Source organism: Agrobacterium sp. CG160-95 (assembly GCF_053521725.1).
The window spans coordinates 57672-111486 of sequence record NZ_JBNWDU010000011.1; the positions used below are offsets into that span (position 1 = coordinate 57672).

Sequence of the window (53815 nt, forward strand, 5' to 3'; positions counted from 1 at the left end):
GGCGGGTAAACTGTGTGGTCGATGGTGATACGTTCTGGTTTCAGCGCCAGAAAATTCGAGTAGCGGATGTAGATGCGCCTGAACTCAGCCCGCCGCGATGCGAGGCCGAGCGACGGAGTGGCATTGCCGCGAAACAGATGTTGCTTGCCCTTTTGAATGCTGGACCGTTCACGCTGGCACCGGCCGATCGCGACGCTGATCGATATGGCCGCAAGCTTCGTATTGTTCTCAGGAATGGGCAATCCATCGGTGGGATGCTGATCGCTGCGAAGCTGGCAAGGCCGTGGACAGGGGCGCGGCGCGGTTGGTGTGACTAGGTGGCGGGATTGGCGTTCAATATAGCATCCGCCCTATTGGAAAACTCGCGAATGCGGCACAGAGAGGAGATACGCGGGTTACTCGTTACGATTGGGAAGCGGGTGATCACGAACGGCTCCACCCTGTCCATGCCAAGGCGATTCTTGAGCAGTTCCTCCCGCGAGTGTTCCTTGATGATCGCCCGCTCATAGTAGCGTTCCAACGTCCGGTTTGTGCGGATGAAACGTGCCGGGTCGAGATCAATCCATGACGGATCAACCAGATTGTTCTTGCACTGGATATTGAAAACGATGCCGCCACGAGTTGCGACAACATCGAACTCTTTTCGGTCGATCCGTTTGATCGGATGGACCACGAACCCCTGCTTCGCGAGCTCTTCCTTGATGCGCTCTTCGAAGATAAAGCCGGAACGGATCTGAAATCGGCGTTTGCTGTAGAGGCAGACATTTTTGAAATTGTAGAGGAACCGGCTTAGCGACGTAACGGAGCTGCGCAGTGCCCCATCAAAGGGAACGAAAGCTGCATAGCAGTTGAGCGCAGAAACGAATGTTGGGCTCGATGCTGTCAGCAGACGTCTATGTGGATGCGAGACACGATGCTTGTCCGCGAGTGCATCCAGATCTTGCGGTGATATCGTTACCCAGAAATCGTCCTCGACTTGCCAGGAGAGGTCGCGAACCACGCTCGCCAGGCCCGCGAAAGCGGTATCCTCAAGTTTGAACTCAGCGAAGGCTGCCTCCATCAATGCGATGTCGTTGCGCAACTCAGCGGCACTGAAAACGCGATCCGACGGGACAGGCTCATATTCTACGCGCTCGGCGTCGGAGGCTAGGTCGATGATAGGCACTCGTTCGGCCTCAAGAGACATGTCGTCGAGGGTATGATAATGGTGGGAAGCGGTGAACCCGTGCGGCTCGACGTAGAGCTTGAAGTCATCATGGAGTTCGCTCATCGCCCGTTGCTGCAAGAGCCCGGTGATTGTCGTCCCGCTGATCTCGGCCTGTGGAAGCATCCAGGCAAGCGCATCGGGATGGGGCATGCGGACCGTCCCCCTGCATGCCTGGGGAATTATGTAGAGCAAGCTCATCAAGTGACGGCGCCGGGACTGCAGATATCCGATAGCATGCGCGACAGTCGACAAGCCTACCGCAGCGGGGATGTGCCCCGCCATCGCAAAGCTGTTCTGCATCCGAGAAAGCTGCAGTAGCAGCAACGTCTGCCGTTGCTCGAATGCGGCTCCATAATAATAGCCGAGGTAATGAAGAACGAATTTTAGCCTACGTGGACCGAACTTGGGAGGTTCAAGACTTAGACCGAACAGCGCTGAAGCAAGTACCTCATCATCCATTTCTCCGGGCAGATTAATGAGCTCCTCAATCGCCCTGATTGTTCCGAACCAGGATCTGACGGTCGCGTAAGGCTCGAACCTTGCCAACGCGTCCAACACGCCGCCGGCATGCTGAGCAAGTTGGCTTTCAATCAGCTTTACGGCATTTTCGCCGGTCAGTGTCGTCGACTTCATTTATTGAACCTGTGCGAAACGATGCAATGTGACTCGCCCCATGGTGAGAGCAGCAGACGCTTTGCAACTAGGCAGATATGATGAGCATATTTCTAGCGGTTGATGCAACGCGCCCGACAGGCAGACAACGTCGTGAGCAGTACAATATTTGGGGGGAACAGTGAGCGAATGGGAATGCGCATTCTGCGGACCGACGGATGCAAAGCGAACCAGAGAACACCTTTGGCCGGCGAGCCTGCATCGACGGGTGGCTGCTCTTCTTGATGGGGGAGAGCAAAAATTCTGGATAGCGCGTTTGGGCAAGGCATTATCCAACGAGCCGACCATTCGCGATGTTTGTGCGACTTGCAACAACGGAGAGCTGTCGAGCCTCGATAATTACATCTGCCAGGTGTTTGATCGTGAATTCAGTTTGATCCGCGAGCGCGGCGAGGAGGTGAAACTGGAATACGACTACCACTTGTTGAAGCGATGGCTTCTGAAAATGTCGTACAACTCAGCGCGTATGAGCAGTTCCGATGCGGCGCTTTTTCAGCCGCTCCTGCCCTACATAATGGGGAAAAATCAGTCGATCGGGCGGAGCGTCAAACTCTTCCTGGAGATGACATATCCAAGCCACCTAACTGAGGAAGAAGCGAACGACGGAGTGCCGATGACTGTGAGACCTGCCATCAATCGTGTCGGGTTTGTCGGATACAAAACACCCGCTGGCATGAAGATCGTCAGGGCAGTTCATCTGAGGAGCTTCAGTTTTCTGCTTGCCTTTCTACCCCCCACAGCAAATGCAGCATCGATGCAGGCATTCGTGACGGAATTTCTCTCATCACGTCCCGCAGCGCGCGAGCTCCGAGCTTCCATGTCACAGGTGAGCCTCTACTGTGATGGGATTGATTGTTGGTCGTCGATTATATCGGGCATGACGCATCGACTGAAGCCAAAGGAAACATGATGCTCTGCGACCGGAAGCTTGCGAGAGGATCGTCATCCGGAGGGGCGGAGACCGCGTGCGGGCTCCGGTCGCCCCGCGACTAGAGCCGTACGACGAAGGCGTCTCGCCCGGAAAAACTTCACTGAAATGAATCGATACGCATTCACCGATTCATAAGTGTCGTTGGACGTCGTTTGCGAAATTTCAGATTCTACGGGCATGATCGCTCAGCCCTATCATCTCTATGTCGAACGCACCGATGCCACGAAAAACATGGCTCGCTTCTACGCGATGGAGATCACCGGCACACTGTTCGGGGAAGCCTGCCTGATCCGCTCATGGGGGCGGATCGGTCGACGGGGGCAGTGCATGAACCATCATTTCGAGCGGGAAGAAGATGCGGTCAATCTGTTCCTAACCCTCACCCGTCAAAAGCAAGCTAAGGGCTATCGTCCCTGCGCTCAAGGTCTCAAAGAAGCCACCTAGCGGATATTTGCCCGTGGACGGTAGAGATTATGGGCGGCCGAAGCGGCCCTGACGGCGCCTTACTCGGGTCGCTTGCCGTCGACTTCGTAGCTGATCTCGATCTCGACTATGAACGGGATCTTGATCGCGACCTTCAGAGCGAGCTTGCCCTTGCGAAACAGGTGACCGATGACCTTTGCGAGGGTGCCAAGCCGACGACCGGTTGCTGTTAAGAATTTAGCGAGCTGTTGCATATGATTTCTGCTGTCGATTGCGTTTCGTCGCGGGGATGAAATGCGGATCGGGAAGGAGTGCTGCATCGGTAACGGCCGGAGCGCAGCGGAGGACCTGGGGACGGCTGAATTTTGGGCCGCGAGGAGCCGAAGGTGGGGAAAATTCTGCCGGCATCAGGTTGCGGCAGGACGCACGATCCGCATCATTCCCAATGTCGATGCAATGGGATCGACAGGAGAATTGCGGCAGCTCGACTTCGAAGACCACGGACGATGGAAACCGCCTCAGAAAGGCGGTTCGACTTCTGCAAGGCCGTCCAGCTCGGCGTCCGCGACAATCAGCTCCGCCTGGGCGATTTCAAGCTCGGCCTGGATCTGGCGACGCTCGGCGCCATCGACAGCGTTGCGCAGCTCGACCCGCAGTTCTTCGATCTGGATTTCGAGTTCGTAGATCATCTTCGTCTCCTTGACGTTTGTGAAAGATGACCGCCGGGTTCGAGCGGGGATGGCGGGGTCAAGGATCGCGGATGCGACCGGCAGAGCCGGGGAGTGGGGGAGCCGATTTGCGGAAGCCGCCTTTCAGGCGGGTGGAGCAGATTGGGGGAACCGCTCATCCTTGAGGCCGGCATTGCCGCTTGGCACCATCGTTAATTCTGAGCAGCTTCCCACCTCTCCGTATGGCACCAAAAAAGCCGGCCCCGGCTCGATGCCGGTCCGGCTTTGGCTCTCATTCAGGAGAGAAGGCTCCGCCAGTGGCGGAGCCTCGTGATGTCGATCAGTCCCGGTTCGGGCGGGACCAGATGAGCGACAGTTCCTTCTCGCCTTCGACCTCGGCGAGCGTTGCATAGATCGGAGCCGGGAAGCTCGGATCGTCGAGCTTGACCGAGAGGTAGTCGCGGCCCTGCTCGGAGGTTTTCTGCCAGGCGGCGCCGAGTTCAACGCTGCCGGCGTAGACGCGGAACTGCGGGCCCTTGTCGGAGGGGTTTTCGACCCGGGCGATGCGTGCCTTGACGTTGAGGGCGAGAGTGCGAATGGAGCCGGTGAAGCCGTTTTCAGTGGAGGTGAAGGTGCCGATGGTAGCCATTGTCGTGTTCCTTTTCTGTGTATCGGGCCGCGCCCATCGCGGCCTCGATGGCAGTCGCAAAGACCGGGGACGATCGGACCGCACCCAGCCGGGGTCCCCATCGCGCTTGAGCGTGGGGGTGGCGATTGGGCCGCAATGAAATGGAGGGCGACAAGTCGCAGATTTGTTAGCGGGAGAGGAGGAAGGTGCAGCCTTCCGGGGTAAGAAATCAGCGACATGTCGTTGCGGTAGGACGATCGAGGCGAAGCCGGTCTTCGGTCAGACATGCCTCATCGAGCCCGCAGATGGGCTGCCGGAAACTCTGGCGTGAAGGGATATGGCGATGGCGTCGCCCGGCATTTGCCCTGGGCAAGAATGGCATCCGTTCCATCGCCTCGCTCGCACCGCCGTCACCGCTTGCTTCAGTTGGGGAAACGAGGCCGCCGCAAACGTTGGACGGCTTGCCCGCTATGCCTCCTGCGATATCGTGCATCCGCGAATCGCAGCCTGGAGGAACAATGCGTCAGCAGACCAAGCCGTTCATCGTCGAACGAAAACCATCCCGCAAACGGAAACCCGACGCTGCAAAACCGTCGATCTGGGGAAGGCTTGATGCTGACATTGCACAAGGCCTCCAGGATCAGCGGAACGGCGATCAGCATGATGCCGATCACGCGGCCGCCACCGGTGGTGCCGACCACGTTTGACCGTCAAGCCGCAGCCTTCACCTCCGTTTCCGGCTGCAAGGAATGAAGAAAGCTCACGGCCCTCTGTGCGTGAGCCGCCGCCTGGAAGATCGCCCGCTTGTCATTGGCAAGCACCGAAAGCCACGACTGCAGGTAGGACGCATGATCCGGCCTCGGCTCAAGCTCCGGAGCGATCCCGAGATCGGCGCACAAAAAGCAACTGCCCAGCTCGGCAATCAGTTCCTCACGTGCGCGCTCCGTCCGGTCTTTCGCATAGCGCGACAGATCACGCCCGACGCGGTGTTTCGCCGCCGTCCAATGGGTTGCCTCATGGCTGAGGACGGCCGCGTAGCCGGCAGCATCGCGAAAAGCCTCGAAGGGTGGCATCTGGATAGAGTCCAGGCCCGGTGAATAATAGGCCTGGCTACCGCCATGGCGGATGACGGCGCCTGTGTTACGAAAGAAGTGGTCGGCGCTCTCGATCCGCTCAATCGGATCCAGCACCTTTGCCGGCGGGGCATAATAGCTATCTGGCAAGCCCTCGATTTGCTCGATATTGAAGACTGAGTATGCCTTCAGAAAGGGGATTTCCCGATCGACGTCATTGCCGTTTCCGTCGGCCACCGACTTGGTGAACCGGCTGGCGAAGACGACCGTCGAACCCGTCTCGCCTTTCCGCACGGCGCCGCCCACTTCCAGCGCCTGTTTGAAGGTCATCCACATCGGGGAGGCGAAGCCGCGCGACATCTGCTCCGACCACAGGAGAAGCACGTTCATGCCTGAATAGGGCAGACCGTTATGGCGTATCGGCCGTGTGATGCGGCCATTCGTATAGGCGGCGCTCCAAGGTTTCATCCAGGGGCGAACGCCAGATTCCAGATCCTCGACGATCCGTTCGGTGATCCGAGTGTAGATGTCGGCACGATCAGTACCCGCTTTCTTGGCCATCTCTTCCTTCTCCTTTTCAGGAACCGCGCCTATCCCGGTCCGTCACGGAGGTCCGAGGTCAGGGGCCGATGGTGTGCCATGCACCGGAACGGCCGCAACAGCGTGGAGGACGGCAAAGCCGTTGCAGGGGCGCCCGGCTCCTGCAGGACCGCCGACCGGGACGGGCCGCGACAGGCGCATCTCCAGGCCTGCTCTCCGACATGAAAAAAGGCCGGCGCGGGCAAGCGGCGGCCAGTCAGGGAAGGAAAAGGCGGGGTCACCTCCGCCGATCGTGTCAGCCGAAAACGGCCATCTGAGCCTCGGCCGCCTTGCGGTCGAGCGATGCGCCCGGGTTCTCGACCGGTCGGTCGAAGGGCTTCCAGGTCTCGCCAACCACCTGTTCGTAGGCGGCCACCGCGCCCTCGGCTGCCATGCGCAGCGCGTGGGACTGGACGCCCATGTCGGCCGCGAATTCCCGTTTGCGCTGGGCGCCGCTGTCATAGCCGACGGGACCGTCGAGATCCTCGTCGCGGGCATCGTTCGATGCCTTGGCGGTTGCGTCACGCGCCTCGGTGACAGCCCGGGAGTAGAACTGTCCGGCGCCATGCGCCGATCCGACAAAGGCCCCGACGATCCTTTGCAGATGGATCTGCATGGCCTTTTCGCCCAGGCCTTCGGAGAGGCTGTCGGCGGTCTCGACGATCAGCCGCTCATGCAGGCTGCGGATGCCATCGCTGTCGACGACCGTGGTGCCGAAGCTTTCGGCGATCTTGAGTGCCTGGGTGGCGTCGGGGCAGGAGAGGCGGACCATTTCGAGTGTGGTGCCGCGGCGCGATTGCTGAGACCTAGCGTTGGAGCGATTGGGTGTAGCGGGCTTGGCCATGTCTGTTCCTTCCGTGGCTGCCGAAGCGGTTCCGGCCCGTGCCGGTCTGCCCTTCGATGCGGACGACCAGAACCGGCAAAGGACGGGCGGCTTCACAGGTCCGATCCGACTGAGCCAGCAGGGTAGGTTTGCGGGCCAGCAGGTTTCGACCTGCTTGGGACCGAGAGCCCGCCCTCGCGCAGTGAGGTCGGGTCGGCCGCCCCGCGGCGCGACAGCGGCCTTGAAACGACCGGCCGCTGGTTCAGACCGCAACGAAAAGAAGGGCAGTCCGGCACGGGCCCGATATCAAATACCAGCTGCAGGGAGGCGAGATGGCCAAGCCCGCCAACCTGGTGGCCGCATGGTGGTGACAAAGCACCCCGCCGCTCACTCGGTTTCAGGGCTGCCTATCCCGCGCGAGGCAAAACAGGCACATCATCGCAATCCGCGAGCTCATCGATGATCTGCTCCTGCACGACCAGCCTGCATGTGAGCGTGTCGAGTTCGCCCCAGCGTTCAAAGGCCAGACGGTCGGCAAGCTCCTGATGATTGAGACGAGAGCCGGATCGGCGACGCGCCCTGCTCCGAACCTTCACAGTGATAGCCTGCCGCCCGGCGCGCGCCGCAATCTGCCGGGTCAGACAATCCAGATGCCGCTGGGTTTCGCGTTGGGCGCCGATTGCCTTCGCCAGCGATCTGGAAGCAAGGACGGCGGTCATGATCCATTCTCCCGGCCTCGCCAGCCGATGAAGGAAGATGCCCCGTGATATTCGGCATGACGGGCGGGATCGATAACGAAGCCAAACCGGCCGCGCCTGGCATACTCATCGCTTGGCACCAGGAAGCGACGCTCATCGTCGCCGGATCTCCGGTTACCGCCGACGGCCGCCACGACCTCGGTCATTCCGGGGTTCTGGTCGGAAAAGATCGCCGACATGACAATATAGTCCGCCGCATGACGTTGATCGAACGCTTGTCGGTCCTTGGCCCCGCTTTCACCCTCAGTCAGCGCGCAGCCGTGGATCGCCTCCCAGACATCCGGCCAGGTATTGCGGATGGTCTTTTCGGCCATCGACCGCTCATATCCGGTAAACAGCTCCGGAAACCTGAGCGCCACGATCGCCCATTCGCAATCTTCCTCGTACCATGGGGTGTCCTTCCGCAGCAGCGGATGGATTTTAGCATTGCGAGCGGGAGAAAGATGGAAGCCGCCGTGGCCGGCTGTACTGTGGGCAACGACACCGTCGGCATAGATAACAGCCATCTGCGATCCGCCCCAGGGCGTGCTTGCCGACATACGGATCTGGACGCGGTTCAACTTCGCCAGATCGCGTTTATGACCTGCGGTCTCGGCGACGCGAGCTCGGAACTCGACCTCGCCTGCCACCCGGCCATCATGCCCGATGAAGTCGGCCCGCGTCAGCTCGGAGAGCGGCCTGCGGACAAAGACCGCGCTCGCGAGATAGGCAAAGCTGCTCGGTGCTGTGACCATCGCGATGACCAGGTCATCTATGCGGGCCACGGGCAAGCCGTCGGCGCTGGTGCCAAACTCCACCCCCGAAAGATCGGGGGTGGGTGCTGCCATGTTCGACAGGGCGGCGGCGGTCATGCTGCCGCCCTCTGATCGAAATCCTGACCGTGCTCGTCCTCGGAGCCGACATCGGTGCCCTCCGGACCGTCATGCTCCTCTTCTTCGCCGGCGTGGTCGTCCTGCTCCTCACCGAGGTCCTCACCATGACCGTCGTCATCCTCGTGCCCGCCCGAGCCGATTACGTCAGTGGCCGCACCTGCGCGGATCCAGTCGAGCAGCTCGTCAGTCGGCGGGGCGAAGCGGCCGGACGGATGAACGAAGTGCTGAGTTGCGAAGTGCTCGACCAGTGCTGCGCGGGTTTCGCGCACCTTCTGCCGCGGCAGTACCGATGCCTCGGCGCAGGACGCCTCCAGCGCCTGGCGCGACAGGCACAAAAGAAAATCTTCCGAACCCATGTTCGGGAGGAATTCGTCGGCGCCGATCGCATCGCCGGCGATACGCGCGATCATGCCGCTGTTCGACATGCCGCGACGGCACGAGAGAACGTCGATCAGCACGGAGCGCGCGGCGACCCGAAGCCGGTCCTGATCGAAGGCGAGCTTGCCATGCTCGTCAAACAGGCCGACCGCGTGGCGCGAGAAACGCTTGCCGCCATAGAAGGTCCCATCAGCGCCGGAGTCGACGCGGACGTTCTGGCCGGCGAAGGCCAGCACCATCAGCGCCATAAGCATGTCGTCCCCGATCGGCGCGCGGCCGAGCGCATCGTGGAGTGCGTCCGTGCGGAAATCACCGATCATGTCATGGCCTTTCTGGGTAACATCAGGCCGGACCTTCGGCGCCGCGATTGCATCGGCCTCATCGCCGCCAGTAACCTGTCCGTCGCCAGCAATCCCCTTCGGCTTCGCCGCCTCAGGCATGCGGTAATGCACCGTCTGCACCTTACCGTCGCGATCGAGATAGATCGCCGTGTGGTCGGACTTCGACGGTTTGCCGTAGACTTGGCTTGCCTTCTTCGGCAGTTCGGGCTGGCCCCAGCTGTTGACCTCGACGATCCCGCCGCGCTTCGGCAGATTGCTGGTCATCCATTCATGCTGGGCGCCGAGGAAGCCCTCAACATTCGTGGTGTAGCGGCCATCCTGGTCGGCCGGTGCGAAGAGGTCCTCGACCCATTCGATCCCGTAGGCCTGGGCAAGATCGTCGCCAAAGCTTGCGTCCCTGGCGTACATCCGTTTCTTGGTCAGCGCATTGGCGATCGACCACCACGCTGCCGTGTCGCCCTTCTTCGGCCTATCCGCCTTCCAGACCTCCTTCTGGTCCACCTGGCCGGCAGCCGCGATGATGCGCAACTGTTGCTCCGAAGGCATGTCGCCCAGCGCCATCTGTTCAAGCATGGCCGGCAGGACATTGGCGAGGAGACGCAGCTTGCGGATCTGGCGGACGGGAAGGGCGAGAGCGACCGCGATCGCTTCCTCCGTCCAGCCGAGAGCGACCAGCCGTTCGATACCGCGCCACTGGTCGACGGGGTTAAGCGGTTCGCGAACCGAGTTTTCGACCATGGAGCGCATCGCGCCATTGTCGTTGGCAGCGTCTGCCACCAGAATTTCGATTTCTTCGAGGCCGGCGGCGATCGCGAGCCGCACGCGGCGGTGGCCGGCGTCGATGATGTAGCCGTTCCCCCCATCGGTTTCCGGTGCGACGACAGGCGGTTGGACGATGCCAACGGCCTTGATCGTCGCCAGCATCAACGCGTCGGCCTGCGGCGACGACTTCGACTGGCGCATCCGGTCGGGATTTTCCTTCAGGGCGCGTGGGTCAACCTTCATGATCTGCATGGGTTCTATCCTTTCGGGGTTCAGACCGGCGCCTTGCCAGCCCTTTCTGTCTTCATTTTTCTCGAAGACACCCCCCGGACCGCCGAGCTGCCGGACTGCCGCAACTGCGACCGAGCATCCCTGCTGCGCCGGACAAGCGGGGCATATGCCCTGCGAAGGACAAGCGGCCGGGATCGCGCAGGCGGCGGTTGAGCGATAGAGGCGGCAGGAGGACTGATCGGCGACCGGTTTTTCCTCATTTCCTCTCCATCTCAGATTAAATTATATCGATGATACACTTTTATCATTTTGCGTATTGTACGGAAATGATATCGGTGTATAACGCATCTCATCACGGAGATGCAGATGACCCAGGTCGAACTCACCCACCATGCACGCACAAGAGCGCAGCAGCGCGGCATCCCATCCGAGATCGTCGGCCAACTCTACTTCTTTGGAGAGTCCAGAAATTCCAAAGGCGCCCAGACGATGTTTCTGACGCGCCAATCCCTTGCCGATGCTGCGGCAGTCCTGAGCAAACAGGAAGTCCAACGTCTGCAGCGGTTTCAAAATGCCTATCTCATCGTCGGCGACGAGCAACGCATCGTCACGGCGGCCCGTGCAAACCGCAAGCAGCACTTTTCCGCCTGAAGCACACGAAGAATCCAACAGGAGCCAAACCCCTTGGTCGAACAGAATTCAACCCGCCAGCGCTTCCTACCGATCATTGCCACGGCAAAGGGGGCTGACCCCTATTCCGATTTGAATACGAGGGATGGCCTCGTGTACAAAAAGGATGGCGCAGTCGAAGTATACTACTCTCCATTTGATCACATCGCGCACCGCGCGAAACTGGTCGTTGTCGGGATCACGCCTGGCCGCGCCCAGGCGATCAACGCAGCTGTCGCAGCACGAGCCCAGATTCAGAGCGGTCGATCAACCGAAGATGCCCTGCGCGCAGCAAAGCTGACCGCCAGCTTTAGCGGAGGCGGAACACGCAACAATCTCGTGCGCATGATGGATAGCGTCGGATTGAATGCCCTGTTCAATATCGTCTCAACGGCGTCGCTGTTCACGGAAGCCGGCGAACAGGTGCATTTCACCTCGGCCCTGCGGTATCCTGTTTTTGTGAATGGAGAAAATTACAACGGTAATCCGCATATGCTGAAGACCCCGGTTCTTCGGGACATGATCGAGACCTATCTGGCGGAAGAGGCAAGGGCGCTTCAAGGGGCTGTCTGGCTTCCGCTTGGTCCCAAGCCTGCAATCGCCCTTCAGCATCTTGCGGGCCTTGGCCTCTTGCGGCCTGAGCAAATTCTCGATGGAATGCCGCATCCGAGTGGCGCAAACGCGGAGCGAGTAGCAGCCTTTCTCGGCACCAAACCTGTAGATCAACTCTCAGCCAAGACGAACGCAACCCAAATCATGGCAGCAAAGAAGAACCTCATCGAAAAGATTGGCCTCCTGAAGTCGCAGGGAGGCGTGGCATGAGTGCGATCCAGACCTCGAACCTCCCGTTCCAAAAGGACGAGGCGATGAATGAATTACGGGAGATTTTGTTCGTCCAGGCCTCCCAAATTTCGCTGACCCTCAATCCAGAAGTCGCCAACCAGTTTCTTGGCGTCGAAATCGACTCCTGGGATAGCGGGCTCCATGATGACGATCGGGAGAAGATCGATCTCAAACGGTTCAACATTTCCCGGCTCATCGACCGTGCCTACGATTTTGCTTTCCAAACGGGAGCCTACTGGCAGTTCGACGGCGATGATTGGTACGAGATCTGTGGCTTCAGCGTTGGAGTGACACCGCATTCATTCGAGGGATCACAGTCACCCTGGCTTTGGGACGACGGCAAGGTTCGCCATGTCGTCGACATGGCGATCGCGCGTTACCATCTGCAGGAAAACCATACAATCAGCATCCGAGGGCTCAGTCTTCTTGCGGGAATGACGGAAGCTGCAGTGCGGAACAGCCTTAGCAAGGAAGGCATTCAGACAACGGGCAAGCCAGCGAGCGTTGAACGCGACACCGCGCTTACGTGGCTATCGGAGCGCAGGGGTTTCATTCCGACACGCACGAATGAGACGCAGGAAAAAAACTGGGAACAGCACATTGCATTCCAGCTGGACTACCATCCGTTCCCAGAGGCGCTGTCACGAATAGTGAGAGACTTTGCTGGTGGCAACCTTGAACCCGTCGCCACAGCTGCGGGAATATCGGCCGACCAGCTGCAGGCGATGATCGCTGGCGAGGAGAAGGTCATCGATATTGAGAGACTTTCAGCGCTTTCACGCGCACTCAATATCGCGGATCTGCCAAAGTTCGTTGCCAAAGGCGTGGAATTTGCCTTGCGAACGTCCCCCTGAAATCGGAATGCTTGCACCGAGGTATCGCTAAGAGGGGATTTATGGCGCGGAAGAAAGATGAGATTGAATGGTCGCAGGACGCGGTAATGCACTTCTTCGGAAAAAGCGAATGGCTTGACCGTGCCGTCCTCCGCCCGCTCTCCCATATCGCACCGTGTTGGGATCTCCGCCGGACAGACACTGTCGGGGTGTTCATGGAAGAAGAATACAGTCTCGCCGTTCTGATGAACCAGCTGATACTGGACGTAGCCAGATCGATACCTCCAACAGACTACCACGCTCGCGAAGATGCGGTAATCCGCCTCCGAGAGGTCGACAATGCCGCTGTTTATCAGGAAGAAAAGCGGTGGAGGGATCGCAGGACCGGTAAACCGCTCTCGAAGTCCTCTATTGGTGGCCTCATGGAACAGGCGGCCATCGGTTACGAGGACGTCCCCGATCTCGTTCTTGCAGCCGCAGGCAGAGTCAGCGCCGCCATGAAGCATGGTGATGCGACGTTCGACGATCTTGATGACGGTCATGCTGACATGCTCGCGGAGGTTTTGACCGTCATCCTGTTTATCAGGGCCAACACCACATGGCTGCCAGAACAATCCGAACGCGAGGCCATTGAAGCTGCCAACGCCAGCTGAAGACCACCAAACCTGAAGAAAAAAGGGCCGTCGGTGAAAACCGCGGCCCGTAAAGCGTGGAGATTTTGAACCTCCAGAGGGGAACAGCTGCTGCGACGGAACTGGGAGGTGACCGTCATGTGCATCAGCTGGGTGCGTTATGATCCTTTTTTGATCATGCCGCATCCATTTATTGTGCAGTGTAGCTATGCAGCTGGCGCGGCTCTCGCTTCGTCGGTCTCGGCGACCACCTCGGCGGCCAGATCATCCTCGACCTCACGCAGCTGCTTTCGCTTGGCATCCAGCTCTGTGGCGAACTGGAACAGGCCACCGGTGCGCGTTTGATACGACACCAGCCGGCGCTCGGCCTCCTCAAGCCGCCGGCGATACTGGCGCTGCTCGTCGTCGAAGCCGTCGAGTGCATGCTCCAGTCGTGAGATGGCGCCGAGTGGCGTGACCGTGATCGCTAGATCTACCTCGTATTCCGCCCCGGTGCGCTGGAGCAGGGTCTCGTAGCGATAGCTATCGCCCTTGCCGAAGCGCTCACCCTCATAAACGAGATCGAAACCGCCGATTGTCGCCAGATGCACCTCGCCCTCCTGCTGCAGCTGAAGCAGTGTCAGGATCTCCTTCATCAATGCGCGACCGGCTTCCTTGCGCTCAGCATGGTTCTGGCCGAGCACCGTCATGGTGAACGCATCGCCAGTGGTCGGCCGGAGGCGCTCGATGTCCTGGCCGATCTCGTCGATACGCCGCGTCGAGACCTCGATCTCGCGTTCGGCGTCGCGCATCTGCCGACGGACAGCATACTGATCGTCTTCATGAGCGGCACGCAGACGCTCCAGTCGCGCGATGTCGGCCTCGAGGCCAGCCTTCTGCATCAGCCGCTCATCGCCGGATGCGATCGCCTTGGCCATGGCGAACTGGTTGGCGGCACCTTCACCAACATCTTCGAGCCGCCGGATCGACGTGTCGCCGGACAAGGCGGCCGCGATGAACCGGGCCTTACGCTCATTGTTTTGCCACATGGAGGCATCGAGCGAGCCTTCTGTGGCATAGGCGAAGATATCGACCTCGTCGTGCTGGTTGCCCTGGCGCACGATCCGGCCTTCGCGTTGCTCGATCTGCGATGGCAGCCATGGCACATCGAGATGATGGAGGGCTTTGAGCCTCAGCTGGGCGTTGACGCCCGTACCCATAGTTTCCGACGAGCCAATCAGGAAGCGAACTTTGCCGGCACGGACATCGCCAAAGAGCCGCTGCTTGGCCTCGGTCTTCTTGAAGTCCTGCATGAAGGCAATCTGTGATGCCGGCACACCGAGCCGGATCAGTTCGTCGCGGATGAAGCGATAGGCCGAAAAGCCGCGGGTCTTTTCGACATTGATCGTGCCGAGGTCGGAAAAGATCATCTGGGCGGCACCCGGCAGATCGAAGTCTTTCCCGTCCGGGCGGCGGTAGATCGCCTCACCGGTTTCCTTCCAGATCCGGTGGGCGTTGCGCACGAGAAGATTGAGCTTGTTGTCCGCCTCGTTCTCGGCCGCCGGCATGACGAAGCGAAGGTCGATCGCCGCATGGCGCCCATCGGTGATGACCGACAGCAGAATGTCGTCGCCGGGTTTGGCTGGCCCCTCGCGCTTCTCGATCGCCTTGATCCGGCCATCGAGCATCTGCTGATAGGTCTTGAAGAGCACAGTCGGCTTGGCCGTCAGGATCTGCCGGCGCCCGGTCGATAGGTTCGGGACCTTCACGAACCGCCTGAGATCGTCCGGCATGACCACGTCTGCGAAGGACCGGAACATGGCGATCAGCTCCGGCACGTTGACGAAGCTCGCAAAGCGGCTGACCGGCTTGTATTTGCCCGATGGCTGGATTTCGAGCTCGGTCGTCGTATCGCCAAAGCAAGAGGCCCAGGCGTCGAACTCGTGCAGCCCGCGATCAGTAAGTGCCTCATGGCCAAGCAAGCGCTGAATGGAGAACATTTCGCCGAGCGTGTTGGTGATCGGCGTGCCGGAGGCGAGAACGAGTGCGCGGCCGGGGTTCTTCGTCTCGATATAGCGCGACTTCACATAGAGGTCCCAGGCGCGTTGCGAGCCATTGGGATCGATCCCCTTCAGCGTCGACATATTGGTGGCGAAGGACAGTTTGCGGAATTCCTGCGCCTCGTCGACGACGATCTGGTCGACACCGATCTCGGAGATGGTCAGAAGATCGTCCTTGCGGGTAGCGAGCCCCTCCAGGCGCTCCTGCAAACCTTCCTTCAGCCGCTCGAGGCGCTTGCGCGAGACACGGTCCTCGCTGTCGACCTTGGTCAGCAGATCCTCGTAGAGCTGCAGCTCGTCCTGGATCATCGCCTGTTCGAATGCCGAGGGGACAGCGATGAAGCGAAAGGCCGAATGCGTGATGATGATCGCATCCCAGGTGGCTGTCGCCGCGCGTGACAGGAACCGTGCGCGCTTATCCTTGGTGAAATTGGTCTCGTCGGCGACGAGAATACGGGCATTGGGATAGAGCGCGAGGAATTCGCGGGCGGCCTGCGCCAGGCAATGGCCGGGCACGACCAGCATCGCCTTGGCGATCAGACCGAGCCGGCGCTGTTCCATGATGGCGGCGGCCATGGTCATTGTCTTGCCGGCGCCGACGGCATGGGCGAGATAGGTCGAACCATCGGCGATGATCCGCCAGATGCCCCGTTTCTGGTGGCCATAGAGAACGAAGGCGCCAGAGGCGCCGGGAAGTTTGAGATGGGAGCCGTCGAATTTGCGCGGCGCGATATTGTTGAAACGATCGTTATAATCGCGGGCCAGCCGGTCGGTGCGATCTGAATCTGTCCAGACCCAGTCCTGGAAGGACTGCTTGATCCTCTGCAGCTTGTCGCGCGCCGCTTCGGTGTCCACGACATTGAGGACACGACGCTCGCCATCGACGTCCCTGAACACGTCGAAGATCTGCGGCACCCGACTGTTGAGCGCATCTGCGAGCAGATCGCCAGCATGGCGGCGGCTCGTTCCCCACTCTGATGTCCCGGCGGCGCTGTAGCCCAGCTGACGCGCCTCGACCGTCCATGACCCCAGTTCGGGCATATGGTGGATGCGAATGTCCGCCTCCATCTTCTCCTTAACGAAGGCGACTACATCGGAAGCCGGAATCCATGGCGCGCCAAGACGCGCGGTGATGTCGGAGGGGCGAAGATCGGCCGGCTGAACATCGGTCAGAGCGCGGACATTGCGCTCATAGGCCGGATCGAGTTCGGCTGCTGCCTGCGCCACTGCGAGCTTGGTGCGGACAGCGCCGGAGAGGTATCCATCGGCTGTCTTCCAGGATCCGTCGGCGGGATCGCGAAACACGGCGTCACCAAGCTCGTCGATCACGGCTGCGGGATCGGCGTGCAACAGCTCGGCGACATGGTCGATATCGACTTGGCCGCGTTCATTCAGCACGACTGCGAGTGCATCGGCCGGCGACGTGATGGTCGGCGCCGCGGGCGGCGCAATCACGCGTTCGGAGAAGATCGGACCGGGCTTCGCCGTGTCGGTCTCCAGATCATAATCCTCGATCGACGCCACCAGCCAGCAATCCGGGTCGTCGCGGAAGGGTGCAAGGTTCGGCTGTCGATGTGTCTCCTTGACCTCGCTGGTCTCGACATCCTCTTGGACGGAGACGGTGGTGTGGTTGATCGGCCCGAAATCGCGTACAAAGCTTGACCAGGCGATGCGCAGGCGGACCTGAAGATCGCGCCACGGCCGATCGGTCTCTTGCGCCTTCAGCACCTCGCGCACCGCATCGCGGATCGGGATGAGCTTCGAGATGATCCGGACATGCTTCTCCGAGATCCCGTCGCCGGTACGGCCTTTGCGGACGGTAGTCGGAACGGCCGAGCCGTCGAGCATCTGCATCAGCCCCTTGGAGCGGTCGAGAAAGAAGCTGCCCTCGCGAACAAGCCCGCCCTTCGGCTGCAGATCGACGATCTCGGCGAGTTCGTCTTCCAGATCGATGTCGATGGGCGGGGGCTCGCCGTCGTAGAGATCGGCCGGCAGAAGCTCGATGGCAGCGGAGAGGGCCGCGTCGAGATCCTTGCCTTCGTGGGGCCGGCATGTGTAGGTCTCGCCGAACTGCCCCGAAGTCAGCGCGTGTATGCCGAGCACGAAGTCGGGATGACGGGCGAACCACCTGTTCACGCGGATGGCTCCCTCATCATCAATGGCCGGCCTGACCTCATCGACATCAAGCCACAGCTGGTCGCCCTCCGGCTCACCGAGCTTTCGCTTGCGGAAGAAGAGGATGTCAACGACGACATCGGTCCCGGCATCCCGACGGAAGCTACCCTCGGGGAGCCGGATCGCCGCGATCAGATCGGCGGATTTGGCGATATGTTCGCGCGCTGCCGTATCGGCCTTGTCCATCGTGCCATGTGAGGTCACGAAGGCGGCGAGCGCGCCAGGCTTCAGCAGGTCGATCGATCGGGCGATGAAGTAGTCGTGCAGGCGCAGGGCGAGCGATCGGTAGGCGCGGTCCGAGCGGACGATGCGATCGGAGAAGGGCGGGTTGCCGATGGTAAGATCGTAGATCGGCGCCAGATCGGTGCGGGCGAAGTCGCCATTGATGATCCGGGCCTTCGGCTGCAGCAGGCCGACGATGCGGGCCGTGACCGGATCGAGTTCGATTCCGGTGACATAGGCGGCATCGCGGAAGGCCTCCGGCATCAGGGCCGGGAACAGGCCCGTGCCGATGCCTGGCTCCAGTACGCGGCCGCCGCGCCAGCCGAGTTTTGCGATCCCGGACCAGATCGCACGGATGATGAATTCCGGCGTGAAATGCGCATATTGGGTGCAGCGGGCCAGCGATGCATAATCTGCGTCGGAGACCGCGCTCTCAAGCGAGGAGCCGAGACCGTCCCAGCCCTGCCGGAAATCGACCTCACCGGGCCGGCGGAACATGCCGTTCGACAGCTCACCGGCACCAAAACCGGTGAAGCGGATCAGTTGGGCTTGCTCCTTGGGTGTTGCCGGCCGGTCCTGCTTGGCAATGTCATCGGCGACAAGGATCGCCGCGATGTTGGCACGAGCGCGGTCCTTCCAGGAAGCGCCGAGGCCGCGATCGCCGTCGAGGTAGAAGTTCTGGCGCCGGCCAATTCGGCCTGCAGGGGTAATCGCGACCGGCAAGGCCGGAGCGACGGGCGGCGGCGTGGGGTCGGGCTCATCATCATTGGCCGCCATGGGTTCGAAGTCGCCAAATGCGGTGACGCCAAGCCCGAGGCCGGACGACAGCGCGGAGCTGCCGAACATGTCGAAGGTAAATGGGTCATTGCTCATGGGGGGCTCCTTTGAAATGAAGGCGTGCGTAATCGTCCGGTCGACGTTTCGACCGGCGGCAGCACCGATTTGCGAGGATGGCCTGGCTCAGGCGGCCAGGGTGGAGGGGAGGTGGCGCAGATGCACCGGCAGCTTGGCGGCAATCTCGTCGTCGGTCAGGGTGTCGAGCAGTTTGAGGAAGCTTCCCTCCTTGCCGCCATAGAGCATCACCGTTCGATTTCCCTGCATCGGTCTCGGCCAGCGGTCGCCGGCATAGCCGCGATACTCGACGGCTGTGGTGCTCCAGATATGTTCGAGCCGTTCTTCGCGGCTCATGGCCCGGACAGGGCGACTCTCGCGCGCGACAATCGCCGAGCGCATTCCTTCCACGGAATTCTGATCGGAGAGGTCGCAATAGGCGTGGAAGTGGCGGACCGCACCGTCGATCCGGATGGCGTAGAAGACCGAGGTCACGGAGCCCGTCATGAACTCGCGCATGGCAAAGATCGGACCGCGCATCCACAGCGGCGGCAGGATATCGAGCATGTAGGTGTAGGAGGTCTCGTCGATTTCCAACCACTCGCCAGCATAGATGCCCGATTGGTCACCATCGAGACGATTGGGGCGATCACGATGCCGATCGAACAGCCGGAACATGTCGGAGCGTTTGGCGACGCCCTGGAATATCTTGCGGGGGAGGTATGTCGGGGTCATAAGCCTTTACCTTTCGGGGTTTGGGGACCGAAGGCAGCACTGTCGTTTCGACCTCACTATCCTCTTCAGTCCTTGATCACCCCTCCCGAGCGGCCGGCCTCGTGTCCGGGCGGGTCAAGGGCCGGCTCTTGCCGGGCGAAGCTTCCCTTGATGCGGCCGGCACGCATGCGGCAGGCCTCATTCCTCTTTCCCTCCCTCCTTTCTCGTTTTTCTCTTTCTCGATTTTGGAGAACCGCGTTCCAATCGTCGGCCGGCGGACGGAGGCGCTGCCAGTCGCAGCCGGATGCCACCGCGATCGCTCGCAACCGCTCCGCATAAGCATCGCCCTGGGAATTTGCGTCGGTGGCAGCGACGAGATTGGTACCCGGGCGAGCGGCCAGCACAGCGAGGGCGGCATCTGTCGCCGGAGACCATCCGCCACCGGTGCTGAGATAGAGAGTTTCGTCGCGCGAACCTTCGAGTGCTGCGAGGCTCATCGCATCGATCGCGGCCTCGGTGACGCATAGGCGGGTGGCCGCGATCGATCCAAGCCGGAACAGGATCTTCGAACCACCGGTCGCGAAGCCGCGCCACTCGGGACCACGCTCTTCCCAGCCGACAACAGCGCCGTCACCGTCCACATGCGCAGCCCACATGCTGCCAAAAGCTCCCTCTCGCAGAACATCTTCCCGGATTGCCTGCCGGATGATCGCAACCGGAATCCAACGCCCCCAGCACAGATAGCGCCACGCCCCAGAACTGGGTGAGGGCGCCCGGCGACTTCTCCAACGGTCACCGATGTCCTCGACCTGCGCCGAAGACCGCGGAGACCGCCATTCCGGGCGGGAGAGCTGAAAACCGACAAGAGATGCTATATTCTTCGCTGCGATCGGAAACGAGACGGCGGCGAGGAACATGGCAAGACCGAAGACGTCACCTTTCTCATCGCTGAGCGGATCGAACCAGCCGCGTCCGTCGTGCGTCACGATGATGATGTTGCCGCCATGCCGGTATTTGACGGCGCGGCGGGTGCTTTCCTTCAGATCGATTTCGTATCCGGCATGCTCCAGCAGGGCTTCACAACTGACGCTGGCGCGCAGCGCCTCTAACTCTTCTCGTTTCATAGGTTCATCGGCCGCGTAGCGGCCCTCCCTTCCTTATTCCCGCAATCCTGCAGGCCATCTTCATCCCGCCGCGAAGAGCGGAGGGGGCAAGGGCGCGGCAATCAAGGTGCAAATTTGCACCGGCCGCGGCGGAGCTTCCCTTGCGGCCGACAGGGCGCCAGCGGCAACAAAGAGAGAAACGGCCGGCTCAATGGGCCGGCCACGGATGAAATTCATGAATGACCGAGAGGTCATCATCAGCGTCGATCTCGTCAGAGGGTAGGACGCCATATTCACCGTCGACTTCGAAGACGGTGACCGGGACCATCAGGTCGCGAGAAAGCTGGAAGGCATGAGACTGTGCGAGAGAAAGATCGTGCGACATTGAAGTGGCTCCATTTGGGGAGCGGGCCAATTCCCGCTCGATGGCTCCAAAAAGGCACGGGGGCGGGGGCGATCACCGCGGCGGCGCAGCCAAGCGGCCGCAGCTTGCTAGCGGACCCCTTGCGGGTTGATCGTGGAAGATCCGGCCCCGGGCCAGGACGCCATCGCATGAGAGCGGGATTGGGCTGTTTTCCGTCGGTGCGGCGACACCATCGCGTGCTCTTATCGTCTGGCCTCTACCGAAAGTGCTCGTTCGGCATCGATCGATACCGGCATCTCAGATTTACTGACCAGAATTTGTACTCAAACTTTGGACAGCTTGTCACTGACCAGAATTTGAATATAATCTTTGGACACTGGAGAGTCTTTTATGCCTGATCCGACATCAGATACGCTCGAGCGCATCTACGCACGAATCGCCGCTGACGCGCCTTCGGGTGTATGGTCTCGCGGTGACTTCCTGGATTTGGCCAGCCCAAACGCTGTAGAGAAGGCGCTGCAACGCCTGACGAATCGAGGCGATATTCGCCGGCCATATCGCGGCCTTTATGACAAACCCTCCGTCAGCAAGCTCACGGGAAAGCTGGTTTTTCCACCGCGCGCGTCTTTCGTCGATGCGATTGCCCGTCGGGACAAACTTCGAATCCTCGTCGATGGAATGACTGCGGCGAACGACCTCGGTCTCACGACAGCTGCTCCCGCACGATCGACCATCCACGCAGACACTTACCCTCGAACGATTGAGATCGATGCTGCCGCAGGTGATATTCAGGCAAGCACACCGGTTGTCTACAGGCTTGACTTCAAGAGAGCTTCGGCAAAGGCCGCATTCTGGGCCGGACGACCGGCAATGCGCATCGTTCAGGCGTTGGCCTGGTTACGCGATGAACCCAAAAGCCTTGAACCTGCGATAAATGGAATTATCCAGAAACTAAAGAACAGCCCGAGCCGACAAGCGATCTCTGGCGATCTGCGAGCGAACCTCGCAGCTATGCCGGCATGGATGTATCCGGCTGCGCAAGAAATCGCAGACGCTTTGGCGCCGAACCAGAACGAACAAGAGAAGACCCCAGATGCAGACGACGTTCATTGAAGTTCTTCGATCGAGCCCTGACGAACGCCGCGCGCTATATGCGGCAGTAGCGGCCGGGCTCCAGACACGCGCAGAGAATGTCGAAAAGGATCTATATGTCTGCTGGATCCTGGACTTTTTGTTCAATCAGCGAGAAGGCGACCCGGTCAATCTCTATTTCAAGGGTGGCACCAGCCTGAGCAAGGCCTATGACGTCATCAAGCGGTTCTCGGAAGACATCGACATCGGCATCTATAAGGCCGATATCGACGCTCCCCTCGAGAAAGAAATCGCTGAACAGGGCTCTGTGACCAAGCAGCAAAGAATGCTCGCGGACAAGGTTGATGAGGCCGCACGCACTTACATTTCCGGCCCCTTGCGTGACCAGCTTTTGCGAAAGATCGAAGAGATCGAGGTCGCCATCGGCGAGGCAGGACACTTTGCCGTTGAATACGGCTATGATGCCTATCGGAAACGCGATGCCCTGGATATTCTGGTCGTCGCCTATAAGAGCGTGTTTGCAGGCGACATTGATTACGTTCAGCCTGCAGTAAGGATAGAAGGCGGGGCCCGCCCCGATCCGGTCCCTGTCGAAACTCGCACGATCACTCCATACATCGCATCTGAGTTAAGCTTAGCGAACGATCTGGCTGTCCACGGAGTGACAACGGTGAAGCCGGAAAGAACTTTCTGGGAAAAGGTGCTTATCCTCCACGCGATGACCGAAATGACCGAGAAGCGAACCGGCGAGCAAAATCCTGACAAGCCTGTCCCAGATCTCAATCGATATTCGCGTCACTACTATGACGTCCATCAAATCTGGACTAACGGCGCGTATGGCGAGGAAACGGCTTCAATGAACGAACTGGCGGAGGCATGCAGAGCCCATAAGGAACTTATGTTTCGCGCACCCGACCATCGCTACGATCGTGCGGTACCGGGGAGCTATCGGCTCGTTCCCACGCCAGAGATGCGCGACAGACTTTCCCGCGACTATAGTCGCATGTCGGCGATGGTCTTCGGCGAGATCCCAGAATTTGAGCATGTCATGACAAGCATAGCAGAGCTTGAAGCATTTATAAATTCTATGCCCTGAGCGTGAGGCGCCTGATCAACGCAAGAAAACATGCTGTTCCTGTTACTCGGCAAGTACAATCGCTTCTAACAGATTTCACGTGGTCGAATTGGGAACAGGTCTTCACCACGATGGTGAAGCCGAGTGTGATGTAGCCGGCATAGCCAACGTACTTTTAGGGGTTGATCGTATCGGTCGTGATGAGCATCGACCGCCTCAACTCCGCACACCTCGCACGTCTGCTTTTCGAGTTCACCCGCCTTCACCGCGCGTTGAACGGCAAGATGAGCGTAATATTTCGCCGGGTTGGCTCGGCGCCAATTCGCCTGACGTGTATCGGTTTTCAACATGGAAACATTCCTAGCTAAGCCTAAGCCGCAACAAGTTCGGCAAGCTTGTCCGCTACTACCGCCATCGTGTCTTCTCCGGTGCTCAGGCCGCTACGCGATGCCAGAAGTGGGCTCACGTTGCGCAGGGCTTCGTAAGTCGTATTATGGACTATGGGTACGAGCTGTTCGGTAGCCAGCAACGCCGAAAGCTCTTTGTCGGCAACGCCAGCCGCTGGGAGGCGGCGTAGCAATGCCGGCGTTACCAACACGATACCAACCCGCGACTTCACCAACCCTTTATCGATTTCGCGAAGCAACGACGTACCAAGAGCGACGTCCTTTTCGCTGAACCAGACTGATACACCACGTTCTTCGAGAAGATCATGCAACTCCTTGGCATCCCCCTGTCGATCATCCCATGCATGACATAGGAAGACGTCACGGAGGTCAGGTAACTGCGCTCTGCTCTCGGCAGTCTCGCGGATCGGCGTAAGTGCCCGTACCTCTGTGGGAGTGTACAATGTGGAAGAACCGGCTTTGGACCACTTCGCTCGTACCCGGCCTGATCCACCACTGCTGCTTCCCGACGAGGAGCTGACCGAAGGCGAGTACGAGGAATACGATCCGTAACCGCTATTATAAGTGCTATAACTACGGTAACCACCATAACGGCTGCTACCTCGGCATGCTGGGCAGTTCGCAGCTGCGTTCGCTGAACGATGTCCTTCCCTCGGCGCTGTACATTGAGCCATTGAAAAACCTTTCTAAAAGTAAAAATTAGCTGTCTTTGATAGTCGTACGCGGGTGCGACTTGCCGTATTTCGTTGTCACGAATCGCCCGGAAATGGCGCTCCTATAGGTCCCTCCAGTGCTCCCGCCACCTTTCGCTTCCTGCACAGTCGTTTTGGAATTTGCGCGTCCATGCTTGGCAGTGACAAACTTTCCGCTGATCGCGCTTCGGAAAGTGCTTCCTTTTCCCTTGGCCATCCAATTCTCCTTATCGAAACATCCAATGACGGTGTCATTCGATAATAGACAGGCATGGTGTCAAAAACTGTCACCCTTGCAAGTGATGAAGTAACCGACTTCCTATAATCAGCTGTTCAAAAACGGCTTATGGTAATGAGTCGAAGTCAGATCTGCGGTGGTTTTCGATGAAGCTGCGTAATCCATCGGGTGCGATGACCTCTACGGCACTACCCCATGAATAAAGATGCCAAGCCATTTCCAACCAGCCTGCCGCATGGAAGCGCACGATCAGGCTGCCGTCCTCTTGCTGCTCCAATGTCTGTTTTGGGTGAAAGCAAAATTCCTTCGCTCTAGCTGAAGCTTGTGGTGAGAAACGCCAGACCACTTCGTCGTACTGTTTTGGGTTCTGATAGACGCCAAAGGATCGCGCGGCGTAATCTTCTAGTGAAAAGCCAGGCGCAAAACTAAAGCTCTCATCCAGGCTCTGAGCGCTAAATATGCGATCCATCCGAAAATTTCGCATGTCTTCGCCGCACCCTGGCTTACACGCCACAAGATAACTTCTATGCCCAAGTAAAAAACCATGCGGCTCAACAATACGTTCGGGCGAATCCCCTGCTCCATATCGCATTTTTAGTCGGAATGGACCGCGCAGCGCCTCAATAACGGCATCGACCACAGCCGGCACCAAATTGACGCGCGGTCCAGGACGCGTAACCGAACCCATCCCCAATAGGACAGCTTCAACATCTGCCTCAGTGCGAAGAGCTTCTCTTGGCGTGAGGCGTGCAAGCAATCCACTACGAAGGTCTTCCAGCGCACCAGCATGGCGTACACGGCCGTCACTGCGCGCTGCTCTGGTGGCGATCTCCAGCGCCTCCACTGCCGTTTCCTGGCGGATCTGCAGTTTTTCGAGTAAAGGGTCGGCGACGCGCCACCGCCGCTTGCGGTCATCACCGTCAACAGTCTCAACATTTATGAAGGTAGCTTCAAGCGCTTCGGTCATGCGCTGCGCTGTCCTATGCGAGATGCCAAATTCCTCGCGAATTTCGTCGAGACTAATCCCAGTCCGCCGCATCACAGCCATTCGCGCCAGTCGGATGAGATCCTGAGACTTTGAGAACGACATGACAAAAATCCTTCTTTGCCAACCATGACAAATATTGACACCCTACCACACGCTATGGGCGATTTTGTTGGCTGTCGATATTCAATCTCCGCTTTTACGGATCAGCCCCCACATCAACGCATACGCCTACGGGACTACGAGCCTTACAAGCCATTCTGGAGGGGGTGGATTCAGCCGAACTCTCAAGAAGGTTCACAAATAAGAACTGTTTGCCGCGCATATTTAATTCGAATAAGCAAAGGCCACATTGCGAAACTGTCAGAAAATTGCTTAAATTTCTGACAGGAGTTGCTGCCATGCAGAAGCTGACAACGCAGATTATGGCTTATGCCGCAGAATTTTCGGATGGCACCGCGCTATCCGCCAAGGCTTTGCTACACCTGGGAAACCGCGCTGCGATAGACCAGGCATTGTCACGTCTCTGCGAACGTGGCGATCTCGTCCGAGCCGGCCGCGGTATTTATTTAGTTGCCGTGAAAGGTCAATTTGGAAGCCACTCACCAACTGTCGAGCAAGCGATAGAAGCGGTTGCTCAGCAGCGAGGCGAGATCATCGTATCGAATGGGGCCGCTGCTGCAAATTCACTGGGACTGTCCAGCCAGGTCCCGATCCGCTACATTTACTATACATCCGGTCGCAGTCGAACCATGACCATAGGTAGCCAGACGGTCGAGTTACAGCACGTATCCCGCTGGAAACTCGTCTTGGCAAACAAGCCTGCAGGTGTTGCGGTGCGCGCACTCTCCTGGCTTGGTCCAGAAAGAGCTGAAGAAGCTCTTCCGCGCATTAAGCGGAAGCTTTGCACAGAATCTTTCAACGAGCTGGTTGCTGCCTCCCCTCAGTTACCCAGCTGGCTTGCTCGCATTCTGGGAAAGTCCGCTCATTGCTGAACAGATACCGCACCTCCCGCAGGATGGACGATAAAAGGATACTCTCAAGAGGAGAGCAAACCGCCAAGGGCGACTTAACAAATCTGCTATGGATGAAAAATCATCTACGTTTCTGTTTGGTGCGACGACTGAAATGACAATACTTGCGATGGCCATGCCGTGATTTTCAACCGTTACACCACCTATCGACCCGGCCTTTTCGCACGCCTCCTTCCTTCCGGCAGATGGAAGCTCCGGTTACCGACAGCGACCGCAAGCTCGGTCGAGCTGCACACCGGTACGCGGGCCGAGCTACAATGTCTCGACATTACCGACATCCGGATCAAAAAGGCCCTGCTTTGGCATAAGGTCGAACTTCGCACGCGTAGTCATGTCGAAACTCTATCGTGCCTCAACGAGGAGGCGGCGAGCCGGCTCGCCAACGACCTTCACAGGTTCGTCAATCGCTACCTGCTGGAGCTGATCGGGTCGGATCAAGAGGCCTTGAAAGAGGTCGATGCGAAACTTGAGCCTTTGATCGCGGGTAAGCGTCAATATCTGGCACAAGCGGATCTGGCGCGAGCCATCGCAAGTGTTTCTGGTCCGGCCGCGGCAGCACTCTCCCACCCATTGTTTGATGCAGACGGTATAACAGCGGCAATGGAAGCCAACCTTCCACGGTCCCTGTCTTTCCTGACCGACCCTGACCGACGCCATCGGTACAATCATGAATTTCTTGCGACCGAGCTCGCCAGATATGCCGCATTCTTCGATGATCTCGATGGCAGGTCGTTGTCAGACCAACAGAGAGAATCCTGTATCCGATTGGAAGACAGCAATCTCCTGATCGCGTCAGCAGGCTCAGGCAAGTCAGCGACAATGGTCGGCAAGGTCGCCTATGTGCTCGACAAGGGACTATATCAACCAGAGGAAATCCTTGTTCTCGCCTACAATAGAACCGCGGCTGAAGAGCTGAAGGAACGAATAGCGCATCAGCTTGGTGTCCAGCCACCGGATCTCCAGTGCAAGGTCACGACTTTTCACGCTCTCGGTCGGGATATCATCAAACTGGTAGAGGGCAAGCCACCGCAATTGGCGAACTGGGTGGAACATCCTGCTGGCGAGGCACAGGTTATCGCCAAGATTATCGAAGACTTGATGCAATCGGACGCGAGCTTTGCCAAGGTCTGGATTGAGCTTCTGGTACTCTATCCGAAAGCCGATATTCCTGCCTCCGTGTTTGACAGCGATGCGGACTATGACCGCTACATCTCGGCGCGTCGGCGTGGTAGCGAAGCGTCTATCGGCGCATTCGGTGGGGTCTACGTCAGGTCTTTGCAAGAGCAGACGATTGCGAACTGGCTGTGGCTCAACACAGTCGAGTTTCAATACGAGCGCCAAGTTGCCACGGAGGACGAAGACGGCACGATCAGACATGTGCATCCCGACTTTTATTACCCGGCAAGCAACACCATCCATGAGCATCTTGCCATCGACAGCGATGGATCCTCGCCATTTGCCGACTATGTGGAACATGCCGATAGCAAGCTGGCGGCCTACAACCGAGCAGAACTCGATGTGTTCACCACGAAATCGGCCCAGGCAAACGACGGAACGCTACTCCTTCAACTTGAGGCCGAGCTCTCAAAACGAGAGATACAGTTCCAACAGCGCAGTCTTGAGGAAATCCTGAAGGCGGTTGAGCCAGTTGTTATCAAACACTATGAGAAGCTAATTGCCGTCTGCATCAAGCATATTCGTGTTGGCGAGCTGACATTGGAAATGCTGCTGGAGCGCGCAAATTCCCTTCACGACAAGAAGCGTGCCAGGGTGTTCGCGCAGGCGATCTGGAAGATAACCGAGGCCTACACGCAAAAGCTCAAAGACGACAAACGCATCGATTTTGATGCCATGATCGCCAACGCGACCAGCTTGGTGGAGGAGGCACGGTATAAGAGCCCCTATTCCCTCATCCTCGTCGATGAGTTTCAGGATATCTCGGATTCTCGCGCCAATCTGATAAAGGCGCTGAAGAACCAGAAGCCATTCTCAAAAATCTTCGCTGTGGGCGACGACTGGCAATCGATTTACCGCTTTGCTGGCTCCGACATCAGCATCTTCACGCAATTTGAAGCAAATTTCGGCGCTAGCTGGCAAGGTCGGCTCGAGACGACATACCGATGCAATCAGGTGATTGCCGATGCTGCCGCTGACTTCATTCAGCGGAACCCCGCTCAGCTGCGGAAGGCCGTGCGCTCGGTCAGACCGGCGATAGCCCGATCCATCAGGGCAATTCCGATAACGGGCGAGCGGGGTAAACCCGACTTCAGTCATGCTTGCATGCGCCTGCTAGAGCGGCTCGACCGCTTTCTCGGCGGGATCGCGAGCCAATGGCGCACGAACAGCGGTGCCAAGCTGAAGGTCATGGTGCTCTGGCGGTATAACCTGCTTGACCCATTCGCCGGTGATCTTCCCCGGTTTGAAAACATCGAGGTCTCGGGTTTGTCATTCCATCGGGCAAAAGGTCTGGAGGCGGACTACACAATTCTGCTCGATGTCAGCGAGGGCGAATATGGTGTTCCCAGCCGAATTGAGGATGACGAGCTTCTGAACCTCGTCATGCCGCAGCCAGAAACTTTTGAGTATGCTGAGGAGCGCCGTCTATTCTACGTCGCCCTTACGCGAGCAAGCCGCGGTGTATTCCTGCTGATGAATGGGCGGCAACCTTCGCGATATGTTCGAGAATTGGGGGGTCTCGCAGGGACTAACTTCCGATTGGAAACAATCGATGGCGAGGCTTTGCCTCAATGTCCGACATGCCTTGTTGGACACCTGATTGAAAGAAAAAGCAGAAGCGGTGATCACTTTATGGGATGTAATCAATACCCCGAGTGCCGTCACACGGTGCAATTGCCTGAACGATGAGGAGATGTCCCGCGAACTCGCTAAACTTACGTCTCCTCAATGTAGGTAATGTAAAAACTCTTGACCATTCGATGCTCTTGCATCCTCTCGCCCAGCGAAAATCCGTTGCTCTTGCGGGGCGTTGGCTGAAAGATATCGAGACCTCTATCCAAAACCATCTTCCAACCGGTGTCTGTCGTTATGTCTCGCGCGTGGGCCGTTCCACTCCCGTCAAACATCCAAGTGAACGTGATTCCTGTGCCGGTACAGGCTTCCGTAACACCGTCCAGACATTCACGCTGCTCTTGAATATTTCCATCGTCTGGAGCGGTAACGAGGTGCACTGAAACCTGATCCTCTGGCTGTTTGCGCCGGATCAACATTTCTATCAGCTCCATCACGTTGCGTGCCTGATGGAATTTTCGGATGTAGGGATCGGTGATAGTAACCTTCGACGCACCATCGGTCCACGGGCCAAAAATCTTATCAAAGCTGATCCCCTTGCGATTTTCGGCAAAAACAACATGACCGGGCTGCGGAACAACATGCGAGGGAGCGGCAACTGCTGCTTCAGCGTTCGGCTTAGCGGTCGGAGGCGTAGGCGTCAAAACCGCCTCAGATTCACTGTCCTCAGTTTCGATACCAGATCGGCGATGGTAAAATTGAGGAAACTCCTCTTCCTCGAGCGTAGTGACAGGGTGTTTTACCCCATCCGACGCAATGTAGTGGAAATCCGCTGCCTCAAAGGTGCTATCAATCCGTAGGAGCTGATCCTTCACGCGCTTCCGGCACTCAATCGCAAACCGCAACAACTCCTCTAATTCGGCTTCTGTCTCGCCGCCATTCGGGAAGATCAGCTTCAGCAGGCCTGACATGGTCTTGTTGATCGCTGCACGATCGCGGATATGCGTTTGAACCGGAACGGTGAAATAGCGATCTGGCCGGTGTGAGAAGTCCTCAGCTCGCAAATGTCGGAGGATTTCAGCGAGATAGTCGACGATAAACCCGTAGCCCGATGTGAACATCTCGCCGCGGATGATGCCGACTTCCCATCCGGGCAAATAGGCGTGCAATCGATCGATAAAAGCGCTGTCGTGAAACTGCGGTGGCAGAGCTTCGAACAGGTCAGTATTTTTCAACATCCATGGAACATTATGGTCGGTGTTACCAACGAAGGCAAAACTGGCCTCAGCGCCCATCGGATTTACACCACGCGAAAACTGCTTGTTCGCCATGTAGTTCTTCATGATGTCGACAAGCGCTTTGTTGGCCGTCTTCTCACGGCCAGCAAACTCATCAAAGGCCACGACGTCCCAGTAGCCGACCAAACCAATGCGGCCATTTGAGTTGTTCACGAAAAGCTTTGGAACGGTAACCTCACCACCCGAAATCAGCTGACCGTGGGGAGAAAACTCGGAATAGATATGCGACTTGCCAGTCCCCTTGGGCCCAAGCTCGATAAGGTTGTAGTTGCGCTCAACGAAGGGAACCAGCCGCAATAACTGCAAAAGCTTTGATCGGCGTCCGAATTGCGACGGATCAAAGCCTATGCTTTGCATGAGAAGATCAATCCATTCTTCGGTCGTGAATTTACCACGCGTTTCGCGGTAACCGTCATAGTCGACGCGCGCGATCTGGATTGGCTTCAAGGTGTCGATGATCCAAGGAGATATCCGATTATCTTCCGAAAACTCATACTGGACATCGGCAATACACCAGATGCCGGTAACCAGCAGTTTTGGATGTGCCTTCACCGTAGCGCTATCGATCGCTACCCGTTTGATGCCAAGGTTTTCGAACACTGCTTCGTAAGCATCCGTCTTCTCATTCAGTGCAACACTGACTTGATCGATAACCTTGTAGCGCCCACGCTCTTTGATAGTTGACTGGACCAACCCCGCCTCAGAACGATGGACATAGTGCTTGCGCAGGATGTCTTTCACCGTCTCGATCCCAGTCGCTATCGAGGCTTCATCGTCGGTCGCGCAGTATTGGCCGAGCAAGTATTCGAGCACGTAGGTAGGAACAATAGCATTTCCCTTTACCGCCTTCACTAGATCCTTTCGAACCACGAAACCGGCAAAATGCTCGTTGATCTTGTCATCAAGGGTCGACATGGGCACCTCAGAAATCGAAATCTGTGCTGATCCCGCGTTTCAGCAGCAAAGGCTGCGAAGCGTGATCTTCGAAATGGCTGGTCTTACCGATGCGCGTGCGCAGCTTCAGGAAGACTGTCTGATTGTTATAGGCGTCTGCTGCACGGGATAGGAGGAAGTTGCGCGATAGTTCGCGCTCGCGCGAGTTCTCGGACGAGAAATCGAAATCCAGCTCCGCTTCGTCAGAGATGAGCGTTTCATCGCCAGCAAAGATAGCGGCATAGACCTGCCGGGGCTGCTGTTTTGCGGTAACTGGCTCGGCCTGATAGAGTGTGACTTGGATCTGGCCTGTAGTGATCTGAGCTCGGGCTGGAGGAATGATCTGCACCGACACCTGACCGACATCCTCTTTGCGCTGCTTGCCCACTCGCAGAACCGGCAAGACGACCTCCTGCAGGCTCGCTCCGCCATGCACAAAGCGGCTGCCCGATCCCTTCACGCGAAGGCGGCTGATCGAGTTCAGGATCAAAATATCCTGATCACCGTCCAGGCCAAGTTCGGCAGCCGTGAACTTTTTCACACCACCCCGACCATTGAGGCCTCGTCCGATCACGAAGCGCCGGTTTCGTGTAACGATCTCGCCTTCAGGCTCGCTCAGCGCATAGCCGCTCTCTTCCAGTGCCTTGTGCTGCCACAGGAAACCGTGATCGGCTGTGATCAGGATGTTCGAGAAGTTGGCCGAGGTCAGCTTCCGCACCAGCTTTAATAAGTCCTCTATGGCTGTCTCCGCTGCGGCAGGAACGTTTTCTTCAGTGGCAAGCTTGTCACCGATGGCATCGATCTGATTGTGGTAGAGATATAAGATATCATGATCCCGGAAGAGGTCTTTGCCTTCCGCTGCTCCCAAATTCATGAAATCCTTCGCCGCCAGAACCTTTACCCGGTCGCCTGCGCGGCCCGCAGCCAGCGCCTTTTCACGAGCGCCGGCCCCCATGGTGCTTTCACCATCCAGCAGCACCAGATCATTGTCATCGCGGATCGCCAGTTGCCGGTGTGGCAAGAGCGCCGCCATGCCAAGCTGCGTGTAGCTCGGCAAAACCCCGATCATTGGCTTCAGCTCGGCATCAAACCGATTGAGCTTGCGGATCTCACGCAGCGCCTCTTCGGCCACCTCATAGCGCAGCGCGTCCGAAATGATAACGACGACCTTCTGATCCTTGCGCCGGTATTCCGCAGCCTGCTCGCGGTAAAAATCCACCTGGCGCGGAAAGCCCGGGACCGCCCAGTCCGTGAGGCGTGCCACCTGATCCTGCCAGACATCGTTCAGCTTCAGCACGAAGTTGGTGGTGTATCGGTTTTCGACCGCCTCATAGAGCGCGGACAGTAGCCCTGACTGGCCGCTTTTCTGCATGTGATAGATGAACTTGCGATAAAGCTGGTCCAGTCGAAACCAACTCGCGGAATAGCGCTTCACACCATCGGACAGGCTCGTCATTGTCAGATCAGCCTCGGCCAGGGCCTGCTGAAACTCCGTAGCATAGCCGATGGCCTGATAGACATCCGCGTAACGGCCGTACCAATGGCTCTGGCGGCGGTCACGCACCCATTTCAGGACATCTGCCGCTGGCAGGCTCTGCTGAGCCAGCCCTTCAACAATGGCGATAACGATCCGCCGGTCGACTTCCTCGAAATGATCATACGGGATCAGGATACGAAAATCGCGAGAGGCCAGATTTTCCCTGATCTTCAGCACATCCTGATAATCGCCTGAGAGTTTCTCGAATGCCTCACCCCACCGGCGCGAGGTGCTCCAGCGGCGGAACATCAAAGCGGCATCAGTGTTCAGGGGAGACGCCTCTCCCATAGCCCGCGACCAGGCGCTCGAAAACAGCGTGATGGCGAAATCCTGAAAATCCGGCGCTTCTGCCGTATAGCCATAATGCGCGTCCACTTCCTTCCAGAAGAAGTCAGCCAGCCCGACCCTATCCACCAGCTTCAGCGCGTCATCACGGCCTTCAGCGAGTTCAGCCAGCAACGCCTCAATCACCGTATCGAAATCACCATCCGCATCAGCGCAAACCGCCAGCATCTTGCGGCGGACATCGTCGGCGCTTTGCGATGGCCGCTCGCGCTCGATAGCGCGCAACGCTTCCAGCCGCTTGCCGGAACGGTAGAATTCGAGGTGATCGCGGACAGCGGCTTCGTACTTTGCCGGGATGCCGAGATCCGCCACCCAGATCGCTGCCTGATCGGCACGGAAAACCGCGCTGGCCAGTTGCACATCGAGCAGCCAGTTTTCTTCCCTCGGCGGCTCAAAGCCGTCTTTATAAAGCAGGAACTGTGCCTTTGGCTCCCGCCGCAACATGCGATATTTGAGGCCGAATTCGTTGTTGGCGATCTCCACCTTGATCACGCCAGGCAGGTCAACATTATCGAATGCCGAGCGCAGATCGCGGGCAACGTCATACCAGAAGACAATTCGGTGTCCCTGATCCTCATAAAGCCGCTTCAAGCTGGTGGTTATGCGGTCAGTCATCAGCAGCCTCCAGCCCTTTAATCGGCTTAAGCGCGCCGGCGAACAGCGGATAGTTGCGCTTCACACCATCATCCAGATCAATGACGATCTTCTGCTGCGCCATTGGATAGACAACTTCGCGCTCCCATTCTGCAAGCTCGGCGATCTGCTTGATTACCGTGGCCGTGTCCTTCTGTGCCTTAGTTTGCTGAGCCGGCGTGGCGACTGGATCGACGGCCAGCTTTTCCAACCGTGTGCGCTCGACTTCCAGTTTGTGTATGAACTCACGGACATATTGGTTCAGCACAACCGAGACCGTGTCAGGCCGGTAGCGGTGCATATAGATCAGCGCATTGAAGCTACCCTTAGGGCTGGAAAACATCCAATAGATCGGGCGCTTTTTATAGCGGCGTACATGATAGTCGAAGAAATCCTTAGTGAACCACTTACGCAGATCCTTGCCGAGTGCTTTCTCGATGAAGGCAAGGTTTTCACGGAACTTCGCCTCGCCGAAGCTAACGCGCAGGAAATCGCGGGCGCGGGTGACGATGTCATCGGCGAACCAGTCGGCATCCAATATAGGGATGACATTATCGCGGTCGGGAGCGAAGCTTTGCTCCGGCACGCGCGACAAATATTCCTCGATCCTGTCGCCCTGATTGGCAAGGATCAGGCCGGGCACGTCGAGGCTGTAACGCCCGAACATGCAGCCCACTGCATAGTGGAGGAATTCGGCCACCGTATCCTCTCGCAGCCGCGCCTCGCGGTCCTCTTCCGAAGACTTCACACCGTAGCGATAAGCCGGGTTGCAGGTGAGGGTGATCTCCTCAATCGGCACCTCTGCGGTCAGCTCGTCCTGCAGGCCGTAGGCATCGATGAAAATACTGTTGTTCTCTTGCTCCAGCCGCTGCATTTCGTCTGTCATGCCCTGCCAATGAGTGCGCAGGCGGTTATAACTGGCCTCGCACGTACTGGCCCGATGATCGGGCGAGAGGAGCGGGAGCGTGGCGAAATCCCAAGAGGTTTCGTAGGAATCCCAGTCAGATTTGGCTAATTCGACCAGTGACTTAGAAGAGGCTATTACCTCTACTTTCCGCGTTTCTATGACGGGAACTTTACCAATTGGGCCTTCATGATAGTCCAGAGTTGGAGAAACGGCGAGAAGTGCCTTCTCAACAACTCTCGTGTTCATCAGCGCCAGCGGAAAGAATGGTTCATGGCCATGTAGCGGAAAGCAAACCGATCCTTTTGTTTCAAAAACCGCGCCTTGAGGCGAATATCTCATAGAGAGGGATCCACTTGTCACCGTAGACCACGTGATGCCCTCTTTGAAATAGTAACTCGGATTACGTATGACCGAGCCGGGGTGCTGTCGCATTTCTGCACCGTCGTTTTCCCAGTTGGCAACTATTACATTGTTGCCATACCACTTTCGAAATTCGCCGCCTTTATTGCAGGGAAACCAACGGGCGGCTGATTCGACAGCATCGGAAGAATTACTGGCACCGAAATTCGTACGATTTGACGAAACCTCGTACCAATTACGCAAGAATCTATCATTCTCACCGGTTGCAAAGCCTTGCCTTGGTACAGCGTAGTCTTGAATCGGCGTGCCCGCTTCGAACGCATCAAGGAATTCTTTGGATAACCAATACGCAATAGGCGCACCTGGAATCGCAAGAAGGTTTCTTTGTGGAGTACGGAAATGTCCGTAGCTGCTTTGGAAGAAAAGGCGTTCAATTTCGCGCGGCGGGCGTACTTGAACATGTTTATCAAAAAGTCGCCGATAATTCGCTGCTTGATCAGGCTTCGGCTTCTTTTTGTCTACGATGAATGCGACGCTACCGAAGTCGGACCCGAAAATACCCCTTCCCAAGTGCAGAAGCGAAACGAAGCTCTCCCGCTCTAGCAAGGCGAAGCGCAACTTTTCGAATGACGAAAGGAACATCCAAGAGGGTAAATTGATCATGCCCCATGTTCCGTTTGGGCGCAGCAGTAGCGATGCTCGTTCCATGAAGCACGTCATCATATCAGACTTGCTATGTGGGAAGTGCTTCTTGGCGAACTCGCCGAGTTTTCCGTTCATTCCTTTCCCGCCCATATACGGCGGGTTGGCAACTACTACTTGATACTTCGGCGACAGTGCCTCGGCCGCACGTAGCACGGTCGCGAGGCGCTTGAGGAACGGTCGCCGCAGCAGGTCGGCGTCAAAATCTCGCGCTTCCACCACCTTTAGCGTCTCGGCAGGGTTGCGCAGCTTCGGCACGATCAGCGAGCCGAAATTCTTGGCCTGCTCGAACTGTCCTAACGTTTCGCGCAACTCATCTGTGAACAGATCCTTGCCCACCACAGCGGCCACGTCCTGCATCTCGACAGGGGTGAAGCGCATATCCTGCAGCACGACGATGTCGGGCTTTGCTTCCATGCGCAGGAACCGCCGCCGCCCCAGCTTTGCAGCCGCCTTCATCGATAGCGCGAACGCCGCCAAGGCGCCGGCGCGGTCGTCAATCTCGATGCCGGTCAGGTTGTGCTTCAAGATCAGGCTCGGGATCTCGGCCGCGTCATGACCTTCGTCCGCATAGATTTCATAGAGCAAGTCAAAGGCGTAGGTCAGTATATGGCCAGAGCCGCAGGCCGGATCGCAGATGCGGATATCTTCGGCCCGCTTGATGCGCAGGAAATCCGCTTCTGGTTCTTCGGGTGCGATGTAATAGTCCATCTTCGCCGCCAGATTCGATTGCGGACGGTTCAGCAGCCACAACCGCCCCAGCGAGTTTTCCACCAGATAGCGAACGATCCAGTGCGGGGTGAACAGTTGCGTTGCGGCAGGGATGTTCTCCGCCGTGATCTTCTGGTTCTTTTTCAGGCCGGCAAAAACCTGATCCTTCTTTTCGCTGATATAGAACTGGTAAAGCCAGCCAATGATCTCGACATCTTGGCAAGCTTCCTCCGTCATCACATCGCGCAAGCGGGCAAGGACACTGTCTGGCGACAGAAGATCATCTGGTATAAGGAGCTCGGTATAATCTTCGGCCCGGTCGAGCATATCGGCTCGCTCGAACATATATGGCATCGAACCGTGCCATTCGTTGCAGGCATGGAGCAGCAGCAGACGATAGGCTTCCGCCTGCGCATCATGAGCGGGGCGAATGCCGTTGAGATATTCGGCAATCTCAGGCCGCGCGCGATCCGGCAGGTTGCCCGCCATCGCCTCGGCTAGAACCTCGGGCCGGGTGGCGCCGTCTGCGGGCGATACGATGCGCGGATTGGTCAAGCCCGTCGCATCCATGAAACGCAAGGCGGTAAAGCGGTTAAACCAGGTATAGGCCGCCTGCTCGATCACCTGGACACGGTTGCTGTTGGCCGCCATCTCTAGCTTCGCAATCGTCTTGGGATGTTCCCGACGCGTCGATGCACCCTCAGCTAACACCATATCCAGCCGGGCGGTGACCTGATCGATCAGATGATTGCGGGCGCTTTGCGCAAATTTCTTTAGGGCGTTGGTATCCATCAGACGATCACTTTCTTCCCCGCGCCGATCTCGGCCAGCAGGGTCTTTTTCATTTCATCAAGGTAGTGCGTCACATCGTTCTCATCTTCGAGATAGGTTTTCGCGAAGGAAACGGTGATCGACTGGGCCTTAATATATTGGGGCTTCACCGCTTGCGACGGCACATAAGGCGCTGGCCGAGGTTCGGCAACGCCACCTGCAGGTTGGGGTTGGGGAGCGAGAACCGGAGCTGGTGCAGGCGTCAGTTCCGCGATGCGGGTAAGCGTCTCAGCCAGAAGGTTAGAACGCACCTCAATTGCTAAATTGCGCAAGGCCGGGATCAAACTCTGTGCGGCAAGGCCGGATTTCCGGGAAGCAAGCCCCTCGCGAATGCGAGTCTGCTGTTCTGATGTTAACCCGCCGAACTCCGAAGTCTGGGCGATTTTTTCGCTAACCTCATCTATTGCTGCAATGACGTTGTTGCGCTCAGCCAGAACCGTTTGTTCAACGCGTTCCTTTAGCGCATAAAAGTCCGACTTCAGTTCCTGTATCGCGGTGCCTTTATAGCAATGCGCATCTGCCAGAGCGCGGCGCAACGCGTCGGCAGCAGAGGCCTCGGCATAGCCCAGGTTTTGATCCTGCGTGTTCAGGAAGGAACGTACTTCATCGTAGATGACCTTTTGCGCTCCAGACATGAAGCTGCGGACCTTGTCGAAAACATCCTCTTTTGCATCAAGAAGCTGATCTTCCTGCCCTATTGGACCGGTAATGAACCATGTCGCCGACTGGTCGCGCATGCCATCCAGCATGGTGCGCAGTGGATCGAGTGCGGCGGCGAAGGGATAAGCTGCAATGGCCCGGCTCTCTTTCTCAATATCCCCGATCAGCTTGCGCACTTGCACCTGCCATTCTGCTCCCAGACTGCGGCCATCATTTCCAGAGGCAGGAAGATCGAACAGCTCCTGAAACAGTTCACGCGACTTGCGGATCTGAGCGGAAGTGAACTCAATTTGTGGAGAAAACAGAAGATTGCCGAGGGCATGGCTGTTGCGCAGCCCCTGCACCAACGCCTCCCCTTCCAGCAACGCACTGTCGGCCCGAGCCTCAAGTTTGCCGCGCGCAACAAGGCTTGCCGTCAGGCAGAGCACCGCGGTGGAGGGCCAACCATAAGGCTTCGCGCCGAACTTCTCCACGAGGGCTTTGGCCGAAACCCGTGTCCCAAGCCGCATCTGAGCCTGAGCGTGATTGAGCACATCTTGCTCGGCTTCGGTCAAACCGCTGCCTTCGCCACCGAATAGCGCACCATCGGTTTTGCCGGCGCGTGCAAGATCAGCTTCAGTGTAAGTGGCGCCACGCAAAACGGGCAGGCTGGTATAGACCTTATCCACCAAGGTCTGAAAACCTTTAACTAGTCGCTCCTGCGGGTCGTCCCCGCCTATTTCCAGTTCGCCTCCTCGCACGAACAGCCGTGCATCTCCCATCAGACTACGGAGCCGCTGCACTAGATCCTTTTCACGCCGCATATTCTGATCGCGCTTTTCCGAGATGATACGATCGCGGCCGGGCTGGGCATCTCCGCTGGTGACCTGACGGGCAAATTTTACGGTCTGGAGCCACAGGATAAGATCGCGCGTAAAGCGTACATCTCGACCCAGCATGACGACCATTTCATCGCTTGCCATGCTGTTTGCACGGATTACATCCGGCAGGTCGGAATCATCGCTAAACGGCGAGATTATATTCACTGAAAGCTCATGCTCTCGATTCAGGCTGTGCCCGTCGAGTTTGCGAGTAAAGGCGTAGTCGACCCCTGTGCCAGCATGTTTGATCTTGCTGTGACGCAGGATCGCACCGAATGCCAGTTCGTCGAGGTGCCGCTCGATCTCGGCGGGATCGACGGCAATGGCCTTGATCTCAGCCTCGACGTCTTTTTCTTCATTCGTGAGGAATTCGTAGACCTCACCGTTACGCTGGATCAGCGTCTGGCGCTCCAGTAGTGATAAAGCCTCCTCGATACTGCGGCGCTGCTCAATCTGGTCTGCATCGAACCGGGACAACAAAAGGATGGAGATATTGCGCGCGGTCGGTTTGAATTCCTTGACGTATTTCACGAGGAATAGGACCTTCAGAACCCGGACGGCAAAATCATCGCCAAGGTTCTTCTCGGCCAACTGGATCGACTGCTGAACCGATGACTTTAGCGCGGTGCGGATCCCCTCGAACATCAGGTCGAATGTAGCCAATCCCCCGACCGGTCTATCTGCCAGGCGTTTCGCCACCTCTTGAAACACTCCCAGCATCGAGCGCTCACCAACCGAGCTGTGCTTGCCCTCAAACGCGTTGTGCTGCGAAAGGCCCATGATCGCACGCTGGAACAGATCATACTGGTAGTTTGGGAATGGATAGCTCGCGACAAACTGTTCTTTGCCGGAGAAATTCTTGAACTTGAACGAATTGTCGCCAAAATCGAACAGAGTTCGTAGGTTGTTTTCTTCAGCCTCGTACAGATTACCAAGGGTAATCTGGCCTGGTTCGGTCTTTGCCAAAAGGCGGCGCTGGATGACCTCGGCCACATCCTGGGAGTTCAGCGGCATTCGGTTTGCGAACCGCGCCTGAATCTTCGAAAAGTCGTTTTCCTGCTGCGCGGTCAGATCGCCGATAACCGATCCCATGTCCTGCTGAGCGGTAACAACAATCCACGCCTGCCCTTTGCACTTAGTGTTGAGGCTTTCAGCTATGGTCTGCAGATTCGTCATCAGCTTGACATTGTCGGCGATATACTGCCCTACCTCATCGACGAAAAAGTTCAGCCTGAACTTTGGCCCCTGTGCATCGATCCACGATTTCACCATATTTGCAAAATCCTCGATCGACACCTTCGTGTCCTTGCGATACTGGCCAAGAATGTCATTCACTTGATCGCCGGTGACCGCCGCGAAGGCCGACGTGATATGTTTGCCTTCCATCAAGGCCTGTTCACGTCCGCGCTCCCAAGGCTTGCCAGAAGACTGCGCAAAGGCCGATTTGAACGCATCAAGCTTGCCGCGGCTATCGAGATCGCGCTCGAACTGGGCGATGTGAGGAAGTTTTCCATAATAGCCGCACATCTCGTCGAAGACTTTCTGAAAGACGGCAAGAAGCGCATCGACATCCGTTTTTGAGATCACATCGGCCTTTTGATCGATGTTGAACAACACCGACCGAGACGGAATCGATACCGCCTTTCGCAAAGCACCGGCCAGCATAGGACTACGGGCAAGCTTACGTTCGAAGATTTCAATTGCGGTCTGTCCCTCAACCTCATCGTTTTCGAGAAGAAGGGCGAGCATCTTCAGCAGGTGGGATTTACCAGATCCGAAGAAACCAGAAATCCAAACACCGTTCGCAGTGTCGTAATTATTGTAGGCTTCGAGAAACTGCTCCAGCCTCGCACCGATCTCGTGGGTGATCACGTACTCATCGAGTTCAGTGAAGAGGCTTGCATTATCATCGGCTTTAATCACTCCATCAATCGAACGGTCGACCGGCTTGGCAAAGATATCACGCAGCAAATTAACCATGGATCAGACCTCGTAATTCATAATGTTAAACGCGCGATAGTACTTGTCATCGTGCAGCAGGCCGAACAATTCAAGCGAAGCCCCAGTCGCCAAGGCATGGGTATATTTTCCAGGAAAGAACATAACGGTGGGCCGATCCTTCGCCGTACTTTGCAAGTTGTTGAGAATGTTGTGCGACCGCAGATACGGGTAAACTTCGCCTACACCTGACAGAAAAATCACGTCGTGCGAAACTTCCTCGATCTTCTTTGCGATCTCTGGAATGAGATGTTCCTGCGGGTCCAGCACACCTTGAAGGAGTTCTTTAAGTTCCGCCTTTTCGGTCCCGACCTCCACATCCAGTATCTGCTCAAAGATACCCCTGTCCTCAAGGATCTTGATTGACAGTCCGTAGAGATCGATATCGAGCACGCGAACACCGACATGGCTTAAGCGGGCGATCAGATCTAAACGATCCTCGCCCAAGCGCAGTCCATCCTCCGCATCGTAAGCGCAAATGAAAAAAGGAACTTCGTTGCCAAGCCCTTGCTTTTGCAAGAACCGCTGACTGGAAATCACCCTGAATAGGTGCTCGGCACGGGTGCGCCGGTCTGTTCTAAAACTCATAGTTACCCCCCATTTCCAGGAAAGATACCCAAATCAGCCGGATTTCTTTCCTCAATCAGCCGCTTCATTCTCCCTGACAACCAGATCGGCTGAATCTTGCCTTCAACACTTCTTAGGCCCGCTTCGCGTAATATCCGATAAAGAACTTGCCGCAATTTGGCAGCGGTGGACTCTGAAAGATCTGCGAGGCTCGGATCACACTCAGACTTATCCGCAAGAAAACGGTCAAAAACCTCATGACCCAGGTCAAGTCGCCACGACTGGAAGCGGTCATTCATGACGTCCACCGCGAACTCATAGACAAACCGATAGGTCCGGCAAATTGCGAGCCAAATTATCGCCTGTTGCTCACCGCGGTCAGCCTGCGTTGTCATAAATTCTCTTTCAGCGTCGGAGAGCTGACCTATCCGGTCGTATACTTCACGCAAGGCGCGTGTCTGTGAGGCCAGTTTCGGCAGAGAAGATGCGCTTTGGGCTAGCAATCGCTCGCGCGCATCAGCCCATGTCTCACCAGGTCGATACGCCTGAGCAATAGCGAGGCTTTCGTTGAGCATCAATCCTCCCACACTGAAGGACATTCTGTACTTAGAGACTGGCGACATCATTGAGGCACTGCCCCAGCGCGACCAAACTCGCGCTGAACGCGCTCAAGGGCTGAGGCAACACCGTGCTCATCCGCGGCAACAATATGTTGGGAACGAGGATCTCGGTTACGCGCGCCCTCAAGAAGTCCGAGCCGTTTGAGCACATAAAAGAGCATGGCGTAGCGAACTGTCAGCACGGCGCTTCCATCCACCATGTTGTAATCCTTCGCGACCACCGCTTGCTGACCACTGGACAAATCGGGATGAGGGACAATGGTGATGTCGAATGTTTCCTGCCAAAGCCGATCGTGCATAGCGCCAGCGCCGGGCTCACCGAATTCGCCACAATCGAGAATACGTGAAAGCAGGAAGTCCTTGAAACGCTCCGTCTCGTGACACCATGCCCGGACGTGCCATCGCAAGCCGTCAAAACCAAATGCATGTGGGGTCATACGCCGCCAAGCCGGATCAGGCCGATTCCGGTTCATCGATTGATATCGAAGATCCAGCGATCGTTCATCACGCAACGCCATCAAGACGGATCGAAGAACTTCTGTATCGACCTTACGACGCAGCGTCAGTGCGATATCCATATCAGGCGGACTGGAGAGCCAGTTTGAACCTGCGTCAGCAAAACCTTCAGCCATCGAGCGCAGACGCATAAGATAAGCATCCGGATCAGGATCGAGAAAAACTGGTTGGAACTGCGGACCAGCGACATAGCGGCGAGCACTTTTGTCGTAAACAGCATTTTGCGGTGCGCGCTCTTGGTAGTGAGTCAAATCTTTTGACGCCTGCGGGACAGAAACGCCAAATGTATCGATAAGGTCAGAGCGATTGACGCCGCCCTCCCAGAACAGGCGGAACTCGATGAACTCCAGTCGCCTCTCGACACCCCATTTCAGCATCACGCGCCTCAAATCTATCTGGGAACATATTTTATATGGACATTCTTTTAATGCCCATATATTTTATATACTCATAAGTCGCATGTATGTCAATTGAACTGATTGAAATCCAATATCGCCTCAGAGGGCTGCTATGCACTATCCTTTTCTCATTGCTGATCCACGTTCTGGCCTTCAATATCGGCTCACCGACACGGGTCTGTCAGAATTGTCTCTTGCCCCTGTCAAGCTCGAATGGGCGCCTGGGCATATAATCGCGGCCAGCCCTGATCCGGTCTGGGCGGAAAGCTTTGCGAACGCCCCGGTCGAGACAATATCTGCGGTGACTGCTGCGTTGGAGGATCTGGTGTTAGGAACACCAGACTTGTGCTTACCTGCGATTGATCACCTGCCGGACAGCCGAGCAAAACAGCATCTGTTGGCGTTGATCGGTCTATGGGAGGCGTTAGGTAAGGCTTTGCCGGACGGTCTGGCGCCACTGCGGCACGTACTAAGTTTACCATACGGGCGTTTCCTCGCCGCTACACCAGTTGTAGAAGGATCACTGGACCCACTAGCTCCAGCTGCGATGCAGGCGCTTTATAACCGTCTGAAGGACGAGTTTGGCTCAGTTCAAGCCTCGCCTCGCAATCGCGCCGCTGCGATCGGTAGCCGGCTGTACGCATTGCAGGGTGGGATAGCAGCCAGTCAGCTTGAGGCAGCTGCTATGGATGGCAGTCTCGCGTTCTATGGTTTGCGTGATCCCGCGGCCTGTGCAGATTTCGCCGCTGCTCACGCGCGAGCGCTGATTGATTCCGGCACTCCGGCGCGAGAGATTGCCATTCTCACTAGCGGTAATACACGTCAGATTGCTCGCGCATTTTCGACGTTGGGCGTACCTCTATCGGGCCTTCCTGCCAGCTTGCCGGAGCGAGACGTTGTTGGTGAAACAGCACTGCATCTCGCCCTTGCGAAACGCCCTCCAACACCTGCGATGGTTTTGGCGAGCTTGGTACTATCGCCACTAATGCCCTGGTCCGCTCAGACCGGACGAAATCTGGCAGAAAGCCTGATGGGTGGCGATTTTCGGGGCGAAATGCTAGTTTCGAACCAGGTGCATAAAGAACTGTGGGACGATATCCGATCCTCGGCGAGCAGTCTTGCGCAACTCCGTTTTCTTCTCGACCGTATCTGCGCGAGGCTAGCGAAAGGCGAGCAGGTAAGGGCGCGGCTGGCTATACCTCAAGGCGAAGGCCCACCCGATTGGGAGGGGATCTTGCGTGGAATTCAGGTAGCGCCGCCTACCAACCCAGATCCGCAACGCAATCTTGAAGGCGTGAGCCTTTGGTCTGCTCATGAAAGCCCCTGGCGGCCCTGCCGGCACCTGATCGTCTCCGACTTCACTGACGGATATTATCCAACGCGCCCGCGCGCCAATCCATTATTTTTGGACAGTGAGATCACCACGATCCGAAATACAACTGGACTTGGGTTGAGTGGGAGGGCAGAAAGCCTTGCACAAGGTCTTTCCCTTTTTGATCAGCAACTTCAGGCAACCTCCGAAAGCGTCACTTTTCTTATCCCGTGGCGAGATATGTCGGGTGCCAGATTGCAACCTTCGGCGGGACTGTCACTCGTTGCACGCTCAGTTGCGGGAGTCGAAGAGGCCGGTAGTCTTATTATTGACTTGTCGCGTGTCGCGCCGAGCGATTGGCCGGTTACGCACCACCACCTTCCGCCATTATCAGCACAGCCGGACCTGCCTGAGGCGCTGGTCTTTCCTGACAAGGATCTGCTCGCTCTCCGTTGTAACGAGGACGGAACCGCAGAGCCGCAATCACCTTCGCGCTTGGAAAAATTGCTTGTCAGTCCCCTTGCTTGGTTCCTGGCTGAGGTTGGGGCCGAAGACATGTCCTGGTCTGCCGAGGAGCTTAATGTCAAAGCAAAAGGCAACATAGCTCATGACGTTTTCGAACACGTGTTTTTGAAGGACCAGCCGATCCCAGAACCTGAAGCATTAGCATCAGCAATCCCGGAAGCCTACGATCGTGCCCTCTCTCGTCATGCCGGCTACCTACGCAGCCCATCATGGGAGCTGGAGCGCCGTGGGCTTGAACGCGAGATCATGACCGCAGCGCTGGGCTGGCGCGATCATTTGTTGGCATTGAACGCGAAGATCGTAGGTAATGAAATTTGGTTAGCGGGAGAGGCACACGGCATTCGCCTGCATGGCAAGGCGGATGCGATCCTGGAGCTGCCCGATGGTACTTTGCTCGTTGTTGATCACAAGAAGAGCGGAACGTCAGGTCGGCGCAAACGGATGGAAACGGCCTGGGATCTACAAGCTGGGCTCTACCGTGAGATGATCTCCCGCCCACACCGCCGCGAGAATGACGGGATGGATCCGCTGATCGGACGCGAGATCGCCGTTGCCTATCACCTTATGAATGACGGAGGTCTTCTGACCTCTAGGCTGGCGCTCTCTCAGGGTTCTCCTGCGCGGGACATGGGCGACGCAGTTAGTGATAGCGCGGTGGAAAAACTGACAGCGCGATTGGCGGAGCTGGGCGCCGGCAGAGTGGTACTAAACACATCCCTAGATGAAAGTTTCTTCAAAAAAGAAGCAGGTTTCACCCCATACGCTCTGACCGATGGCTCTGCCCTCGTCACCGCATTCATCCGTCAGATTGAGGTAGAATGACCATGGATCAAGGACTGGTTATCGTTCCCGCAGGCGCCGGCGCCGGCAAAACTCATCATATCAAAAGCCAGTTGTCCGATTGGATCAAGCGCGGTGTGGTAAGGCCTGAACGCATCCTAGCTGTGACATTCACCGAGGCTGCTGCCGGTGAGCTCCGCGAACGTATCCGCGCCGGACTTCTATCCGAGGGCCTCGTTTCGGAGGCAATGGCTGTTGAGCGAGCATATGTGTCGACGATCCACGGATTGGGCCTGAGGCTTTTGACGGAACATGCGCTCGCGGCGGGCGCTTCGCCACAGCCCCGCCATCTCGGCGATGCGGAACGAGATCTCCTGATCCGTCAGGCCTTGGCCAACGCTAAATCACTTGATCCTATCAAAGCTGAGCCTGAACGTTTCGGCTATGAAGCAAACAGGCAAAAAGCTGAAACAGTTGAAGACTCTTTACGCGGACGCGTCTTATCGATGATCGAGCTCTTGCGCGGTCTTGGTGACAAGGGCCGTGATCTTGGTCTACTCGCGTCCGCGCTATCGCGGCTAGATACTGTCTACGGTGAGGTTCTGGCCGACCCCAACGCCGCCCGGAACGCTCTGGAACTTGCTGTCAAAGCGATGATTGCCAAATTCCCGGAAGGGGGCATGGCCCAGATTACTGCCAAAGGTAATGTTGAGAAGCTGGAAAAGAATCTGGCATCGTTCAAGCTGGTTCATCGTAACCCCGATCTCCTGGACCGAGACTGGAAGCTTTGGAATGACCTGCGCAGTCTGTTTGTCTCGAACAGCAAAAGCAAAACGCCAGAAGGCTACGACGACCTTGCTAGTGCCATTATGGAAGCCGCAAATGCTCTCCCCAGGCATCCCGGACCTCTCGCGGATGCAAAGCTGCATCTGACTTGCCTGATCACATGCGCACAGGAGGTGATGGATGCCTATGAGGCTCGCAAAAAAGCCCTTGGCCTGATCGATTTTGCGGACATGATCACCGGGGCGGAGCGGCTTTTGCGCAGCGATTCCGCGGTACTTCAAGCGGTACTCAATGAGATAGATTGCGTTATTATTGATGAGTTCCAGGATACCAACCCCGTACAATTTGCCCTCCTTTGGCACCTCGGCGCGCATGCCAAGCGCACGCTGCTGGTAGGCGATGTTAAGCAGTCCATCATGGGGTTTCAGGGGGCCGACCCGCGCCTATCAGAAGCTCTCGCCTTGGCGAACCCCAATGCTTCCCAACCGCTTGATCGCAACTGGCGCTCGACGCCGGCTGTGATGAGGTTCGTCAATGCAATGGGGGCAGGCTTATTTGGCGATGGCTATAATCCGTTGACACCCACGAGAGATCCGATCGCGAGCCCTGCGATTGAGGTGCTAAATGCGGTCCAATCGCGGAACGTGAAGAAATATTCCAAACCGCAGGAGCATATTGCTGAGCGCATCTCGCGCATCCTCACAGACGGCGACACAATAACCGATCGGCATACCAAGGCAGAACGTGCCGCGCGGCCTTCAGATATAGCACTGCTGGTTTGCCGACACGCGACTGCCGCCCGTTACGCTGAAGAGCTGCGAGAACGCGGGGTGCCGGTGCGTATTAACGAAGACGGTTGGGCCAAGAGCCCCGTCGTCACGGCCGCCCGCGCCGCGCTGGCCTTTGCGGCAAACCCGGCCGATATTCACTCGGGACTACTCCTACGCACTCTCGGCCCCGATCCTCTGCCGCTTCAGGCCGCACTTTCAGCACAAATTGACGGGAGCTTGGTTAACGATACCATGTTGGCGAAGCTCTCAGCTTTATCCGACCAACTGGCAAGCCTTCCAGTTGGCGAAGCATTGGACCTGGTGCTTTCAGCCACAAACCTTCGTTTTTGGGCAGACCAACAACCTGATGCCGCTGGATCCCGCGCCGATCTTTTGCGGCTTGAGGCCGAAGCCAACGACTTCGAAGCTGCACATCGAGACCTCAAGGCGGCTTCGGGTTTTCATGGGGAAACCGCAAAGGTTTTCCTGGGCTGGCTTGACGCTCGCGCAGCCGAGCGCGATTTCGACCGTCGCCCTGACCCTTCTGCCGACAGTGCCGAGGCCGTAGAAATTGTAACATGGCACGCTTCGAAAGGACGCGAATGGCCGATTACTGTGGTGGCCGAGCTAGACAATGGCATTGAGGATTGGCCCGGCTCGACGACAACACGTTTCCATGCATTGGACCAGATCGATAATATGGCGGTGGTGCTTGGCTCAGCGGCGCTCATCCACACCCCTGGCTTTGCAGCTCCAGAGGCTACTCGCCGGTTCATTGAAGATCGCCGGGCCGATTTCGAAGCCAATGCAAAGAACCTGCTCTATGTTGCACTAACACGTGCACGCGACCGACTGGTGATAGAGTGGCCTGGTTTCGTCAAAGAGCGCGAAGAGGACGCGCCAGGGGCGACAAACCTCGCGCATATCCTTATGGATCATTGTGCGCCGCAGATCGGAACCGACTCCTTCCGAATTAACGGTATTGATTGCCCGGCTGTTGTCAGGGAATTACCGGACCACGCGAGCTTCACTGAATATACCAATAGCGTCACCAGCCTGGCACCACGGTTCGGGCCTGCCACGCCTTTGGCTGAAATTCAACTCTCACCTTGGCGGCTCCAGCCGTCCCAAAGCCGTAACGCTGGCGAAGTACCGCCAACTTCCACCGTCAATCTTGGCGCCCCCTGGTCTGGAACGATCAACGACGCGACACGCGGTACAGCACTTCACCTTGCCTTGCGCACGTACCTGACTCGGCCTGATCTGGCAGAAAATCTCGTATCTGCCACGGCACTGGAAGAGGCCACGCTTAAGCTTATTTCGGAGCGGGGCAGCGCATTGAAAAACTGGCTGACGGCTGAAGGTTATACGGATCTTGTATCCGAGATACCGGTCCTTGGTTTCACACACGATGGGGCCGAAATCCCCGGCACTATCGACCTCCTTGCCATCGGGCCTGAAGGATGCCTGATCGTTGACCACAAATCCGGAGGCAGTGGAGAAGGCTTTGGCCCATACTGGTCGCAGTTGTCGAGCTATGCGGGTTTAGTTGAGACACTTTTCCCCCAGCATCTGCTCAAGGGAGTTGCAATATTCTGGATCGATCACGGGAGATTGGAATTGGCAAGCGCCAACATTCCTCAATCTTCTCACGCAAGCGGAACCACTTGATGGTTTGGGGAATGCTAGCGCCCGATACTGTGGTATCGCAACGGCGCCAACAGAACTTAGGGCTTGCAGCCGCAGTGCGCCATTTCAATGATCGAGCAGTTCCAGGGATCGGCGGAATGTGGTTTTCAATGCCCATTCTCTGGTCAGTTCTGGCGGTTTCCATAGCGGAGGAGCTTGGTGTACCAGCGTTGCCGGTGGGCAATGCCGTGGAGGCTCGCGTCATGCTTGAAGCAATCCACGGACCTCAAGATTCGCGGGTACGTGGTACGCGCAAGATGCTAGGCGTAGAAGATAAAAGCTTTCGAAACCTTAGCAGAAGCGGAACCTACGTTGTTCAGCCAATCCGCATGGCTATGGTGCAGCCGCTTGTTGCGCTTGGTTTCGTGTACGGTAGCCGCTACGGAGCGTTCCGTATTAACACTGCTGGCAACGAGTTGCTGTCGCTAGACGCGATGAAAGAACCCCGGCGGCTTCTTGGGGAGTGGGCGCGTGGTAAACAGCCTAACGGGATGAAGGAGGTTCTGAAAGGGCTTTCGCCTACTGGAACACTACCGAAGGCAGTCAGGAAGCTGATCATGGCGCGCCTGATCGGAGGGACAGATTCTGGAGCGGTCCGACGAAGTAATCTTGCCAGACTTGAATCCGGTCCCTCGGCCGCCGACCTGGAAAACGAGATCCCAATGCAAGGTATAGAGCAGGATCACTGGTCTGATTTGCGCGCAGGCGCTGCATTTATGGATTTAAGGGATGCTGCACTTGCTGTCTTGGACGTGCTCGAGCGGCATTTGCAAAAGCTGCGCGACGATAACAGGCCGGCACAATTGTCCGGACCCGAAGCCGTCGAAGTTGTTTCCAAGCAACTTTTATCACTGCGCGCCTTCGCAAACCAGAAAGGTGATATAATCGCTCAAGGCCGAGAAGCGAGCAGTAGAGTCTTTGTAAAAGAAATCCTCACCCAGCCAGATGCGTTGCTTTTGCAGAAACTCGCTGAGCGAGACTCAACAGTTATTTCCTGGCGAAATGATGCCATCACACTTGGGCCCGCTGCAGGGGAGTTCCAGGGAGGTTTTGAGGATATTGAGGAGCACGACTCACCTGATGGTGGTGACTTCGCTCAGCAACTGTTTCGCCTTTACAATCTTCATTGCCTGATGACTGAGCTTTCTGGCCGGCCAAACCCCGGTAGCACGACTGGAGGCGCGCAGGCAGCCTGATGCATAACAACACGCTTTATTCACTCTTCATGCCGCCTGAAGACTATTATGGTGACTTCGGTCTGGTCTGCGGTTTCACCGCAACGCGGCAGGTTCTGGGACAGATCCGACGAACATTTTCGGGGGAAGTGGCTCGTCCAGTACTTGCTGCGTTTATCCATCCCACCATCAATGCAGTATCAGACATCCCCGGGTTGGCCTGGATGTGGATGAAGCTGCAAGATCGAGGATACAATCTTCTGCACGCAAAAGTCGCGCTACTTGGCTTTCGCAGACGCGGCGGTGAGGGCTATGTAATTCGACTTGCCGTCAGCACTGGTAACTGGACACAGGACCCGCTGACAGACAGTATCGACCTGTTTTGGCTGATTGATGTTGATACCGCCTCTCCTAACAAACAGGACGTCGCTGACATTCGGGCAGCCCAGGCAATGTTTAACTGGCTGAAAGAACGCGCCGACTGCAGTTTAATTGAGCGCGATTACGATGGCCATCGGCCGGATGTTCGGCTCGAGACTGCAATTGATGCGCTCCCAACGTCTGACACACACCCCCGTTTTATCGACAGTCGGGAAACAGCGTTATTCCCGCAAGTTGTCAACCAAATCGGGATGAGAAAAAAGGCCAACCGGCTTATTCTTGGTTCGGGCTATTTTGAGGCAACGGGCGACGATACGACAGGTCTTCCTGAGCGATTACGTAAAGCACTATCGCAGCAAGGCTTACTAACCAAAGAACCGGTTTTGGACCTGTTTCTAAACCCGAGCTCATGTCAGGGACTTGTGACGCGGGCAATAGCCCTAACAGCTGCGGGATGGAATCTGCGTCGTGCGCATTCTGTCTTGCACGGCGACCATGCAAGTCTTCACGCAAAATTCGTGCTTCTCGCCACGGGGCAGACTGAGGTGACAGGACGGGTCTATCTCGGTTCTGGAAACCTCAGCCAAAATGGTTTCGAACGTGCCGCCAACGCCGGCGGAAACTTGGAAGCTGGCGTTGTCGTTGATCTGCCAAAGGGGCAAAAATGGCCCTCCCGCAAAAATGGCAAGGAAAGCATTGCCGGGCTTCTGCCAGTTCAATTCAGGGAGACGGTAACCCTGACGACTTTACAAACCGGTGCAGACTTTGTCCCACCCGAAGAACCGGAATCGCTACCGCCAATCTCGTGGCTTGTTTGGAACGAAGGCATACTCTCTACACCCGACGGTACACAAGCCATGGTAATTGGTGCGGACAGCAACCCCGTCGAAACACCTTGTAAATGGCCCGCTCCAGCACCTGTGATCGTAACACTTGTGGAGGGTAACTGGCGCCTCCCAGTCATTTCTGCGGGTGCGTTGGTTGTTACACGCCCGCCTGATATGACCGTCGAAGATGTTCTGGCAACGCTTGCTTACTTTCCAGAACCCGACATCATTGACCATCATGATGATGGCGGGGAGGGTAGTGAAGCGTTTGCCGATCCTTCTGACGCATCCGAGGCGCGGCCTGCCACCTACGCGATCCGGAGAATGATGGAGCTCCTAGTACGTTTAGGCGAAGTTCAAGTGCGCATCGACCCAAGAGACTGGCAGCGATGGTGTCGGGAATTGCGGGAGTCGCTATGCGCTATCTCCTTGCAAGAGCAGGGTATGATCGAGTTCTTTCGGAAAGCTGGAGCAAATCCGCTGCCCGCTTTGGCGGACACGCATATGCGACCAAATGGATCTGCAGCTGCGCTGCTGACTGACGCACTTTCTGTTGTTGCGAAGGACTGGAAGCTAAACGACTGTCCGTCGCTTTGGGACAGGGAGAATGCGTGATGGTAGACTGGAAAAGCGTCGCGGACTTCCTTTCTTGTATCGCTGTAGAAAGTGAAGAGACCCTCTTGGATCAAGGGCAGCGCGCGAGTGTAATGGAACTGGCTCGCCGCATCGGGAAAGGTCAGCGCTCCGCCTTACTAGCGGACGAAGTGGGGATGGGAAAAACCCGCATTGCAGCTGCTCTCATTCACGCGGTTCGTAAAGCGGGGGGACGCACTGCAGTCGTTCTTCCCGCGGGCCTTGGAGTGCAGTGGCAGCAAGAATTAAGGCGTTTTAACGCTGACGACAGGACGTTACTGCCGCTACGCAGTTATGAAAGCTTTATCTCGGGTTTTTCTGGAGAAAATGATGCAGAAGGTAGCGAGCGACGCAAACGCGGCCACAAAGAATGGCTGACGTATCGCCGTCAGCAGCGCGAACTACCCGAAGGGGGTTGGGCTGCTGAGAAAATCGTTATGATTTCGCACTCCTTTGCAAATATGCAATTCCCCAATCGGGGCGAAGGGCCGGCGAGCGGTTGGCGCCGGGAGCTGCTCCCAAACGTTTCTCGTCTGGTAGAAGGTCGGCGCCGTAACCTGATACGCAATAATTTTTATTCAGGCGAACTAGGTCATGTCCACGCCAGCCGCAGGGCAGCCCAAGAGATTGCAGATGCTATACAAGCGCATGATTTGCCTTGGGACAATTTGCAGAACGATCAGAGATGGTTGTCTTCTGAAGAGTACAAACGAAAAATCCTGCCCCTGATCGGTTACGGACTCGGCCAGTTCGATCTGATCGTGGTGGATGAGGCCCACAAAGCACGGGGGGCAGATACGAGCCTCTCACGCATTCTTGGACCAGTAAGTTGGGAGGCAAAGTCTCCATTCCGCCTCGGCATGACAGCTACCCCGGTGGAACTGAATTCCAGCCAATGGATCGATACGCTGGAACGTATCAACGGACGCGAAAATCATGATCAGATCGCAGCGCTTTCCGAACTTACGGAATGGATTACCGGCTATGTCACAGTGGTTCGGAGAATTCAGACCGAGGTATTGGACAAAGCACTCGCTGAAGATTTTGCTACAGCAGCAGCGAAGTTCTGCGATGCCTTGCGGCCCTATGTCTTGCGTCGCGACAAGCGGAGTGATCCAGAATTTAGCGCATTCAAGGAGATGCATGGCGATTATCGTGAGGTCGTAGATGTGGCCGTGTCTCCCGAAGCGGAAGGTTTCACCCGCGATTGGTTGCGCCGCTTCTGTGCAGCCGAGGCACTCTCGTTGCTTCCGCAGGATGATCCGCGTGTAAAGCGGTCGAGGCTAGCGATTGCCCAAGGATACGGACTTGGTGTGACAACCGAGGAGGAAACTCACGAACAAGCGGCACAAGACACCGACCTAGTCGGGCAGGCGAGATTCTGGAAGGATGCATTTTCATCAGGTGATGCCGATATCTATAGTCATCCTGCACTTGTTGCGGCTGTTCGAAAAATAGAAAGCTACACAGACGCGAAAGAAAAAGTCCTCGTTTTCGGCAAATTCCTCGTACCCATGAACGCGCTAACTCGGCTTCTGGACGCGCGCGAGATGCTACGACGCTTGCGTGACAATATGCATTGGCCCGCTAGTGGGATTGCAGAGAGCAGTATAGCTGCCGTTGCCGCGGCATTGAGGGATCCCGTTTTCGCAGCTCCGATAGGTGGGGTCGCAGAGATCAACAAGATACTCAAACATCGCTACGATGAGTGGGCTAGCAGCCGTCGAACAGAGCTTTCTCGCCTGCATCGGGATATTGAAGGTCTGGCGAACCAAGGGGGAACCGCAGCATTTCTCAACGAACTTCTGCATCGCAGCGCTGACAGAGAAGAGCTGCAGATCGGTACTTTGCTCGAAGCGCTTGGCGATAGACGCCAAGTTGCTGATGCCCCTTGGACGGGTAACGAGCTGCTTGCTCTGTTCGATTCACTTTTGCAGGATCTTGCGAGCGAGGAAGACGGCGAGAGTCGTGACACGCAGAGAGCAAAGCTTGAATTGTATCTGCAGGATTATTCCGGCC

At 57.2% G+C, this 53815-nt stretch carries 40 protein-coding genes (1 of these 40 running past the window's edge); 17 read left to right on the forward strand and 23 right to left on the reverse strand.

Going from position 1 to position 53815, the window contains the following annotated elements; all coding sequences use genetic code 11:
• A protein-coding gene (locus tag ACQZ63_RS26465; protein WP_448799498.1) for a thermonuclease family protein crosses the window boundary here: on the forward strand, nucleotides 1-317 show its 3' portion. 97 nt of this gene lie to the left of the window's left edge; 317 of the gene's 414 nt are visible here — the last part of the coding sequence; its start codon lies off the left edge, out of view; its stop codon occupies nucleotides 315-317.
• Here ACQZ63_RS26465 and ACQZ63_RS26470 read toward each other — a convergent pair.
• Complete coding sequence (locus ACQZ63_RS26470; RefSeq protein WP_448799499.1) at nucleotides 314-1840, reverse strand: hypothetical protein; 1527 nt, start codon at nucleotides 1838-1840, stop codon at nucleotides 314-316. The genes ACQZ63_RS26465 and ACQZ63_RS26470 overlap by 4 nt on opposite strands.
• Before the next feature lie 160 nt (nucleotides 1841-2000).
• On the opposite strand from ACQZ63_RS26470, the gene ACQZ63_RS26475 reads away from it, so the two are divergent.
• Together ACQZ63_RS26475 and ACQZ63_RS26480 are read left to right on the forward strand one after the other, a co-directional pair.
• Entirely contained in the window at nucleotides 2001-2789 is a 789-nt protein-coding gene (locus ACQZ63_RS26475; protein WP_448799500.1) for a hypothetical protein, read from the forward strand.
• 198 nt (nucleotides 2790-2987) lie between these two features.
• Nucleotides 2988-3254, forward strand: a complete 267-nt coding sequence (locus ACQZ63_RS26480) for a WGR domain-containing protein (protein WP_448799501.1) — start codon at nucleotides 2988-2990, stop codon at nucleotides 3252-3254.
• A gap of 59 nt (nucleotides 3255-3313) precedes the next feature.
• On the opposite strand, the gene ACQZ63_RS26485 is transcribed toward ACQZ63_RS26480, so the two are convergent.
• The 3 genes from ACQZ63_RS26485 to ACQZ63_RS26495 form a co-directional block, all read right to left on the reverse strand.
• Entirely contained in the window at nucleotides 3314-3487 is a 174-nt protein-coding gene (locus ACQZ63_RS26485; RefSeq protein WP_448799502.1) for a hypothetical protein, read from the reverse strand.
• A 264-nt stretch (nucleotides 3488-3751) separates the two neighbouring features.
• The gene (locus ACQZ63_RS26490; protein WP_448799503.1) at nucleotides 3752-3922 is read right to left on the reverse strand and encodes a hypothetical protein; all 171 of its coding nucleotides are present in this window, start codon (nucleotides 3920-3922) and stop codon (nucleotides 3752-3754) included.
• Nucleotides 3923-4241: 319 nt separating this feature from the next.
• Nucleotides 4242-4550 carry a DUF736 domain-containing protein gene (locus tag ACQZ63_RS26495; protein ID WP_448799504.1) on the reverse strand — a complete coding sequence of 103 codons (309 nt, stop codon included), beginning with the start codon at nucleotides 4548-4550 and terminating at the stop codon, nucleotides 4242-4244.
• Nucleotides 4551-5047: 497 nt separating this feature from the next.
• Between ACQZ63_RS26495 and ACQZ63_RS26500 the strand changes: the two genes are divergently transcribed.
• Nucleotides 5048-5236 carry a hypothetical protein gene (locus tag ACQZ63_RS26500; RefSeq protein ID WP_448799505.1) on the forward strand — a complete coding sequence of 63 codons (189 nt, stop codon included), beginning with the start codon at nucleotides 5048-5050 and terminating at the stop codon, nucleotides 5234-5236.
• A gap of 3 nt (nucleotides 5237-5239) precedes the next feature.
• Here ACQZ63_RS26500 and ACQZ63_RS26505 read toward each other — a convergent pair whose 3' ends face one another.
• The 5 genes from ACQZ63_RS26505 to ACQZ63_RS26525 form a co-directional block, all read right to left on the reverse strand.
• Nucleotides 5240-6163, reverse strand: a complete 924-nt coding sequence (locus ACQZ63_RS26505; protein ID WP_448799506.1) for an ArdC family protein — start codon at nucleotides 6161-6163, stop codon at nucleotides 5240-5242.
• Nucleotides 6164-6437: 274 nt separating this feature from the next.
• Nucleotides 6438-7025 carry a hypothetical protein gene (locus ACQZ63_RS26510; protein WP_448799507.1) on the reverse strand — a complete coding sequence of 196 codons (588 nt, stop codon included), beginning with the start codon at nucleotides 7023-7025 and terminating at the stop codon, nucleotides 6438-6440.
• A 386-nt stretch (nucleotides 7026-7411) separates the two neighbouring features.
• Nucleotides 7412-7723, reverse strand: a complete 312-nt coding sequence (locus ACQZ63_RS26515; protein WP_448799508.1) for a hypothetical protein — start codon at nucleotides 7721-7723, stop codon at nucleotides 7412-7414.
• Complete coding sequence (locus tag ACQZ63_RS26520; protein ID WP_448799509.1) at nucleotides 7720-8613, reverse strand: DUF7007 domain-containing protein; 894 nt, start codon at nucleotides 8611-8613, stop codon at nucleotides 7720-7722. Before ACQZ63_RS26520 ends, ACQZ63_RS26515 begins: the two co-directional genes overlap by 4 nt.
• Nucleotides 8610-10367, reverse strand: a complete 1758-nt coding sequence (locus ACQZ63_RS26525; protein ID WP_448799510.1) for a ParB/RepB/Spo0J family partition protein — start codon at nucleotides 10365-10367, stop codon at nucleotides 8610-8612. Before ACQZ63_RS26525 ends, ACQZ63_RS26520 begins: the two co-directional genes overlap by 4 nt.
• Before the next feature lie 345 nt (nucleotides 10368-10712).
• On the opposite strand from ACQZ63_RS26525, the gene ACQZ63_RS26530 reads away from it, so the two are divergent.
• The 4 genes from ACQZ63_RS26530 to ACQZ63_RS26545 are packed head-to-tail and all read left to right on the forward strand — an operon-like array spanning nucleotide 10713 to nucleotide 13344.
• Nucleotides 10713-10997: a hypothetical protein gene (locus tag ACQZ63_RS26530; RefSeq protein ID WP_448799511.1), complete on the forward strand. Its 285-nt coding sequence runs from the start codon at nucleotides 10713-10715 to the stop codon at nucleotides 10995-10997.
• A 33-nt stretch (nucleotides 10998-11030) separates the two neighbouring features.
• Nucleotides 11031-11837 carry a hypothetical protein gene (locus ACQZ63_RS26535; protein ID WP_448799513.1) on the forward strand — a complete coding sequence of 269 codons (807 nt, stop codon included), beginning with the start codon at nucleotides 11031-11033 and terminating at the stop codon, nucleotides 11835-11837.
• The gene (locus tag ACQZ63_RS26540; RefSeq protein ID WP_448799514.1) at nucleotides 11834-12712 is read left to right on the forward strand and encodes a helix-turn-helix domain-containing protein; all 879 of its coding nucleotides are present in this window, start codon (nucleotides 11834-11836) and stop codon (nucleotides 12710-12712) included. The genes ACQZ63_RS26535 and ACQZ63_RS26540 overlap by 4 nt, the downstream gene beginning before the upstream one ends.
• A gap of 41 nt (nucleotides 12713-12753) precedes the next feature.
• Nucleotides 12754-13344, forward strand: a complete 591-nt coding sequence (locus tag ACQZ63_RS26545) for a hypothetical protein (protein ID WP_448799515.1) — start codon at nucleotides 12754-12756, stop codon at nucleotides 13342-13344.
• A 185-nt stretch (nucleotides 13345-13529) separates the two neighbouring features.
• Here ACQZ63_RS26545 and ACQZ63_RS26550 read toward each other — a convergent pair whose 3' ends face one another.
• From ACQZ63_RS26550 to ACQZ63_RS26565, 4 genes are all read right to left on the reverse strand, one after another.
• Nucleotides 13530-18632 carry a DEAD/DEAH box helicase family protein gene (locus ACQZ63_RS26550; protein WP_448799516.1) on the reverse strand — a complete coding sequence of 1701 codons (5103 nt, stop codon included), beginning with the start codon at nucleotides 18630-18632 and terminating at the stop codon, nucleotides 13530-13532.
• An 87-nt stretch (nucleotides 18633-18719) separates the two neighbouring features.
• Nucleotides 18720-19325, reverse strand: a complete 606-nt coding sequence (locus ACQZ63_RS26555) for a DUF1419 domain-containing protein (protein WP_448799517.1) — start codon at nucleotides 19323-19325, stop codon at nucleotides 18720-18722.
• Nucleotides 19326-19390: 65 nt separating this feature from the next.
• Nucleotides 19391-20428 (reverse strand): DUF3991 and toprim domain-containing protein, encoded by a 1038-nt coding sequence (locus tag ACQZ63_RS26560; protein WP_448799518.1) that lies wholly within the window; start codon nucleotides 20426-20428, stop codon nucleotides 19391-19393.
• 187 nt (nucleotides 20429-20615) lie between these two features.
• Complete coding sequence (locus tag ACQZ63_RS26565; RefSeq protein ID WP_011654724.1) at nucleotides 20616-20792, reverse strand: hypothetical protein; 177 nt, start codon at nucleotides 20790-20792, stop codon at nucleotides 20616-20618.
• Nucleotides 20793-21161: 369 nt separating this feature from the next.
• Here ACQZ63_RS26565 and ACQZ63_RS26570 point away from each other — a divergent pair, with 369 nt between their 5' ends.
• Nucleotides 21162-21884 (forward strand): DUF6088 family protein, encoded by a 723-nt coding sequence (locus ACQZ63_RS26570; RefSeq protein ID WP_448799519.1) that lies wholly within the window; start codon nucleotides 21162-21164, stop codon nucleotides 21882-21884.
• Complete coding sequence (locus ACQZ63_RS26575) at nucleotides 21865-22959, forward strand: nucleotidyl transferase AbiEii/AbiGii toxin family protein (protein WP_448799520.1); 1095 nt, start codon at nucleotides 21865-21867, stop codon at nucleotides 22957-22959. Before ACQZ63_RS26570 ends, ACQZ63_RS26575 begins: the two co-directional genes overlap by 20 nt.
• A 65-nt stretch (nucleotides 22960-23024) precedes the next feature.
• Here ACQZ63_RS26575 and ACQZ63_RS26580 read toward each other — a convergent pair whose 3' ends face one another.
• The 3 genes from ACQZ63_RS26580 to ACQZ63_RS26590 all read right to left on the reverse strand — a co-directional run bounded on the left by ACQZ63_RS26580 (nucleotide 23025) and on the right by ACQZ63_RS26590 (nucleotide 25365).
• Entirely contained in the window at nucleotides 23025-23288 is a 264-nt protein-coding gene (locus ACQZ63_RS26580; protein WP_448799521.1) for a hypothetical protein, read from the reverse strand.
• A 20-nt stretch (nucleotides 23289-23308) separates the two neighbouring features.
• A complete protein-coding gene (locus ACQZ63_RS26585) occupies nucleotides 23309-24019 on the reverse strand; it encodes a toll/interleukin-1 receptor domain-containing protein (RefSeq protein WP_448799523.1) in 711 nt (236 codons plus the stop codon).
• A gap of 362 nt (nucleotides 24020-24381) precedes the next feature.
• A complete protein-coding gene (locus ACQZ63_RS26590) occupies nucleotides 24382-25365 on the reverse strand; it encodes a helix-turn-helix transcriptional regulator (RefSeq protein WP_448799524.1) in 984 nt (327 codons plus the stop codon).
• Nucleotides 25366-25661: 296 nt separating this feature from the next.
• Between ACQZ63_RS26590 and ACQZ63_RS26595 the strand changes: the two genes are divergently transcribed.
• Nucleotides 25662-26255: a DUF6088 family protein gene (locus ACQZ63_RS26595; protein ID WP_448799525.1), complete on the forward strand. Its 594-nt coding sequence runs from the start codon at nucleotides 25662-25664 to the stop codon at nucleotides 26253-26255.
• A gap of 159 nt (nucleotides 26256-26414) precedes the next feature.
• Nucleotides 26415-29159 (forward strand): UvrD-helicase domain-containing protein, encoded by a 2745-nt coding sequence (locus ACQZ63_RS26600; protein WP_448799526.1) that lies wholly within the window; start codon nucleotides 26415-26417, stop codon nucleotides 29157-29159.
• A gap of 26 nt (nucleotides 29160-29185) precedes the next feature.
• Here ACQZ63_RS26600 and brxL read toward each other — a convergent pair whose 3' ends face one another.
• The 7 genes from brxL to ACQZ63_RS26635 are packed head-to-tail and all read right to left on the reverse strand — an operon-like array spanning nucleotide 29186 to nucleotide 42897.
• Nucleotides 29186-31255, reverse strand: a complete 2070-nt coding sequence (brxL, locus tag ACQZ63_RS26605) for a BREX system Lon protease-like protein BrxL (protein ID WP_448799527.1) — start codon at nucleotides 31253-31255, stop codon at nucleotides 29186-29188.
• A gap of 7 nt (nucleotides 31256-31262) precedes the next feature.
• A complete protein-coding gene (gene pglZ / locus ACQZ63_RS26610; protein WP_448799528.1) occupies nucleotides 31263-33770 on the reverse strand; it encodes a BREX-1 system phosphatase PglZ type A in 2508 nt (835 codons plus the stop codon).
• On the reverse strand, nucleotides 33763-37260 hold the full coding sequence (gene pglX / locus ACQZ63_RS26615; protein WP_448799529.1) for a BREX-1 system adenine-specific DNA-methyltransferase PglX: 3498 nt from the start codon (nucleotides 37258-37260) through the stop codon (nucleotides 33763-33765). The genes pglZ and pglX overlap by 8 nt, the downstream gene beginning before the upstream one ends.
• The gene (gene brxC, locus ACQZ63_RS26620; RefSeq protein ID WP_448799530.1) at nucleotides 37260-40799 is read right to left on the reverse strand and encodes a BREX system P-loop protein BrxC; all 3540 of its coding nucleotides are present in this window, start codon (nucleotides 40797-40799) and stop codon (nucleotides 37260-37262) included. The genes pglX and brxC overlap by 1 nt, the downstream gene beginning before the upstream one ends.
• A 3-nt stretch (nucleotides 40800-40802) precedes the next feature.
• Nucleotides 40803-41405, reverse strand: a complete 603-nt coding sequence (locus tag ACQZ63_RS26625) for a DUF1788 domain-containing protein (RefSeq protein ID WP_448799531.1) — start codon at nucleotides 41403-41405, stop codon at nucleotides 40803-40805.
• 2 nt (nucleotides 41406-41407) lie between these two features.
• Nucleotides 41408-42010, reverse strand: coding sequence for a DUF1819 family protein (locus ACQZ63_RS26630; protein ID WP_448799532.1), 603 nt, complete (start codon nucleotides 42008-42010; stop codon nucleotides 41408-41410).
• Nucleotides 42007-42897, reverse strand: a complete 891-nt coding sequence (locus ACQZ63_RS26635) for a WYL domain-containing protein (RefSeq protein WP_448799533.1) — start codon at nucleotides 42895-42897, stop codon at nucleotides 42007-42009. The genes ACQZ63_RS26630 and ACQZ63_RS26635 overlap by 4 nt, the downstream gene beginning before the upstream one ends.
• Before the next feature lie 133 nt (nucleotides 42898-43030).
• Here ACQZ63_RS26635 and ACQZ63_RS26640 point away from each other — a divergent pair, with 133 nt between their 5' ends.
• From ACQZ63_RS26640 to ACQZ63_RS26660, 5 genes are all read left to right on the forward strand, one after another.
• On the forward strand, nucleotides 43031-45577 hold the full coding sequence (locus tag ACQZ63_RS26640) for a PD-(D/E)XK nuclease family protein (RefSeq protein WP_448799534.1): 2547 nt from the start codon (nucleotides 43031-43033) through the stop codon (nucleotides 45575-45577).
• Entirely contained in the window at nucleotides 45574-48762 is a 3189-nt protein-coding gene (locus ACQZ63_RS26645; protein ID WP_448799535.1) for a UvrD-helicase domain-containing protein, read from the forward strand. The genes ACQZ63_RS26640 and ACQZ63_RS26645 overlap by 4 nt, the downstream gene beginning before the upstream one ends.
• Before the next feature lie 221 nt (nucleotides 48763-48983).
• Nucleotides 48984-49976, forward strand: coding sequence for a hypothetical protein (locus tag ACQZ63_RS26650; protein WP_448799536.1), 993 nt, complete (start codon nucleotides 48984-48986; stop codon nucleotides 49974-49976).
• Nucleotides 49976-51778, forward strand: a complete 1803-nt coding sequence (locus ACQZ63_RS26655; protein WP_448799537.1) for a hypothetical protein — start codon at nucleotides 49976-49978, stop codon at nucleotides 51776-51778. Before ACQZ63_RS26650 ends, ACQZ63_RS26655 begins: the two co-directional genes overlap by 1 nt.
• A partial coding sequence (locus ACQZ63_RS26660; RefSeq protein WP_448799538.1) for a DEAD/DEAH box helicase family protein occupies nucleotides 51778-53815 on the forward strand: 2038 nt, incomplete at its 3' end. The genes ACQZ63_RS26655 and ACQZ63_RS26660, both read left to right, overlap by 1 nt.

Excerpts from the sequence above, each read along its gene's own strand:
- ACQZ63_RS26540 (WP_448799514.1), top strand. The coding sequence starts at position 11,834 with ATGAGTGCGATCCAGACCTCGAACCTCCCGTTCCAAAAGGACGAGGCG.
- ACQZ63_RS26485 (WP_448799502.1), bottom strand. The coding sequence starts at position 3,487 with ATGCAACAGCTCGCTAAATTCTTAACAGCAACCGGTCGTCGGCTTGGC.
- ACQZ63_RS26565 (WP_011654724.1), bottom strand. The coding sequence starts at position 20,792 with ATGTCGCACGATCTTTCTCTCGCACAGTCTCATGCCTTCCAGCTTTCT.
- ACQZ63_RS26640 (WP_448799534.1), top strand. The coding sequence starts at position 43,031 with ATGCACTATCCTTTTCTCATTGCTGATCCACGTTCTGGCCTTCAATAT.
- ACQZ63_RS26655 (WP_448799537.1), top strand. The coding sequence starts at position 49,976 with ATGCATAACAACACGCTTTATTCACTCTTCATGCCGCCTGAAGACTAT.
- ACQZ63_RS26650 (WP_448799536.1), top strand. The coding sequence starts at position 48,984 with ATGCTTGAAGCAATCCACGGACCTCAAGATTCGCGGGTACGTGGTACG.
- ACQZ63_RS26525 (WP_448799510.1), bottom strand. The coding sequence starts at position 10,367 with ATGCAGATCATGAAGGTTGACCCACGCGCCCTGAAGGAAAATCCCGAC.
- pglZ (WP_448799528.1), bottom strand. The coding sequence starts at position 33,770 with ATGACTGACCGCATAACCACCAGCTTGAAGCGGCTTTATGAGGATCAG.
- ACQZ63_RS26575 (WP_448799520.1), top strand. The coding sequence starts at position 21,865 with ATGCAGACGACGTTCATTGAAGTTCTTCGATCGAGCCCTGACGAACGC.
- ACQZ63_RS26635 (WP_448799533.1), bottom strand. The coding sequence starts at position 42,897 with ATGCTGAAATGGGGTGTCGAGAGGCGACTGGAGTTCATCGAGTTCCGC.
- brxC (WP_448799530.1), bottom strand. The coding sequence starts at position 40,799 with ATGGTTAATTTGCTGCGTGATATCTTTGCCAAGCCGGTCGACCGTTCG.
- ACQZ63_RS26555 (WP_448799517.1), bottom strand. The coding sequence starts at position 19,325 with ATGACCCCGACATACCTCCCCCGCAAGATATTCCAGGGCGTCGCCAAA.
- ACQZ63_RS26585 (WP_448799523.1), bottom strand. The coding sequence starts at position 24,019 with ATGGCTCAATGTACAGCGCCGAGGGAAGGACATCGTTCAGCGAACGCA.
- pglX (WP_448799529.1), bottom strand. The coding sequence starts at position 37,260 with ATGGATACCAACGCCCTAAAGAAATTTGCGCAAAGCGCCCGCAATCAT.
- ACQZ63_RS26560 (WP_448799518.1), bottom strand. The coding sequence starts at position 20,428 with ATGAAACGAGAAGAGTTAGAGGCGCTGCGCGCCAGCGTCAGTTGTGAA.
- ACQZ63_RS26515 (WP_448799508.1), bottom strand. The coding sequence starts at position 7,723 with ATGACCGCCGTCCTTGCTTCCAGATCGCTGGCGAAGGCAATCGGCGCC.
- ACQZ63_RS26570 (WP_448799519.1), top strand. The coding sequence starts at position 21,162 with ATGCCTGATCCGACATCAGATACGCTCGAGCGCATCTACGCACGAATC.
- ACQZ63_RS26625 (WP_448799531.1), bottom strand. The coding sequence starts at position 41,405 with ATGAGTTTTAGAACAGACCGGCGCACCCGTGCCGAGCACCTATTCAGG.
- ACQZ63_RS26545 (WP_448799515.1), top strand. The coding sequence starts at position 12,754 with ATGGCGCGGAAGAAAGATGAGATTGAATGGTCGCAGGACGCGGTAATG.
- ACQZ63_RS26645 (WP_448799535.1), top strand. The coding sequence starts at position 45,574 with ATGACCATGGATCAAGGACTGGTTATCGTTCCCGCAGGCGCCGGCGCC.
- ACQZ63_RS26510 (WP_448799507.1), bottom strand. The coding sequence starts at position 7,025 with ATGGCCAAGCCCGCTACACCCAATCGCTCCAACGCTAGGTCTCAGCAA.
- brxL (WP_448799527.1), bottom strand. The coding sequence starts at position 31,255 with ATGTCGACCCTTGATGACAAGATCAACGAGCATTTTGCCGGTTTCGTG.
- ACQZ63_RS26500 (WP_448799505.1), top strand. The coding sequence starts at position 5,048 with ATGCGTCAGCAGACCAAGCCGTTCATCGTCGAACGAAAACCATCCCGC.
- ACQZ63_RS26580 (WP_448799521.1), bottom strand. The coding sequence starts at position 23,288 with ATGTTGAAAACCGATACACGTCAGGCGAATTGGCGCCGAGCCAACCCG.
- ACQZ63_RS26520 (WP_448799509.1), bottom strand. The coding sequence starts at position 8,613 with ATGACCGCCGCCGCCCTGTCGAACATGGCAGCACCCACCCCCGATCTT.
- ACQZ63_RS26490 (WP_448799503.1), bottom strand. The coding sequence starts at position 3,922 with ATGATCTACGAACTCGAAATCCAGATCGAAGAACTGCGGGTCGAGCTG.
- ACQZ63_RS26470 (WP_448799499.1), bottom strand. The coding sequence starts at position 1,840 with ATGAAGTCGACGACACTGACCGGCGAAAATGCCGTAAAGCTGATTGAA.
- ACQZ63_RS26550 (WP_448799516.1), bottom strand. The coding sequence starts at position 18,632 with ATGAGCAATGACCCATTTACCTTCGACATGTTCGGCAGCTCCGCGCTG.
- ACQZ63_RS26495 (WP_448799504.1), bottom strand. The coding sequence starts at position 4,550 with ATGGCTACCATCGGCACCTTCACCTCCACTGAAAACGGCTTCACCGGC.
- ACQZ63_RS26590 (WP_448799524.1), bottom strand. The coding sequence starts at position 25,365 with ATGTCGTTCTCAAAGTCTCAGGATCTCATCCGACTGGCGCGAATGGCT.
- ACQZ63_RS26630 (WP_448799532.1), bottom strand. The coding sequence starts at position 42,010 with ATGATGTCGCCAGTCTCTAAGTACAGAATGTCCTTCAGTGTGGGAGGA.
- ACQZ63_RS26530 (WP_448799511.1), top strand. The coding sequence starts at position 10,713 with ATGACCCAGGTCGAACTCACCCACCATGCACGCACAAGAGCGCAGCAG.
- ACQZ63_RS26480 (WP_448799501.1), top strand. The coding sequence starts at position 2,988 with ATGATCGCTCAGCCCTATCATCTCTATGTCGAACGCACCGATGCCACG.
- ACQZ63_RS26595 (WP_448799525.1), top strand. The coding sequence starts at position 25,662 with ATGCAGAAGCTGACAACGCAGATTATGGCTTATGCCGCAGAATTTTCG.
- ACQZ63_RS26505 (WP_448799506.1), bottom strand. The coding sequence starts at position 6,163 with ATGGCCAAGAAAGCGGGTACTGATCGTGCCGACATCTACACTCGGATC.